A 43,831-nucleotide genomic window follows, 5' to 3' on the forward strand; every position below is an offset into this window, starting at 1 on the left:
GCGGTTCCCTCGGCCGGCTTGGCCGCGCCGTCCGCCGGCTTGGCGGCATCGCCGGGCTTGGCAGCGTCCGCGGGCTTGGAGGCGTCGGCGGCAGCACCTGGCGTCGGCAGCGGCTTCGGATTGTCCGACAGCGTGCGCAGATAGGCGATCACGTTGGCCCGGTCTTCTTCCTTCGGCAGGCCGGCGAAGCCCATCGCCGTGCCCTTCACGAACTTCTTCGGCGAAGTAATGAAGTGGTTGATGTTCTCGTAGGTCCACTTCTCGGCGCCGCCCTTCGAAAACTCCTTCATGCCGGCCGAATAGGCGAAGCCTTCATGCTCGGCGACGGGACGATCGACCAGATCCCAAAGATCCGGGCCGACCTTGTTGGGGCCGCCTTTTTCGCCGGAATGGCAGGCCTGGCACTTCTTGAAGATGGCTGCGCCCGCCTCGGCATTGGCGGTGGCGAGCAGGTCGGCGATCGGCTTTTCGGCCGCCGCAGGCGCGGCGGCGCCGCCTTCGGTCGGCTCCTGGGCCTCGATGGCGAAGCCGGGCTTCTCCGGCGCCGGCGAGGCGAACAGCCCGTCCGAGACGAGACCTATCGAAAACACGATGAAGCAGGTTCCCAGAAATCCGCCGAGCAGCTTGTTGACTTCGTTGGAATCCATACGCCCCTTGCTCCCTTTTCCGGCGGACCGTCCCGTCCACTCCGTCCGTCGGTATCGCGAACTGCCCTGAAAGGCCAGTCAAATCGGGCGGAAACTAGGTCTTTTGCTCTGGCGTTGCAACACCTATAAGGGCGCTTCCAGTGAGACCTTTTGCCACTTTTCCATCCGCGTTTTTCGACCGCCCTGAAATCCGATGTCAACCTTGATCCTGATCCCCGCCCGCATGGCCTCGACGCGCTTGCCGGGCAAGCCGCTGGCCGACATTGCCGGCGCGCCGATGATCGTCCATGTCGCCCGGCGCGGCGCCGAGGCCGGGCTTGGCCGCGTCGTGGTGGCGACCGACACCGAAGCCGTCGCGCAAGCCGTGCGGGCACATGGTTTCGAGGCGGTCATGACCCGCCCGGATCACGAATCGGGCTCCGACCGCATCTTCGAGGCGCTGACGGCCCTCGATCCCGAAAAGCGGGTGGAGACGATCGTCAACGTCCAGGGTGATCTGCCGACCATCGATCCCGAGATCATCGGCGCGTCGCTGCGGCCGTTCGAGGACAGATCGGTCGATATCGCCACGCTCGGCGTCGAGATCGTGCGCGCCGAGGAGAAGACCAATCCGAATGTGGTCAAGATCGTCGGCTCGCCGCGTTCCGCGACACGGCTGAAGGCGCTCTATTTCACCCGCGCCACCGCGCCCTGGGGCGAGGGGCCGCTCTACCACCACATCGGCCTTTACGCCTATCGCCGCGCCGCGCTCGAACGCTTCGTCGCGCTGAAGCCATCGCCGCTGGAGCGGCGCGAGCGCCTCGAGCAGTTGCGCGCGCTGGAAGCCGGCATGCGCATCGACGCCGAGATCGTCAAATCGCTGCCGCTTGGCGTCGACACCCCCGACGATCTGGAGCGGGCGCGAAAGATCCTTTCAAACTGAGATATCCGTAATGACCGCTAAGACCAACAGAATTTCCTTCCAGGGCGAGCCCGGCGCCAATTCCGACACGGCCTGCCGCAACATGTTCCCGTCGATGGAACCGTTGCCGTGCCCGACCTTCGAGGATGCCTTCAACGCGGTCGAGACCGGCAAGGCCGAGCTCGCCATGATCCCGATCGAGAATACGATCGCTGGGCGCGTCGCCGACATCCACCACCTCTTGCCGGAATCGAAGCTGCACATCGTCGGCGAGTATTTCCTGCCGATCCATTTCCAGCTGATGGTGCTGCCGGGGGTGAAGCGCGAAGAAATCAAGACCGTCCACAGCCATATCCACGCGCTCGGCCAATGCCGCAAATACATCCGCAAGAACGGCTGGAAGCCGGTGATCGCCGGCGACACCGCGGGTTCGGCGAAAATGGTGTCGGAGGTCAGGGACCGCACCATGGCCTCGCTGGCGCCCGCACTGGCAGCCGAGCTCTATGGGCTCGACATCGTCGAGAAGAATGTCGAGGACACCGATTCGAACGTCACTCGCTTCGTCGTGCTGACCAAGAACAAGCAATGGGTGGAGCGTCCCGCACCGGACGCCAAGATGATGACCACCTTCATCTTCCGTGTCCGCAACGTGCCGGCCGCGCTCTACAAGGCCATGGGCGGCTTCGCCACCAACGGCATCAACATGACCAAGCTGGAGAGCTACCAGCTCGGCGCCTTCACCGCGACGCTGTTCTACGCCGACATCGAGGGCCATCCCGACGATCCGCTGGTCAAGCTGGCGCTGGACGAGCTGCGCTTCTTCTCGCGCGAGGTGCGCATCCTCGGCGTCTATCCGGCAAGCGACTCACGTGAGCAGTGGAAGGTGGCGGACTGAACGGTTAGTGGCCGTCAGCCGGCGGTTCGGAGCTCACGACCTTCGAGATTGGCGGAAGCCTTCGCGAAGTCGTCATCCACGGGCGGAGCGACGCGAAGCGGAGCGCAGACCCGAGGATCCATGCCGTTACCTCGGTCGAGGGGCGCAGCGGAGCAGAATTCTGGACCGTCGCAACGCGTCGAAGTCACGGCATGGATCCTCGGGTCTGCGCGCGTCGCTTCGCTCCTTGCTTCGCCCGTGGATGACGAAGCACGAAGGCCTTCGCTAATCTCCGACGGAAGCGCTCGACCCGATATCAGCCGAACCCCAGCGGCACATAGTCGATCTCCATGAACGACTCCACTTCCGGCACCCAGCGGTCGCGCACGAAGGCGACGTGGTCGGGATGCTCGTTGTAGCGGGTGTAGGCCGCCTGGTCGGCGAACTCCATCGAGAAGCCGAACTGGTAGTCGTTCTTGGGGCTCACCTGCCGCAGCTGCTCGAAATGCGTGACGCCCTTGATCCCGGTGAGGATCTTCTTGGCGTCGTGCAGGAAGCGCTTCGTCTCCAGCGATTGCAGCGGGTGCTTCAGCGTGAACACGACGGTGTGGCGGATCATTCTTCTGCTCCTATTCGCTGTCGACCCAGGCGCGGATGAGGTGATGGGCGATCGCCCCTTTCGGCGGCGTGATCAGGCCGTCGGCATGCGTCCTGTCCAGCATCGTGCGCACCTCGTCGCGGAAAAACCAGCGGCAGTCCTCGAGTTCGTTGAGGTCGGCCTGGATATCCTCGTTGAGCGGCTCGCCGAAGCAGCCGATCATCAGCGAATAGGGGAACGGCCAGGGCTGGCTGGCGTGGTAGACGACGCGGCCGAGGCGTATGCCAGCCTCTTCAAGCGTCTCACGCCGCACCGCCGCCTCGATCGTCTCGCCCGGTTCGATGAAGCCGGCAAGCGCTGAATACATGCCCGGCGCGAAATGCTTGCCGCGTCCGAGCAGGCATTTTTCATGCGTCACCGTCAGCATGATCGCCACCGGGTCGGTGCGCGGGAAATGGTCGGTGCCGCAGGCCGGACAATGGCGCCGGTAGCCGCCGGCCCGCATCTCCGAGCGGTTGCCGCATTTCGAGCAGAAGGCGTGGCTGGTGTGCCAGGCGAGCAGCGCCGCGCCTTGCGCCAGCGCGCCGGCGGCCGCCTCGTCGACCAGCCCCTGCATATAGACGGAACGATAGTCGATCGCCTTGATCGTCTCGGGCAGCTTTTCCGGCTCGACGCCGGCGGCCACCGCCAGCACAGGGCCTTCCTCGGAAAAGCCGAGCAGCACGCCCTGATCGAGCGAAACCTCGAAGGCCCGGCTTTCATCCGCCATGAACCACGGGTCGAATTTGCCGTCGTCGAGTTTGAGGTAGAGCCGGCCGGCATGCATCAGCATCAGCCGCGCGGTCCGGTCGGCCAGCGCCTTTTCGACCGCGTCGTCGGCGCGGTTCTCGGACTGCCGATCGATCTGGTTGCCGGCGAAACCGACGAATTGACTGGGCTCGCGCAGGGGCGCGTCGAACAGGCGAAAGCTCATGGGGACTCGGGGTGTGCTGAGGGCTCTGGGTGCGGAATGGACACTAGTCAGCTTATAGCGCCGCCTTGATCGTTTCGGCAAACCGCCTGATATCGGAGCGCTGGTAGGGTTCGCGCATGCCAAGCCCCCAGACCGGTCCCGGCCAGCCGGGATCGCCCTCGGAGCGGGCGACGACATGGACGTGCAGTTGGCGCACGATGTTGCCCAAAGCGCCGGTGTTGATCTTGGTGCATCCGGTCACCCGCTTCAGCGCCTGCGCCACCATATTGGTCTCGAAGGTCAGCATCGCCTGGTCGAGCGGCGTCATTTCGTGGATTTCCTCGACACCCGGCCGCTGCGGCACCAGCACCAGCCATGGCCAGCGGCGGTCGTTCATCAGCCTGAGCTCGCAAAGGCCAAGCCACATAAGCTGCTCGCTATCCGCCTCCAGCCGCGCGTCCAGCGTGAAACCGGCCTTGAGGCCAGGCAGCATGGGCGTTTCCTTCACTTTTGTAATTTGTAAGCATTTTCCAAACCGGGGAACGCTAGAGCGGCGGCAAGGTGGCTGCAAGCGATTCATTGATCGCCGTCATCGATTTGAAGGACTTTCCGCCTTCGATGTGACTGCGGTTCTGGCTCGGCCCTTGCATTTCGCCGCCGAATTGCCGATATGGAACGCGGGAGGTTGGTGGTGGACGATCCACTCGCCAACCGGGTCAGGTCCGGAAGGAAGCAGCCCTAACGAGCCCGGAACGGGTCATTGTTCCAGCCTCCCGCCTCTTCGCCTTTCTCCCGCGACATTGACGGCGCCGAGCCGTGCGGGTGAGACTATGCGCAGGAATCGGCCGCCTTCCGTCGCGGTCCTGGGAGCTTTTGACGGCGAATGAGCGAAGCCGGAAATTTGGGGCCAGAAAGCCTGCAAACAGGTAAGGCAGGCGCTTATCGCGTCCTGGCGCGCAAATATCGTCCTTCGAACTTCTCCGAGCTGATCGGCCAGGAGCCGATGGTCCGCACGCTGACCAACGCCTTTGCCACAGGCCGCATCGCCCAAGCCTGGATGCTGACCGGCGTGCGCGGCGTCGGCAAGACGACGACCGCGCGCATCCTCGCGCGGGCCTTGAACTACAAGACCGCAACAGTCGACCAGCCCTCCGTCGACCTGTCGATCCCCGGCGAGCATTGCCAGGCGATCATGGAAGGGCGCCATGTCGATGTCATCGAGATGGACGCCGCCTCCCATACGGGCATCGACGACATCAGGGACATCATCGATCGGGTGCGCTACGCGCCGGTCTCGGCCCGCTACAAGGTCTACATCATCGACGAAGTGCACATGCTCTCCACCCAGGCCTTCAACGGCCTGTTGAAGACGCTGGAAGAGCCGCCGCCGCACGTCAAATTCATTTTCGCTACCACCGAGATCCGCAAGGTGCCGATCACGGTCCTGTCGCGCTGCCAGCGCTTCGACCTGAGGCGCATCGATGCCGGCGCGCTGGTCGGGCATCTGTCCTCGATCGCGGCCAAGGAAGGCATTTCCGTCGACGACGAGGCTTTGGCGATGATCGCGCGGGCCGCCGAAGGCTCGGCGCGCGATTCGCTGTCTATCCTCGACCAGGCGATCGCCCATGGCAGCGGCACGGTGAGCGCGCAAGCCGTGCGCGCCATGCTCGGCCTTGCCGACCGCGCCCGCATCATCGACCTGTTCGAGCATGTCATGAAGGGCGACGTGGCGGCGGCGCTCGCCGAATTCCGCGCCCAATACGACACCGGCGCCGATCCGGCCGCGGTGCTCACCGATCTTGCCGAGTTCAACCATCTCGTTACCCGCCTGCGCTTCGTGCCGTCGGCGTCCGACGACGCTTCGCTTTCTGAGGACGAGCGTCGGCGCGGCGCCGAATTCGCCGCAACGCTTTCGGTGCGCGTCCTGTCGCGGACCTGGCAGATGCTGTTGAAGGGCATTCCCGAGGTGCAGTCCTCCAATCGTCCGGTCAGCGCCGGCGAGATGGTGCTGATCAGGCTGGCGCATGCCGCCGACCTGCCGACGCTGGACGAGGCGCTGAAATCGCTCGAGGGTGCGTCCCCGGTGCCAAACGGTGCGCCGCCGCGCACCAACGGAGCGCCGGCAGGTCCCGGCAATGGCGGCGCGAGCGCTGTCGCGCAGGCGCGGATGCCGGCTTCCACCGGTGGCGGGGCGCAGACCATGCGTCTGGTCGAAACGCAGCCCGCGCCCGCCGCTTTCGTTCCGGCGCCGGAGCCGGTCGCCGAGGCGCCCGTCGTTCCGGTCAAATCGCTGGCCGATATCGTCGCGCTTGCCGACGCCAATCGCGACATGGCCTTCAAGGTGCTCTTGAAACGCTGCGTGCGGCCGGTTCGCATCGAGCCCGGCCGTCTCGACGTCACCTTGACCGACGACGCACCGAAAATGCTGCTCAACGACCTCACCGCCAAGCTGCGCGCCTGGACCGGCCGCAACTGGCTGGTGTCGCTGTCGAAGGAAGAGGGCGGCCAGACATTGGCCGAAATGGAGACGACGAAGCGCGAGAACGCATTCTCCGACGCCAAGGCCGATCCCACGGTCGCGGCCATTCTCGCCCGTTTCCCCGGCGCCAAGATCATCGACGTGCGCATTCCCGACGTGCCGGACGTGGAAGAGGCCGAGGCCGAAGTGCCGGTCGAGCCTGCGGCCGACGACGACGAAATCTGAAACATTTTTAGAGGACCACCCCGATGAAAGATCTTCTCGGCCTGATGGGCAAGGCGAAGGAAATGCAGGCCAAGTTCCAGGCCATGCAGGACGAGATCGCCACGCTTGAAGCCACCGGCCAGGCCGGCGGCGGTCTGGTCAGCATCACGCTGACCGGCAAGTTCGAGATGAAGGCGCTGAAGATCGATCCGTCGCTCATCAAGGCGGACGAAGCCGAGATTCTGGAAGACCTCATCCTGGCCGCCCACAATGACGCCAAAAATAAGGTCGAGCAGGTGATGCAGGAGAAGACCAAGGCATTGACGGCGGGCCTGCCGATTCCGCCTGGAATGAAATTGCCGTTCTGAGGCGGCGTCCGCCAGTTAATTGATTATGAACGGAAATTGAGCGCGCGGCGCGTTGTTAACCATTTTGCCGGCGTTGCTCACGGGTTCATTTCGCGGCTTTCATAAAGTTTTACCCAAGTCCAGAAGTTGCTAACCCTCTAGCCATCTTTTTGCCCGAAAGAGTCTCATTCTTGCCACATCTCGGGGCGGGCTGGCATCTGGACATGAGGCTTTTTTGGTGATCGCGACGCGATGGAAGACGCCGCTGCTGCTTATCGGCATCGTCACTTCCCCCTTGCTCCTGGCCGGCTGCAGCCAGACCACTTCCTCGCATGGCATGTCGGTGTCGGGCCTGACCGATGCCCTCACGCCGAGTTTCCTCACTTCCCGTTCCAGCCACTCGCTGAAGGACAAGGAGTGCCTGCAACGGGCGATGTTCTTCGAGTCCAACCGGTCGAGTCGCGACGGCATGGTCGCCGTCGGCACGGTCGTGATGAACCGGCTGCGCTCGGGCCAGCACGGCAACACCATCTGCGAAGTCGTCGGTGAGAAAGGCCAGTTCGCGCCCGGCGTGATGACGCGGCCGATGAACTCCAGGGCGCTGCCCGACGTCGAGGAAGCCGCCGACGCGGTGCTGCGCGGCGAGCGCAAGACCAAGCTCAAGAACACGATGTATTTCCACACCGCCGGCCTGCACTTCCCCTACAAGAACATGCATTACACCATGGTCGCCGGCGGCAACGCCTTCTATGAGAAGCGCGGCCGCAACTGGCAGCCGCTGCCGGACGAGCCGATGGTCGCCATGGCCTCCGACAAACAGCAGAAGATCGACCCTGCCGCTCCGGTTCTGGTGGCTTCCGCCGAGCCGGTGGTCAAGACGATCGTCCGTTCGGATCCCGCCAAGCAAGCAGCGATGGCTGCCGCGCGGACCGAAACCGCTTCCACCGACCAGACCTATGTGACGGCTTCCGCCGCTCCGGCTGCCCCATCATCCTCGAAGTCCGGCCGTCTCGCGCAGAAGCAGGTGGTCGTGGCGATGCAGGAGCCGATGGCCGAACCGGACGCCTCGCGTTTCGGCGGCACGCTCAAGGGCCGTTACATCACCTCGGTGCCCAACGCGCCACAGGAAGCGGCGATGGGCTTCCAGTCGACGCCTGAGAACACCGACGCCATCGGCGCGATGATCGTCAGCCAGAACCGGCCGCTCGAAGCCAACTGAAACCCGATTGCATCCAACACAGGGCCCGTCATGGCAGCATGGCGGGCCCTGTGCCGTTGCTGGCTGTCCTGAAAAATCCTGGATCAGTCCGCCATTTACGAAACGGCGAACTGATCGATCTTTTCGTTTTCACGCAATTCCGGAATGAAAACCGCTTCGCACTTTTCCTGGAATTGCTCTAGATCAAGGCGATGTCGAAGAGAATCGCCGGTCCGGAAATCGAACGCCTGATCCAGCTCTTGGCCAAGGTGCCGGGGCTTGGCCCGCGGTCAGCCAGGCGCGCCGCGCTTCATCTCATCAAGAAGAAGGAGCAACTGCTCGAGCCTTTGGCCGCCGCCATGGGCGAGGCGGTCGACAAGGTGCGCATCTGCTCGACCTGCGGCAATGTCGACACCTCCGATCCGTGCATGATCTGCACCGACCCGCGCCGCGACGCCGGCACGCTGATCGTCGTCGAGGACGTCTCGGACCTCTGGGCGCTGGAGCGCGCGGCGGCCATGAATGTGCGCTACCATGTGCTCGGCGGCACGCTGTCGCCGCTCGACGGCATCGGTCCCGACCAGCTCAACATTCGATCGCTGGTCGACCGCGTCGCTGGCGGCGAGGTGAAAGAAGTCATCCTTGCCGTCAACGCCACCGTCGAGGGGCAGACCACCGCGCATTATTTGACGGATCAGTTGTCTGGCTTCGAGGTCAAGGTGACGCGGCTCGCGCATGGCGTGCCGGTCGGCGGCGAGCTCGATTACCTTGACGAAGGCACGCTGGCCGCTGCGCTGCGATCGAGGACGGCGTTTTGAGGAGACTGGGGAGGGGGGCGACAGAACGCGGCTTTTCCAAGTACAGCCTTGCATTTCTTCTGCTCGCAATATTCAGCCTCCTTCTCACCACCCCCACCCGCGCCGCCGCCATCGACGACCAGTTCCAGGCCTGGCTCCAAACCGATCTCTGGCCCGAGGCCAAATCCAAGGGCATCTCGAAGAAAACCTTCGACGCCGCCTTCCTCGGCGTGAAGCCGAACCTCAAGCTGCCCGATCTCGTCCTGCCCGGCGAAAAGCCGACGACGCCGCAGAAGCAGCACCAGGCCGAGTTCGGCCCGCCGGCCAACTATTTCGCTGAGAAGATCGTTCGGGCCGTCACGTCGGGCGGCAGGACGCGCGAGAGCGCCAACGCCCGGACGCTCGGGCTGATCGAGAAGCGCTACGGCGTTCCTGGCGAGATCGTGCTGGCCATCTGGGGTCGCGAGACCGGCTTCGGCGCGGCCAAGATGCCTTATGACGCCTTCGAGGTGCTGGGCACCAAGGCGTTCATGTCGACCAAGAAGGATTTCTTCCGCACCGAGGTGCTGGCGGCGCTCGAAATCGTCGAGCGCGGGCTGGCGCCGGTCAACGCGATGAAGTCCTCCTGGGCCGGCGCGCTCGGCCAGCCGCAATTCATGCCGACTTCGTTCCTCAAGCACGCCGTCGACTTCGATGGCGACGGCCGGCCCGACATCTGGAATTCGACGCCCGACGTGCTCGCCTCGATCGCCAACTACCTCGTCCATTATGGCTGGGTGAGGGGGCGCGGCTGGGGGACCGAGGTGACGGTTCCGGCCAATGTCTCCTGCTCGCTCGAAGGACCCGACCAGGGCAAGAAGATTTCCGATTGGGTGGCGATGGGCATCAGGCGCGTCGACGGCAAGGCGTTTCCACCAAGCGAGTTGAAGGCCGAGGGTTTCCTTCTGATGCCGGCCGGGCGCAGCGGCCCAGGCTTCATCGTCACGCCGAACTTCTATGTGATCAAGCAATACAACAACAGCGATCTCTATGGGCTGTTCATCGGCCATGCCGCCGACCGCATCGCCCGGGGCGACGCCACTTTCGCCGGCGCCTGGGGCGCGGTCGGCGACCTCCATCGTTCCGATATCGCCGCCCTGCAGCGGGCGTTGGAGGCCAAGGGCTACGATGTCGGCAGCGCCGACGGCCTGCCCGGCTTCAAGACGCGCCGCTCGATCGGCATCTGGCAGTCCAAGAACGGCAGGCCCGCCACCTGCTTTCCCGATGCAGCGCTGGTCGCGCAGCTGAAATAGCGGCTGCCTTCCAGGCACGGACCCTGGCAAATTTTTCCGGATCGGCGGCTTCAATTAGCCGGCGCATGGTCGACTCATCGCGGCCCTTTGGTCCGATACGGTGTCGCGCAGAGAGCGCGTTGCCGCTTCGTGGGCCGTCGAATAGGGAGTTGACCAACTGGACAAAAACCACGACGGTAAGCGGTCGAAGCCGGCCTTGCAAAGAAGAATACAGCCCTGAGCCGGGAACTCAGGTCAACAAAACAGGGAACGATCACCATGATGCTGGAAAAGTTTGCTCACCGCTCTCGCGCCTTGCTTGCGGGCGCCGCGCTGTCCGCGCTGCTCGCAGCGCCCGCCTTCGCGGTCACGCCGGCCGACACGCTGGTCGAGGGCTTCGCCATTGACGACATCATCTCGATGGACCCGGGCGAAGCGTTCGAGCTGTCGACGGCCGAGGTCACCGGCAACACCTATGATCTCCTGGTCCGCCTCGACCTCAGCGACACGTCCAAGGTCAAGGGCGACCTCGCCGAGAGCTGGACCGTTTCCGATGACGGCCTGACCTACACGTTCAAGCTGAAGCCGGGCATGAAATTCGCGTCCGGCAATCCGATCAGCGCGGCCGATGTCGCCTATTCCTTCGAGCGCGCCATCAAGCTCGACAAGAGCCCGGCTTTCATCATCAACCAGTTCGGCATCACCGGCGACAATGTCACCGAAAAGGCCAAGGCCGTCGACGACACCACCTTCCAGTTCGTCGTCGACAAACCCTACGCGCCGAGCTTCGTGCTGAACTGCCTGTCGGCCACGGTCGCCTCGGTCGTCGACGCCAAGCTGGTCAAGGAACATGTCGCCGCCGTCACGCCGAGCGCCGACTACAAATGGGACAACGACTTCGGCAATGCCTGGCTGAAGACCGGCTATGCGGGTTCGGGCCAGTACAAGCTGCGTGAGTGGCGCGCCAACGAGGCCGTCGTCATGGAGCGCAACGACAATTACAATGGCGAGAAGGCCAAGCTCGCGCGCGTCATCTATCGCAACATGAAGGAAAGCTCGGCACAGCGCCTGGCGCTCGAGGCCGGCGATATCGACGTCGCCCGCAACCTCGAGCCGAACGACCTCGACGCCATTGCCAAGAACGCCGATCTCACCACCACCAGCGCGCCGAAGGGCACGGTCTATTACATCAGCCTCAACCAGAAGAACCCGACGCTTGCCAAGCCCGAGGTTCGGCAGGCGTTCAAATATCTGGTCGACTACGATGCGCTCGGCGCCACCATCCTCAAGGGCATCGGCGAAATCCATCAGTCCTTCCTGCCCAAGGGCGACCTCGGCGCAATGGATGACAATCCCTTCAAATTCGATGTCGCCAAAGCCAAGGAATTGCTCGCCAAGGCGGGTCTGCCTGATGGTTTCAAGGTAACCATGGACGTGCGCACGGGCCAGCCGACGACCGGCATGGCGGAGTCGATCCAGCAGACGCTCGGCCAGGCCGGCATTCAGATGGAGATCATTCCGGGCGATGGTAAGCAGACGCTGACCAAATACCGCGCCCGCAACCACGATATCTATATCGGCCAGTGGGGCCAGGACTATTTCGATCCGAACTCCAACGCCCAGACCTTCGCCTCTAACCCGGACAATTCCGACGACGCCAAGATCAAGACGCTGGCCTGGCGCAATGCCTGGGACATCCCGGACCTGACCAAGGAAACCGAGGCGGCGCTGCTGGAGAAGGATTCGGGCAAGCGCGCCGATATGTACAAGGACCTGCAGCAGAAGATCCTCGACACCAGCCCCTTCGTCATCATCCACCAGCAGCTGGAAGTGGCGGGGCTGCGCAAGAACCTCAAGGGCTTTGCGCTCGGCCCGAGCTTCGACACCAATTTCGTCGGCCCGGTCTCCAAGGAATAGCGTCGGCGGACCCGCCGCGTGAGCGTAACTGAAAACCAGGCGGCGGCAGGGGGCGGCAGCGCCCGCGCCGTCGCCATTCTATCGTCGCTCGGCCGCTTCCTGGTCATTGCGGTGACGACCTATCTCGGTCTTCTCGCGGTGACCTTCTTCATCGGCCGCGTCATCCCGATCGATCCGGTGCTGGCCGTTCTCGGCGACCGCGCGCCGACCGCCGTCGTCGAGCGTACGCGCCGCGAGATGGGACTCGACCTGCCCTGGATCGAGCAGTTCTATCTCTATGTCAAAGCAGCGCTGAGCGGCGACTTCGGCACGTCGGTGCTGACCACCAATCCGGTGATGACCGATATCCGCCGGGTCTTCCCGGCGACCATCGAGCTGGCGACGCTGGGCACGATCATCGGCGCCGTCATCGGCGTGCCGCTCGGCGTGCTTGCCGCCGTCAAGCGCGGCAGCCTGATCGACCAGGTCGCCCGCATCGTCGGCCTCATCGGCTATTCCGTGCCGATCTTCTGGCTCGGTCTGCTCGGGCTGGTGCTGTTCTACGCCAAGCTGCAGTGGATCGCCTTTCCGGCGCGGCTCGACGTCGTCTACGAATACACATTCACGCCGATCACCGGCTTCTATTTGCTCGATGCCGCGATCCAGGGGCAGTGGGACGTCTTCTACGACGCCTGGCGTCACATCGTCCTGCCGGCCGCGTTGCTCGGCTATCTGTCGCTCGCCTATATCAGCCGCATGACCCGCTCTTTCATGCTGAACGAGCTGGCGCAGGAATATATCGTCGCGGCGCGCGCCAAGGGCCTGTCGGAGCGCCGCATCATCTGGGGTCACGCGCTGCGCAACGCCGCCGTGCCGATGGTCACCGTGATCGCGCTTTCCTATGCCAACCTGCTCGAAGGCTCGGTGCTGACCGAGACCGTCTTCTCCTGGCCGGGCATCGGCCTCTACATCACCAATTCGCTGCAGAACGCCGACATGAACGCGGTGCTTGGTGGCACCATCGCCATCGGCTCGGTCTTCATCGCCATCAACCTCTTGTCCGATCTGCTCTACCGGCTGCTCGATCCAAGGACGAGGGTTGGATGAGCGCCGAAACCATCCAGTCCCGTCGCGCGTGGCTGCTCAGCGACCGGCCGGTCTCGCGCCTGCAGGCAAGGCTCGGCCGCGCCTATGTCGCCTGGCGTCGCTTCTCCGCCAATCGGCTGGCGCTGGTCGGCATGCTGATCATCATCGCGCTGCTGGTGGTGGCCGCCTTTGCCGATGTGCTGGCGCCCTATTCGCCGACCGTCGGCGATCTGAAGAACGCCCGCCTGCTGCCGCCGGGCGCCGCGCACTGGTTCGGCACCGACGACCTTGGCCGCGACATCTATTCGCGCATCGTCTACGGCGCGCGCTGGACGCTTTATGTCGTGATCCTCGTTGCCATCATCGCCGCGCCCATCGGCCTGCTGGTCGGCACGATCGCCGGTTATGCCGGCGGCTGGACCGACACGATCCTGATGCGCATCACCGACATTTTTCTTGCCTTTCCGAAGCTCGTGCTGGCGCTCGCCTTCGTCGCGGCGCTCGGACCCGGCATCGAGAACGCGGTGCTGGCGATCGCCATCACCTCCTGGCCGCCTTACGCCCGCATTGCTCGCGCGGAAACGCTGACGGTGCGCAACTCCGACTACATCAAGGCGGTGCAGTTGATGGGCGCATCGCCCTTCCGCATCGTGCTGCGCCACATCATGCCGCTCTGCATCTCCTCGCTGATCATTCGCGTCACGCTCGACATGGCCGGCATCATCCTGACCGCCGCCGGTCTCGGCTTCCTTGGCCTCGGCGCCCAGCCGCCGCTGCCCGAATGGGGCGCGATGATCGCGTCCGGCCGCCGCTTCATCCTCGACCAGTGGTGGGTCGCCGCTGCACCTGGTGCCGCCATCCTCATCGTCAGCCTCGGCTTCAACCTGCTCGGCGACGGCCTGCGCGATGCGCTCGATCCCCGGAGTGGTGATCAATGAGTGGTGACCAATGAGCGACACGCTCCTCGACGTGGACGACCTGCGCGTCACCTTCCCGACCCGCACCGGCCTTGTACACGCGGTGCGCGGCGTCTCCTTCTCGCTCGGTCGCGAGCGTCTCGGCATCGTCGGCGAGAGCGGCTCCGGCAAATCGCAGACCGGCCGCGCCATCATGGGGCTGACGCCGCCGCAGGCCGAGGTATCGGCCAGGAAGCTCGCCTTCGACGGCATAGATCTGCTGTCGATATCGCCCCGCCAGCGACGCGCGTTGCGGGGGAACCGCATCGCCATGATCCTGCAGGATCCGAAATATTCGCTCGATCCGGTGATGACTATCGGCCGCCAGATCGTCGAGACGCTGCGCACGCATGAAAAGGTCTCCAAGGCCGAGGCTCGCAAGCGCGCTTTGGCCATGCTGCAGGCGGTGCAGATCCGCGATCCGGCCCGTGTCTTCGACCTTTACCCACACGAGGTCTCGGGCGGCATGGGCCAGCGCGCCATGATCGCCATGATGCTGGTCACCGGGCCCGAGCTGATGATCGCCGACGAGCCGACATCGGCGCTCGACGTCACCGTGCAGCTCGACGTGCTCAAGATCCTCGACAAGCTCGTCGCCGAGCGTGGCATGGGCTTGATCTTTATCTCGCACGACCTGCGCCTGGTTTCGTCCTTCTGCGACCGCGTCGTCGTCATGTATGCCGGCAAGGTCGTCGAGCAGATCAAGGCTTCCGAACTGCGCGATGCGCAGCACCCCTACACGCGCGGCCTGCTCAACTGCATGCCGAGGATCGGCTTCGAGCGCCACCCGCTGCCGGTGCTCGACCGCAAGCCGGAGTGGGCGGAATGACGGCTTCCATCACTGTCGAAGGGTTGGAAGTGGTCTTCGACCGTTTCCGCGCGCTGAAGGGCGTCAGCCTCGACGTGCGGGAAGGCGAATCCTACGGCCTTGTCGGCGAAAGCGGCTCCGGCAAGTCGACGCTGCTGAGGACCATCACCGGCCTTGCGCCTGTCGCTTCGGGCACCATCACCGTCAACGGCAAGACCCTTGGCAAGACCCGCGACAAGGCCTTTTACCGCGATGTGCAGATGGTGTTCCAGGACCCCTACGGCTCGTTGCATCCGCGCCAGACGCTCGACCGCCTGCTGCAGGAGCCGCTTGCGATCCATGGCATTGCCGACGGCGAGAAGCGCATCGAGCGCGCGCTGGACGAGGTCGGCCTCGGCAAGGGCTTCCGCTTCCGCTACGCGCACCAGCTCTCCGGCGGCCAGCGCCAGCGCGTCGCCATTGCGCGCGCGCTGATCCTCGAACCTTCGGTCCTTCTGCTCGACGAGCCGACCTCGGCGCTCGACGCCTCGGTGCAGGCGGAGGTGCTGAACCTGCTGGAAGAGGTGCGCCGCCGCCGCAAGCTCACCTTCCTGATGGTCAGCCACGACCTCGCCATCATTACCCATATGTGCGAGCGGCTGATGGTGATGCAGAACGGCGAGGCGGTGGAAACGCTGACCGCGAGCCAGCTGATCGGCCACCGCGTCAGTGAGGACTATACGCGCAATCTGCTCAGGGCGAGCGAGGGGTTTGTCAGGGTGTAGGTCCGTAGGTTGCGTTCCGTCGCCGCATCCCCCTCTGTCCTGCCGGACATCTCCCCCGCAAGGGGGGGAGATCAGCAGTTCTTGCGCCTCGCTCTATCCTGCAGCATTGGTGATTGGCGAAACCCGCCGAGCGCTCAATCTCCCCCCTTGCGGGGGATGGCCGGCAGGGCCAGAGAGGGGTGTGAAGGATCGCGACGTTGATTACGTTGCTGCCGCTCCGCCGTCCTGCCCCTCCTTCGGCTCCTTCACCCTGAACCAAGTCACGTAAAGCGCCGGCAGGAACAGCAGGGTGATCGCCGTGCCGGCGATGATGCCGCCCATCATGGCGTAGGCCATCGGTCCCCAGAACACTTCGCGCGCGATCGGGATCAGGGCCAGGCTGGCGGCCGCGGCGGTCAGCGCGATCGGCCGCATGCGATGCTCGGTCGCCTCGATCACCGCCGCCCAGCGGTCCTTGCCTTCGGCGACGAGGTCCTCGATCTGCACGATCAGGATGACCGAGTTGCGGATCAGGATGCCGATCAGCGCCAGCACGCCGAGAATGGCGACGAAACCCAGCGGCGCGCCGCTGGGCACAAGCGCCGCCACCACGCCGATCAGGCCGAGCGGCGCCACCGCCACCACCAGGAACAGGCGCTGGAAGCTCTGCAACTGCACCATCAGGATGGTCGCCATGATGAACAGCATCAGCGGCACCACGGCCGCGATCGGCCCCTGGCTCTTGGCGCTTTCCTCGACGGAGCCCGCCGTCTCGACCGAATAGCCGGGCGGCAGCTTGGCGATAAAGGCTTCGACCGACGGCTCCAGCTCGGTGACGACGGTGGCCGGCAGTACGTCGCCGACCAGCCCGGCGCGCACGGTGATCGTCGGCGTCCGGTTGCGGCGCCACACGGTCGGCTGCTCGAGGTCGTAGCGGAAGTTGGCGACCGCGGCGAGCGGGATCGCTTCGCCGTTTCCGGTCGGCAGCTGCATGTTCTGCAGCGTCTCGATCGAGCCGCGCTCGGCTTCGCGCGATCGCGCCACGACATTGATGAGATATGTCGCGTCGCGCACCTGCGTGATCGTCGAGCCGCCCACCGTGCTGTTCAGCGCGCTGGCGATGTCGGACGAGGTGATGCCGAGCTGGCGCGCCTTGTCCTGCAGCACGTCGACCCTCAACACGCGCTGCGGCTCGTTCCAGTCGAAGGTCGGCGCGGCAAGCTTCGGATTGGCCGAGATCACGCCGGCAAACTGCTGCGCGAGTTCCCGCACCGTTTGGATGTCGGGACCGCCGACGCGGTACTGCACTGGACGCCCGACCGGTGGCCCGAGCTCGAGCGGCTTGACGAAGGCATCGGTGCCGACAAACTCCGCGCGCAGCAGCTTCTCCAGCGCCGGTTTCACCCGGTTGCGTGCCTCGATGCTCTTGGTGACGATCACCGTCTGGCCGAAATAGGGATTGGCCGGCTGCACGTCATAGGCCAGCACGAAGCGCACCGCGCCCTGGCCGATATAGGAGGAGAAGTGGTCGATGTCGGGATTGCCGACCAGCGCGCGCTGCTCGAAGCGCTCCATCTGGTCGCGCGTCTCGGTGATCGAGGAGTTTTGCGGCAGGTTCCAGTCGACGATCAGCTCCGGCCGATCGGAAGGCGGGAAGAACTGCTGCTGCACAAGCCCGAAGCCGGCGATCGAAGCCGCGAACAGAAGCACCGTCACGATGATCGTCAGCCAATGGCGGCGCACCGAGAAGACGAGCACGCGCCTGAACAGCGAGGTGAAGCGGCCAGGCTGGTCGTGATGCTTGGCCTTCATCGTCGCCGGCAGGATGGTGACGCCGAGCAGCGGCGCAAACAGCACCGCCACGATCCATGACACAAGCAAGGACACCGCGATGACGACGAAGAGCGTGAAGGTGTATTCGCCGGCGGCGCTCGAATTGAGGCCGATCGGGATGAAGCCGGCGACCGTCACCAGCGTGCCGGTCAGCATCGGGAAGGCGGTCGACGTGTACACATAAGTCGCCGCCTTGCGCAGATTGTCACCCACCTCCAGCCGCGCCACCATCATCTCGACCGCGATCATCGCGTCGTCGACCAACAGCCCGAGCGCGATGATCAGCGCGCCGAGCGAAATGCGCTGCAGCGATATCCCGAGATATTCCATGACGGTGAAGGTGATCGCGAGCACCAGGGGTATCGACAGCGCGACCACGAAGCCGGCGCGCAGCCCGAGGCTGATGAAGGAGACGGCGAGCACGATGGCGACGGCTTCGAACAGCGCCCGCGTGAAGCCGGACACCGCCTCCTCGACGATGACCGGCTGGTCGGCGACCAGATGCACGCCGACGCCGACCGGCAAATCGGCCAGCACCTTCTGCATCTCCTCGTGCAGCGCCTCGCCGAATTTCAGCAGATTGGCGTTGGGCTTCATGCCGATGGCGAGCCCGATCGCGCCCTGGCCGTTGAAGCGGAACAGGGCAGTCGGTGGGTCGACATAGCCGCGCCGGATCGTCGCCACGTCGCTCAGCCGGAAGAAGCGGTCGTTGACGCGCAGGTTGATGGCCCGCAGGCTCTCCTCGGAGGTGAACTGGCCGCCGACGCGCACGCTGATGCGCTCCGGCCCGGATTGGATGACGCCGGACGGCGTGATCGCGTTCTGCGCCTGCAGGCTGGCGACGATCGCCTGCTGGTTGAGGCCGAGCGCCGCGATCTGGCGGGTCGAGAATTCGAGGTAGATGGCCTCGTCCTGCGCCCCGACCAGATCGACCTTGCCGGCATTCGGCACGGTCAGGATCCTGGTGCGGACGTCCTCGACATAGTCGCGCAATTGGCGCGGCGTCAGCCCGTCGGCGGTGAAGGCATAGATGTTGCCGTAGACGTCGCCGAAACGGTCGTTGAAGAACGGCCCCTGCACGCCCTGCGGGAACTGCGCCTTGATGTCGTTGACCATGTTGCGCACCTGAAGCCAGTTCGGCACGACGTCGCGCGCCTTGGTGGTGTCCTTCAGGTTGACGAAGATGACGGTCTGGCCGGCGGTGGTGACGGAGCGGGTGAAGTCGAGGCTGTCGAGCTCCTCGAGCTTCTTCTCGATGCGGTCGGTCACCTGCTGCACCGTTTCCTTGACCGAGGCTCCGGGCCAGTTGGCCTGGATGATCATGGTCTTGATGGTGAAGGCAGGGTCTTCCTCGCGGCCGAGGTTGAGATAGGAGAAGATGCCGGCCACCACGAAGACCAGCATGAAATACCAGACCAGCGAACGGTGGCCGAGCGCCCAGTCGGAGAGATTGAAGCCCTTCATCAGACCCCTCCCTCCGGTACTTTGACCTTTTGGCCTTCGCTCAGGCTGTGCACGCCCGCGGTGACGACGCGCATGCCGGCCTCGAGCCCTTCCGCCACCGTGAAGCTGCCGCCGCCCTTCGAGGCGACCTTGATCTCGCGCGTGCTCACGCTGGAGGATCGCGGATCGACGATCCAGACTTTCTCCGAGCCGTCCTTTTCGAGCAGCGCCGATATCGGCAGTTCGATTGTCGGCGCGACTTTGGTCATGCGCGTCGCCGTGATCGTCGAGCCGAGCCGGAAAGCCGTCGGCGGATTGACCAGCGTCAGCTTGACGCGCCGTGTGCGGGTTGTGCCTTCCGACTGCGGCGCGATCTCGCGCAGCTTGGCGTCCGCCTTGATGCTCGGCACCGACTGCAGAACGATCTCGAAGGGCATGCCGACGGTGAGGTCGCCGACCAGCTGGTCGGGGATGTCGACCACCGCCTCGCGCGGGTCGGTGCGCGCCACGGTGACGACGGTCTGCCCGGCCGAAACGGTCTGGCCGACTTCGGCGCCGGTAGCGGTGACGACGCCGTCGAAATCGGAAAACAGCCGGGCGTAGCCGAGCTGCTCCTGCGACTTGGCCAAAGCGGCATTGGCGCGCTCCACGCCGGCTTCCGCCGCCTGCCGCGCTTGCTTCGCGGCATCGAAAGTGGCTTGCGAGGTGTTGGCCGAGGCAAGCAGCTGCCGCTGGCGATCCTCGCTGGCGGCGGCGTTGGTGAACTGCGCCTGCGCGTTCGACAGATCGGCTTTCGATGCCTGGACGGCAAGCTCCAGCGCCGTCGGGTCGAGCGCCGCGATGGTCGTGCCCTTGGTGACGAGGTCACCGACCTTGACGTCGCGCGAGACGACGCGGCCGAGCAGGCGGAAGGCAAGGTCGGCGCTGAATTGCGGCTCGACCGAACCGGCGAAGCCGAAGGTCTCGACTGTCTTCGGTTCGATCATCACCGACAGCACCGGCCGGATGATCTCCGGCGGCTTCTCTTCCGAGCGCGAGCAGGCGGCAAGCGCTGCAAGGACGAGCAGGGGAGCGATGCGCGGCAATCGGCTCATTGGTTCGCCCCCGCCACCTCGATCCTCTGTCCGGGACTGAGCAACTGTCCGCCGGCGGTGACGACGCTCTGGCCTTCCTGCAAACCCTTGTCGACGACGACGATACCGGAATCGAAGGCGAGCACGTCGACCGGCGCCGTCGCCACCGCCTTGCTCGACGGGTCGACGATCCAGACGGCGGGCTTGCCCGCCGTCGAGGTCAGCGCCTGCCAGGGCAAAAGGATGGCTTTCACCGACCTGGCGCTGACCGTGCCGATCACGGCCGCGCCCAGCGGCATGCCGGCGGGCGTGTCGGGGATGCCGACCTTGACCCGGATCGATCCCGACTGGGTATCGACCGCCGGCGAGATTTCGCGCACCTTGCCCACAGCCCTGATCTGTGGGTCCGACAGCAGCGTGATCGTCACCGCGGGCGAGGGCGGCGTCTGGGCAACCAGCGTTTCATGCACGTTGAAGACCGCGTCGCGGTCGCCGTCCTCGGCGATGGTGAACACGGTCTGCGCCGCCTGCACCACCTGCCCGGCCTCGACCTGGCGCGCGGTGATGACGCCGGCGGCGCCCGCCTTGAGCTCGGTATAGGAAAGGTTTTCCTTGGCGTTGGCTAAGGCGCTCTGCGCCGCGTCGACGCTGCCTTGCGACACTTTCAGCGTCTGGTTGGCGGTGTCGAATTCCCGTCTCGTCGTGAAACCCTGCGAAAGCAGCGTCTTTTGCCGCTGGTAGGTGGCCGCGGCCTGGGTCAGCTGCGCCTGCGCCGCGTCGAGATCGGCCTGGGCCGAACGCAGGTCGGATTCCTGTTCCTGCGGGTCGATGCGGGCAAGCACCGCGCCCTGGTCGACATGCTGGCCGACATCGACCAGACGTTCGGCGACCCGGCCGCCGACGCGGAACGACAGATTGTTGAGCGTGCGTGCCGCGATCACCCCGGTCAGCGAGGTCCGTGGCGCGTAGTTGGCGAGCACGACCGTCTGCGTCGTCACCACCACCGGCAATTTCTTTTCCGCCGCCTGCTGCTTCTGGCAGCCGGCCGCCGAAAGCGCCGCGCCGGCACAAGCCAGCAGCAGCAAGGTTTTTGCACGAACAAGCAGGCGGAGCGGCGAAGACGGCAAGGCGGACGATGTCGCGTTCCTGCTCATGGGTTCCCCTCAACCCGTGGGAGCCGCTCCTGACGGCGGCACGTCGCGGATGAAACGAGATTAATCGATCGGCGGGAAAAGGAAACCATTTCCGAGGCATGCATCGCCGGGCTGGTTAAGATCGTTTCTTTCTGTCTGACGCAATTCCGCACGGACCGCGCCACACTTTCCTGGAATTGCTTCTAGGCAGGCCCAACTGACGGGACCATGTGCCGACTTGAGCAAAACGTGAAATAAGGCCAGAAGGGATTTCAACGGCATCAACGAGAACGGGCCCAATCTCGATGAGGGATGACCCGATGAGGGACGAGATGAAGAATTCAGCCATTTCCGAACGCAAGAACCAGTCGATCTCGCGCGGCGTCGGCATGACGACGCAGATCTACGCCGATCGCGCCGAGAATTCGGAAATCTGGGATGTCGAAGGCCGCCGCTATATCGACTTTTCGTCGGGCATCGCCGTGGTCAACACCGGCCATCGCCACCCGAAGGTGATCGAGGCCGTCAAGGCGCAGCTCGACCGCTTCACCCACACCTGCCACCAGGTCGTGCCCTATGAGAGCTACGTGCATCTCGCCGAGCGGCTGAACGGCATGCTGCCCGGCAAGTTCGACAAGAAGACCATCTTCGTCACCACCGGCGCCGAGGCGGTCGAGAACGCCATAAAGGTCGCCCGCAACGCCACCGGCCGCCAGGCGGTCATCGCCTTTTCCGGCGGCTTCCATGGCCGTACCTTCATGGGCATGGCGCTGACCGGCAAGGTCGTGCCCTACAAGGTCGGCTTCGGCGCCATGCCGGGCGATGTCTTCCACGCGCCTTTCCCGGTCGCGCTGCACGGCGTCTCGGCCGCGGATTCGCTGGCCGCGCTCGACAAGCTGTTCAAGGCCGATGTCGATCCGGCCAGAGTCGCCGCCATCATCGTCGAGCCGGTGCAGGGCGAGGGCGGCTTCTACGAGGCGCCGCGCGATTTCATGGCAGCCCTTCGCAAGATCTGCGACCAGCATGGCATCCTGCTCGTCGCCGACGAGGTGCAGACCGGCTTTGCCCGCACCGGCAAGATGTTCGCCATGGATCATCATGACGTGGCGCCCGACCTCACCACCATGGCCAAGAGCCTTGCCGGCGGCTTCCCGCTGTCGGCCGTCACCGGCCGCGCCGAGATCATGGACGCGCCCGGCCCCGGCGGTCTCGGCGGCACCTATGGCGGCAGCCCGATCGGCGTCGCCGCGGCGCACGCCGTGCTCGACGTCATCGACGAGGAAAAGCTCTGCGACCGCGCCAATGCGCTCGGCGCCAGGCTGAAGCAGCGGCTTGAATCGATCCGCGACGACGTCCCGGAGATCGTCGACATCCGCGGCCCGGGCTTCATGAACGCGGTCGAGTTCAACGACGTGAAGAAGGGCCTGCCGTCGGCCGAATTCGCCAACGCGGTCAGGCTGAAGGCGCTGGACAAGGGCCTCATCCTGCTCACCTGCGGCGTCTACGGCAACGTCATCCGCTTCCTGTCGCCGATCACCATCCAGGACGGCGTCATGACCGAGGCGCTGGATATACTGGAAACCTCGATCCGCGACGCACGGGTGGCTTAATCGAAGTTGTCAGAGTGTCGGCTTCAACTATCCTTGGGCGTTTTCCCTTCATCGAAAATGCCTGGATGTCGCGCGAGCCATGCAGGATGCGCTCAACGCGCACATTGTTGCCCTCGACGGTACTCCCGAGCGTTGTTATCATCATACTGGATTGAACAATCAGCTCGCCGCCCGGGTCGGTTCGTCCTGACTGAAGGCCGCGAGCGCCGCCTTCAGTGCATCCGGCCCGCCCGCCACCGTTTGCGGCGTCGGCGAGAAGCCGGCGCCGAGCATCTTGCGGCCGAGCATATGGTCGGCCGGGCGGTTGACGGATTCGATGCCGAGCAGCCGGTCGCCGGCATAGTGGTAGATCGAGAACCTGTTGTCGGCGAGATCGCCGAGCACAACGTGGCTGTCCCCGCCTTGCGTCAGTCCCACCATCTGCAGCTTCATGTCGCCGATATCCGACCAGAACCATGGCACCGCTGAGAACGGTTCGACATGGCCGAGGATGGTGCGCGCGGCAAGCCGCGCTTGGTCGGTGGCGTTCTGCACCGATTCCAGCCGCACGTCGCCGCCTGTGAACCAGTGGCGATAGGCGGCGGCGTCGCCGATGGCGAGGATTTCGGGAACAGAGCTCCGCATATGCTGGTCGACGCGGATGCCGTTGCCGGTGGCCAGGCCGGCGGCTTCGGCCAGTTCGACATTGGGCACCACGCCGATGCCGATGATCACCATTTGCGCCGGCAGGCGCTCGCCGCCGGAGGTGATCGCGGCCGAGACGCGGCCGCCTTCGCCCTCGAGCCGGGCGACGGTGGTGCCGGTCAGGATGCGCACGCCGGTCGCCTCCAGGCGCTGGCGCACATGGGAAGCGATCACCGGCGCCACGGCGCGGCCAAGCAGCCGGTCGACCGCCTCGACGACGGTGACGTTGCGGCCCGCGGCTCTCAGTGTCGCCGCGATCTCTAGGCCGATGAAGCCGCCGCCGAGAATGACCACGTCCTCGGTTTGCGCGCTGAGCTCGCGGATCAGGCGCGCATCGGCCAGCGAGCGCAGCGAGACCACGCCGGCAAGGCCGGCGCCGTCGAGCTTGAGCAGGCGCGGCCGCGAGCCGGTCGCGAGGATCAGCCGGTCGAAGCGGAGCGTCCCACCGCCTGCGACATTCAACTGGCTCGCGCGGGCATCGATGCGCTCGATGCGAACGCCCGGCCGGTAATCGATGGTGTTGCCGGTGTAGAACGCTTCGCCGCGCAAGGGCTGCGGCTTAGCCTCGGCATCCTTGATGAAGGTCTTGGACAGCGGCGGCTTGTGATAGGGCAGTTCCTTCTCATCGCCGATCAGGACGACAGGACCTTCATAGCCCTCTTCGCGCAGGCTGGCTGCGGCCTGCACGCCGGCATGGCCGGCACCGACAATCACAACCCCGTTCGTCATCGCAATCCTTTTACTCAGCAAATCTAGGCTCTTGCGCCAGGTGGCGATTGTCTTCCACCGCCGCAAGGGTAGGCGTCCGGGTCGCACCCAGAACGGCCGCCTGTCAATCCTGTCTCCCGGTCGGGCGATCGTCTTAAAGTTGATAATCCTAGTTTAGAATAGTTCTAAACTATTGTTTCAATTGAATTTTTTCTGCAGCGCCAGTTGACTCCCGGCCTCGCCATCGCTTTATGGAGAGCTGCGCGCAAAGCGCATCCCTTTGATGTCTGGGCCTTGAACCCTTTCGATTGGAGGCAAGTGGGTGTCTTTTTATCGCGAACCGCGCATCGGCGCGGCCACCATTTTTCCCGGCATGCTCATGCCTCGGCGCGGGTGGACACATGCGCCTATTGTTGAGTTTCCAAAGAACTGGAGAAGGATAATGACGGCACGTAACGGCGGCAGGCTGGCTGCGATCTGCGCCACGGCTGCACTGACGGCGGCGGTTTTCGTGTTGCCGGCGAAGGCCGAGACCGACGCGAAGGCGGTGATCAAGACCTATGCCGACATCGCTCTGGCCAAATACGAGGATTCGCTGACCACGGCGCAGGCGCTGGACAAGGCGGTGGACACGCTCGTCGCCAGCCCCTCGGCCGACACGTTGAACGCTGCCCGCGAAGCCTGGAAGGCGGCGCGCATTCCTTACCAGCAGACCGAAGTCTACCGCTTCGGCAACAAGATCGTCGACGACTGGGAAGGCAAGGTGAATTCCTGGCCGCTGGATGAGGGCCTGATCGACTATGTCGCCAAGAGCTACGGCACCGAGTCGGACGAAAACGCGCTCTATACGGCCAACGTCATCGCCAACAAGGAAATCGAGATCAACGGCAAGAAGGTCGACGCCTCGAAGCTGACGCCGGAATTCCTCTCCGGCACGCTGCAGGAGGCCGGCGGCGTCGAAGCCAATGTCGCGACCGGCTATCACGCCATCGAATTCCTGCTCTGGGGCCAGGACCTGCACGGCACCGGCCCGGGCGCCGGCGAGCGGCCCTACACGGACTACGACCTCAAGAACTGCACGGGCGGCAATTGCGACCGTCGCGCCGAATATCTGAAGTCGGCGAGCGACCTTCTGGTGTCCGACCTGCAGGAGATGGTCGGCAACTGGAAGGAGGACGGCGCAGCGCGCAAGAACCTCACCGACGGCGACGCGAATGCCGGCATCTCCACCGTCTTCACCGGCATGGGCTCGCTTTCCTATGGCGAGCTGGCCGGCGAGCGCATGAAGCTCGGCCTTTTGCTGCACGATCCGGAAGAAGAGCACGACTGCTTCTCCGACAACACCTATATCTCGCATCTCTATGACGCGGTCGGCATCCGCGACGCCTACCACGCCAGCTACAAGCGGCTCGACGGCTCGGTGATTTCGGGTCCATCGGTGTCCGAGATGGTGAAGGCGGCCGATCCGGCGATCGACAAGGAGCTGTCGGGCAAGCTCGACACCACCGTCGCCAAGATGGAGGCCATCCAGGCGCGCGCGCTGGCCGGCGAGGCCTATGACCAGCAGATCGCCGAGGGCAACGCGCAAGGCAACGCCACCGTGCAGGCGGCGATCGATGCCCTGATCGACCAGACCAAGTCGATCGAGCGCGCCGTCGGCTCGCTCAAGCTGAACCAGATCGCCTTCGAGGGCTCCGACAGCCTCGACGCCCCCGACAAGGTGTTCAAGTAGGACTGGACGCACCCACCAGCCAAGCGGCGCCGTGGCCGGCGCCATTAGCCAGAGCAAGTCAATGCTGATCTGCCAATGCAACATCATCACCGAGAAGGAGATCGAGCGGACGATCGTCGGCCTGCTGGACGAGGATCCCTGGCAGCTGATCGTGCCCGCGAAGGTCTATCACGCGATGCGCAAGCGCGGTCGCTGTTGCGGCTGTTTCCCAAATGTGGTGGAAACGATCATTCGGGTCACCGAGAACTACCACGCCCGCTCAGAGGTGGGCGGCGTGGACATCGTTTCACACCTGGATCGCGTGAGAGGTTTGCGCGGCCAATACGGGAGCAGAACCCATGAAAGGCGAACCGCTGGTCATCGAGCGGCTTAATGAAGCTCTGTTTCTGGAGCTTGGAGCCGTCAACCAGTACTGGGTGCATTATCGTCTGCTCGAGGATTGGGGCTACACCAAGCTGGCAAAGAAGGAGCGGGCGGAATCGATCGAGGAAATGCATCACGCCGACCGGCTGATCGCCCGCATCATCTTCCTCGAAGGCCATCCGAACCTGCAGTCCGTCGCGCCGTTGCGCATCGGCCAGAACGTCAAGGAAGTGCTCGAATCCGATCTTGCCGGCGAATATGACGCGCGCACCGCCTACAAGCGCTCGCGCGAGATCTGCCACGACGCAGGCGACTTCGTTTCGATGAAGCTGTTCGAGGACCTCTTGACCGACGAGGAAGGCCATATCGACTTCCTGGAAACGCAGATCGACCTGCTTGCCTCGATCGGCGAGGAAAAATACGGCCTGCTCAACGCCGACTCGGCCAACGAGGCGGAGTAAGGACATGCGGGAATGCGGCGCCCCGTAGGTCATTTTTCGCGCCGCGCGCGGCGGGCCGCAATCGACGGCCTGCCGCCTCAGAAGACCCCGCGACACCGGATCGGCAGCGGGGCGTCGCTTTTGCTGGCGATCATGCTTTCCGTTCCCGCCATGGCCGGTGAGCCAGCCGCTACGCCGACGAGCCGCACCGACCTGACGCCGAAGGACCAGGCGCGGGTTCTGGCCGTCACCAGGCCAACGACCGACTTCACCAAGCCCGAGCCGTTCGAGCTGATGCAGGGCGGCGCTGGCACGTCGCGCAAGGACGTCAACCGCGACGCCTTCTCGCAATCTTCCGCCAACATCACTTTCGAGGAAGAGGGCAATTTCAAGCTCGGCAATGCGCTCTTCCGCAAGAACTGGGTGTCGTCGCCGTCTTCGACCCAGGCTTCGGACGGGCTCGGACCGTTGTTCAACGAGCGCGCCTGCCAGAACTGCCATCTCAAGGGCGGTCGCGGACGTCCGCCGGAAGGCGATGCCGGATCGACGTCGATGTTCCTCCGGCTCGCGCGCGATGCCGGCAGCGCTGAGGAAAAGGCCGCGCTTGCCGACCACAAGGGGCTGAACTTTCCCGATCCGGTCTATGGCGCGCAACTGCAGGATCTTGCGGTCCCCGGCCTCAAGGGCGAGGGCCGCATGCGTATCGAGTATTCCGAGGAAAAGGTCGCGCTTGGCGATGGCGCGGTGGTTTCGCTGCGCAAGCCGCGCTATTTCGTCGAAAGTCTCGGCTACGGCCCGCTCGATCCGCGCACCACGCTCTCGCCGCGCCTGACGCCGCCGATGATCGGGCTCGGCCTGATCGAGCAGATCGCGCCTGCCGATATTCTCGCCAATGCCGATCCGGACGATCGCAACAATGACGGCATTTCGGGCCGGCCCAACATCGTGCGCGACGAATTGAGCGGCGCGGTGACCTTGGGCCGCTTCGGCTGGAAGGCGCAGACCGCCTCGATCCGCCAGCAGGCGGCCGATGCCTTTGCCGGCGATATCGGCATCTCGACGCCGGAAATGCCGAAGCATTGGGGCGACTGCACCAAAGCGCAGGCGGATTGCCTTGCAATGCCGAACGGCGTGCAGCAACGCCTCGGCACGGCCGAGGCGCCGCCCCCGGTGATGGATCTGGTCACCTTCTATTCGCAGAATCTAGCCGTGCCGGCGCGGCGCGATCTCGATAGGCCTGACGTGCTTGCCGGCAAGAAGCAGTTCTACGAGATGGGCTGCATTGCCTGCCACACGCCGAAATTCGTCACCATGCGCGGCACGCCCAACAAGGCGCAGGCTTTCCAACTGATCTGGCCGTATTCCGACTTCCTGCTGCACGACATGGGCGAGGGCCTTGCCGACGGCCAACGTGTGGGCGAAGCGAGCGGCAGCGAGTGGCGCACCCCGCCGCTCTGGGGTATTGGGCTCACCGCGACAGTCAACGGCAATGCTTTCTACTTGCACGACGGTCGCGCCCGCACGCTTGCCGAGGCGATCCTGTGGCATGGCGGCGAGGGTCAAAAGGCGCGTGACCGCTTTGCCGGCGCCGCCGTGGCCGATCGTGACGCGCTGATCAAATTCCTGGAGTCGCTCTGATGTCGAAACGCTTGGCCGCCTTCGCCCTTCCGCTTTTCTTGGCCACCTCCCTGCCGGCATGGGCCGCGGTGAAGGCCTCCGACGTCATCGGCCGCGCGATCGACGGGTTCGTCCGCCCGGCCTATTCCAGTCTCGACGAGCATGCGGCGAGCCTGACCCAGGCGATGCACCAGCTTTGCGAAACGCCGTCCGAAAAGAATCTCGAAGCGGCGCGTTCGGCGTTTTCCGGCACGGTCGAGGCCTGGTCGGTGGTCGAGATCATTGCCTTCGGGCCGATCAAGGAGAACAACCGGCTGGAGCGCATGCTCTATTGGCCGGACCGCAAGAGCATCGGTTTGAGGCAAGTGCAGGCGATCCTCGCGTCCAAGGACCCGTCCGCCACCAATCCGGCGCAACTGGCGCAAAAGAGCGTCGCCATGCAGGGCCTGGGCGCCCTTGAATATGTGCTCTACGGCGATGGCGTCGAAACCCTTGCCGGGAAAGACGATCCCTATCGCTGCGCCTACGGCATGGCTGTCGCCGGCAACGTCGAAACGATGGCTGGCGACGTGCGCGACGCCCGGCAAAAGCCCGACGGCTTTGCCTCGCTCTGGGCCAATCCGGGGCCGAAGAACCCGCTCTACCGCGACGGCAATGAAGCAGTGACGGAACTGGTCGGCGTCTTCATCAACGAGCTGGAAATGATCCGCGACGTGCGGCTCAAGGGCTTCCTCGGCGCCAAGCCCGATGCCGACAAGCCGAAGCAGGCGATCTACTGGCGCTCGCAAAACACGACGGCTTCGCTCGCCGCAAACCTGTCCGGCATCGATCAACTGTTCCAGGCATCGCAGCTTGGCGATGCGCTGCCTGCCGATGCGCAATGGATGGCTGAGTCCATCCACATCCAGCTCACCAACGGCGTGACAACAGCGAAGTCCGTCTCCGGATCGATCGACAAGGCGCTTGCCGATCCGGCGCTGCGCGACAAGCTCGAGCATTTCGCGTTGATCACCTCGAGCCTGTCGACCTTAATCGGCACCAGGATGACCGCCGAGTTCGGTCTGACCGCGGGCTTCTCGTCGCTGGACGGAGATTGATCGATGGCCTGGACAGGCACAAGGCTCATCGACCGCCGCGATTTCCTGCGGGCAGCGGGCGCGGGCTTCGCAGCCGCCATGGCGCCGCGCGCCTGGGCCGACACGCTTGCCGCGGACGCCGTCTTTGCCACGGCCTTCGTCAAGCGCGACGGCGGGTTCGGCGCCGCCGTGCTCTCCGAGGTGGGGAAAATCCTGCACACGGTCGATCTGCCCGATCGCGGCCATGACGTCACTTTCGATCCGGTGTCGAAGCGCTCGGTGGTCTTTGCCCGCCAGCCCGGCACTTTCGCTGTCGTCTTCGACCATGCCGGCCGCGACAAGCCCTTGACCATCGCCAGCATCGCCGGCCGGCATTTCTTCGGCCATGGCGTGTTCTCGCCCGGCGGCGCCCTGCTCTATGCGACCGAGAACGACTTCGACAATGCCGCAGGTGTCGTGGGTGTCTATGACGCGCGGGCCAAATTCAATCGCATCGGCGAATTCCCGACCTACGGCATGGGCCCGCATGAGCTGCTCCTGCTTGGCGACGGCCGCACTTTAGCCATCGCCAATGGCGGCATCGAAACCCATCCCGACTATGGCCGCGCCGAGCTCAACATCGCGACGATGAAGCCGTCCTACACGCTGGTCGACCGCGTCACCGGCGACCTGATTGAAAAGCATGAATTGCCGCCGGCGCTGCATCAGCTGTCGATCCGCCACATGGACCTGGACCGGGCAGGAACGGTCTGGTTCGGTTGCCAGTATCGAGGACCCGGGACCGACCGCCCGGCATTGGTCGGCCGCGCCGCGCGTGGCAAGGAGCTCGAACTTCTGGAGATGCCGCAGGACGTGCTCTCCAGATTCCGCAACTACATCGGATCGGTCGCCGCCAATGCCGGCACCGGCACGGTCGCCGTCACCTCGCCGGAGGGCAATTCGCTGGCCGTCCTCGACGCCGCCAGCGGACGCGTGGTCGCGACCCGGTCGCTGATCGAGGTTTGCGGCCTTGCGCCCGATGGCGCGGGCTTCATGGCGACGACCGGCGCCGGCGAGATCGTCGGCGGCGCCGGCGCCACCCGTTCCGAGCCGGACTATGTCTGGGACAACCACATGCTGCGCATCGTCGCGACGGCGTGATCGCCGCGCCTAGAGCAATTCCAGGAAAAGTGTGAGCGGTTTTCCGTCCGGAATTGCGCCAAAACAAAGAGATAGAGCGGCTCGCCGTTTCTGTGAACGGTGAAACGCTCTAGAAGCAAAGCCGCTTAACATTTCTCCGCCCTGGCCCTTGCGGCGGCGGCCTATGCCGGGCAGAGGGAATTGTGTTTCGATCCAGTTCTTTAACCGGCCATATGAAGCTGCCCCTATGAAGCTGCTTGCATGAAGGTGCTTGCCATCGACTGTGCCGCTAATCTCTGCGCCGCCTGCGTCTATGACGCGGGTGCGGGGAAGGAACTTGGCCGTGAGGTGCGCGACCTCGGCAAGGGGCATGCGGAGCATCTGATGGCCGTCATCGAGGCGGCCCTGCAAGCTGGCGGCATCGGCTATCCGGGCCTCGACGCCGTCGCCGTCTCGATCGGACCCGGCTCCTTCACCGGCCTGCGCGTCGGCGTGTCGACCGCCCGCGGCCTGGCGCTGGCGCTGAAAATCCCGGCCATCGGCGTGACGACGCTGGAGGCCCTGGCGGCGGAAGGTGCGGCAACTTTTCCCGAGCGGGCGGTGCTTGCCGCGCTCGATGCCGGCCGCGAGGAAATCCACGCGGCGCTCTATGATAGAGCGTTAGTCGAAACTTACGGACCATCGGTGGTCACGCTTGCCGAGGCAGTCTCCATGGCCGTTGGCGCCGAAGCGGTCCTGGCGGGGACAGCCGCGCCGCAGATTGCCCAGGCGGTGGGTCGCGCCTTCGACACCGGTCCGGTTGCCGCCACGGCCGACATCGTGACCTATGCCAGGCTAGCTTCGGCCAGGGAACCGGGCGAGAAGCCGAAGCCGCTCTATCTGCGCGGCGCCGACGCCAAGCCGCAGGCGGGTTTCATTCTGCCAAGGCAGGACAAGGGAAACTGATGCGCATACCGTTCTTTCAGCCGCGCCGCAGGGACTATGCCTTGGAACCGCTGACAGTTGCCGACAGCAGCGCCGTTTCGGTGCTGCATCGCGAGGATTTCGTGCGGCCCTGGACCGATGGCGAGTTCGCAGCACTTCTCGAACAGGACACCGTGTTCGGCTATGCGGCGCGGGAAACCGGCCAGGGCTCCAAGCCGCCGGTCGGCTTCGTGCTGGCGCGGCTCGCGGCTGGCGAGGGCGAGATCCTGACCGTGGCCGTCGCCCGCACGCATCGCCGCCAGGGCCTTGGCTGGCAATTGATGGACGCGGTGCTGCGCGAGCTTCATGCGCAGCGCGCCGAGGCGCTCTTCCTCGAGGTCGACGAGACCAATGCGCCGGCGATCGCGCTTTACCGCAGGCTCGGCTTTCGCCAGGTCGGTCATCGGCCGAACTATTATCGCTCGACCGAGCACGGCCCGACCGGCGCGCTTGTCATGCGCCGCGATCTTCGCTAGCCAGTCCGCGCGACAGGGCATGATCCCGAAAAGTGGAAACCGGTTTTTGCTGCGCTGACCTCCGGTTCGGAAAAGATCGTGCCCCACAAAGAGTTAGATCAGGAGACGATTCAACGAAACGTCATCCTGATCTAGGGCCGGAGCGAATGATCAAGAAATTGCGGATTTTCCTGGCGCTCTTCTATGTCGTCGTCTGTTCTCTGGTGCTGGTGCCGCTGCAGATGCTGTCGATGAAGACGGGGTTGTGGCCCGAAACGTTCATCCTGAAAATCTGGCACAGCATGATCCTGAGGGCGCTGGGCATGCGGGTGCATGTGAAGGGCGCACTGGCCAAGGATCGCCCGCTTCTGGTGGCGGCCAACCACATTTCCTGGACCGACATCATGGTGCTCGGCTCCTTCGTCGACGTGAAATTCATCGCCAGGGCCGACCTGGAGGGCTGGCCGCTGATCGGCATGCTGTCCAAGCTGCAGCGCACAGTCTTCATCGAACGCGAGCGCAAGCGCACCTCCGGCGACCAGGCAAGCGAGATCGCCAAGAGGATGGCGAAAGGCGACGCCATGGTGCTGTTCGCCGAGGGCTCGACCGGCGACGGCAACCTCGTGCTGCCGTTCAAGAGCACGCTGTTCGGCGCGGCCTCCATGGCGATTTCGGAAGGCGCGGCGGAACAGGTCTTCATCCAGCCCGTGGCGATCGCCTATACGCGCCTGCACGGCATGCCCATGGGCCGCCGCCATCGGCCGATTACCGCCTGGATCGGCGACCAGGATCTGATGCCGCATCTCAAAACTTTGCTTGCCGAAGGGGCGATCGATGCGGAGGTGTATTTCGGCGAGCCGGTGCCGTTCTCCAAGGGTTCGAACCGCAAGGAGACGGCAAGGCTGATGGAAGCCAAGGTGCGCGAGATGATGCAGGCCATCCTCGCCGAGCCGGCCAAGAGCCGGTGAGTCCGGGCCGCACGACGCGCCACAAGGCAGAATCGTCTGTTTTTTGTCACGGAAAGGCGCTAGAAGCCGCTCGATGGAATTGAATACGATTGAAAGCCACGACATCGGCACCGCCGCCGAGCACTCGGCCGGCCCTGACCGGACAGTGAAAAAGGTCTTCGTCAAGACCTATGGCTGCCAGATGAACGTCTATGATTCCCAGCGCATGACCGATGCGCTGGCCGCCGATGGCTATGTCGCCACCGACGCCGTCGAAGACGCCGATCTCGTGCTGCTCAACACCTGCCATATCCGCGAAAAGGCGGCGGAAAAGGTCTATTCCGAGCTCGGCCGCATCCGCGATATGAAAGCCGAACGCGCCGGGGCCGGCCGCGAGCTCCTGATCGGTGTTGCCGGTTGCGTGGCGCAGGCCGAAGGCGCCGAAATCATCAGGCGCTCGCCGGCGGTCGATCTGGTCATCGGCCCGCAGACCTATCACCGGCTGCCCGACGTGCTGGCGCGGGTTCGCGGCGGCGAAAAGATCGTCGAGACCGAATACGCCGTCGAGGACAAGTTCGAGCATCTGCCGCAGCCCAAGCGCGCCGAGCTTGCCAGGCGTGGCGTCACCGCCTTCCTCACCGTGCAGGAAGGCTGCGACAAGTTCTGCACCTTCTGCGTGGTGCCTTACACGCGCGGCTCCGAGGTCTCGCGGCCGGTAGCGCAGATCGTCGCCGAGGCCGAGCGCCTGGCCGAGGCCGGCGTGCGCGAGGTGACGCTGCTCGGCCAGAACGTCAATGCCTGGCACGGCGTCGGCGAAAATGGCGAGGAATGGGGCCTCGGCCGCCTGCTGTATCGGCTTGCGGAAATCCCCGGCCTGGCGCGGCTGCGCTACACCACCAGCCATCCGCGCGACATGGACGACGAGTTGATCGCCGCGCATCGCGACCTGCCTGCCTTGATGCCCTATCTGCATCTGCCGGTGCAATCCGGCTCGGACCGCATCCTCAAGGCAATGAACCGCCGCCATACGGCGCGCGATTATCTGTCGCTCATCGAGCGCATCCGGTCTGCCCGAACCGACATCGCCATGTCCGGTGACTTCATCGTCGGCTTCCCCGGCGAGACGGACGAGGATTTCGAGGCGACGCTGAAGCTGGTGCGCGAGGTGAACTATGCCTCGGCCTTCTCGTTCAAATATTCGCCGCGCCCGGGCACGCCAGGCGCCGAAATGGACGACCATGTCTCGGAAGCGGTGAAGGACGAGCGGCTGCAGCGCCTGCAGGCATTGCTCCTGAAGCAGCAGCAGGATTTCGGCTCGAGTCTGGTCGGCAGGACAATCGGCATGCTGATCGAGAAGCCGGGCCGGCTGGCCGGCCAGAAAGTTGGCCGTTCGCCCTGGCTGCAGCCGGTTATTGTTGACGACAAGGCCGGTGGAATCGGTGACATTATCGACGTGCGAATCACGAAGACGGGCTTCAACAGCCTGTTCGCCGAACTGGCCTGATGGGGCCTCGGCAGATGAGGAGAGACGGTTGAGCGCTGCCGAACTGAAGAATCCGCCCCAGAACCAGGCGTCCGGGGCTTCCGACATGGCGCACATCGTACTGACCTTCGACAACAACAAGCTCGCCAGCGCCCTTTACGGTCAGTTCGATGAGAATTTGGCCCGGCTCGAGCAGAAGCTCGGCGTCGACATCCGCTCGCGCGGCAACCAGCTTACGATCAAGGGCTCGGCGGCGGCGGCCGAACAGGCGCGCCGTGCGCTGGATACGCTCTATGGCATCCTGCAGAAGGGCGTCGACATCGGCCAGTCGGACGTCGACGGCGCCGTGCGCATGGCGATTGCCGCCGACGACCAGCTGACGCTGCCGACGATGGAGCGCAAGGGCAAGGTCTCGGCCGCCCAGATCGCGACGCGCAAGAAGACGATCTATGCCCGCTCGCTCAACCAGGACGCCTATATGCGGGCGCTGGAGCGCTCCGAAATGGTGTTCGGCATCGGCCCCGCCGGCACCGGCAAGACCTATCTGGCGGTGGCGCATGCCGCGATGCTCTTGGAGCGCGGCATGGTCGAGCGCATCATCCTGTCGCGCCCGGCCGTCGAGGCAGGCGAACGGCTGGGCTTCCTGCCTGGCGATATGAAGGAGAAGGTCGATCCGTATCTGCGGCCACTTTACGACGCGCTTTACGACATGATGCCGGCCGACAAGGTCGAGCGGGCGATCGCCGCCGAAGTGATCGAGATCGCGCCGCTGGCCTTCATGCGCGGCCGCACTTTGGCCCATGCGGCGGTGATCCTCGACGAAGCGCAGAACACCACGCCGATGCAGATGAAGATGTTCTTGACCCGTCTCGGCGAGAACTCGCGCATGATCGTCACCGGCGATCCGACCCAGATCGACCTGCCGCCCAACACCAAGTCGGGGCTGGTCGAGGCGCTGCGCATCCTCGACGGCGTGCCTGGCATCGTCACGGTCCGCTTCAACGAAGGCGACGTGGTGCGCCACTCGCTGGTCGCCGAGATCGTCAAGGCCTATGACCGCGACGGCAAGCTGGCGCGAGGCTTGGGCGCCGAAAGCTGATCAAAGGCTCAATGGCTCCAAATCCGGAATTTGGCGGCGAGACGCCGGTCGATATCGATATTTTCGTCGAGGCCGGCGCTTGGCCCGTAGAAGCCGAACTGGCGCGCCTCGTCGATCGCGCCGTTGCGGCTGCCTTTGCCGAGACCGGCACGAGCGGCACCTCGGAGCTCAGCGTCGTCTTTTCCGACGATGCCCATATCCGGACGCTCAATGCCGAATGGCGCGGCAAGGACAAGCCCACCAATGTCCTGTCTTTCCCGGCTTTTTCCTTCCCGAAGGGCGGTCCGCTGCCGCCGATGCTGGGCGATATCGTGCTGGCTTGCGAGACCGTGGCGCGCGAGGCCGCTCTGGAAGACAAGCCGCTGGCGAACCATATCACCCATCTCGTGATCCATGGCCTGCTGCACCTTCTGGGCCATGATCACGAGACCGACGCCGAGGCGGAGGAGATGGAAGCGATCGAGCGCGCGGCGCTTGCGAGGCTTGCCATTCCCGATCCCTACGCGTAACAAAAAAGCTCAATTGACCCGATGGCGATGAACGACACACCAGAAACTGCCGCTCGTCCGGACGCCGGCAGTGCTGCCAAGCCTTCCGAAAAGACGGAAGAGGGCTCCAGTCCGAGTATTACCGCCGGCAGCGCGGCCGCAGAGCCGACGCATGCCGGTCCTTCCCTCTTCGACCGCGTGCTCGGCCTGTTCCGGCACCGCAACGGCACCAGCCTGCGCGAGGAAATTGCCGGCGCGCTCGCCGAAACGGCGACCGACGCGGAGTCCTTCTCGCCCGGCGAACGCGCCATGCTCAACAACATTCTGCGCCTGCGCGAAGTGCGGGTCGAGGATGTCATGGTGCCGCGCGCCGATATCGAGGCGGTCGAGATCAACACGACGCTCGGCGACCTGCTCGGCCTTTTCGAGCAGTCCGGCCATTCGCGCATGCCGGTCTATTCCGAGACGCTCGACGATCCGCGCGGCATGGTCCACATCCGCGACGTGCTCGCCCACATCACCAAACTCGCCCGGGTCAAGAAGGGCCGCGCCAGGGCGAAGGCGCCGGTGACGACGGCGCTCGACCTCGCGCAGGTCGATCTCGCGCGCACCATCGGCGATCTCAATCTGATCCGCGAGGTGCTGTTCGTGCCGCCCTCGATGCTGGCCTCCGACCTGATGGGCCGCATGCAGACGACGCGCACGCAGATGGCGCTGGTCATCGACGAATATGGCGGCACCGACGGCCTCGCCTCGCTGGAAGACATCGTCGAGATGGTGGTCGGCGACATCGAGGACGAGCATGACGACGACGAGCCGATGATCACCCAGACCGGTGACGGCGTCTTCGTCGTCGACGGCAAGGCCGAGATCGACGAGGTCGCCAAGATGATCGGCGAGGATTTCGCCGCCGGCGAGCATGGCGAATATGTCGACACCATCGGCGGCATGATCTTCAACACGCTCGGCCGCGTCCCGGCCAGGGGCGAAGTCGTGCAGGCCATTCCCGGCTTCGAGTTCCATGTGCTCGACGCCGACCCGCGCCGCGTCAAGCGCGTGCGCATCGTGCAGAGCCCGAAGGGCGAGCGCCAGCGCCGCCGCGCGGCCCGCACCGAACAGGCCTGATATCCCGCGGCAATTCCAGGAAAACTGCGTAGCGGTTTTCCGTCCGGAATTGCGCAGAGAAAACTTGGAGCCCAATGCCGATCGACGATCCGTTCAAGCACGCGGTCCTGGGTTCGGGGGTTTTCTACCGGGATCCACGCGCGGCTTTGGCCTTTCTGCAGGTGGCTTTCGGCTTCGAGCCGAGCATGCTGGTGAGTGACGCCGAGGTCGGCTTGTGCATGCCGAAATGCGCTTCGGCGACGGCTATATCATCGTCGATTCCGAATGGGCCGACCATGTCGCCAGTCCCGCCTCCGTCGGCGGCAGGAATACGCAATCGGTGTATATCCGTCTGCAGCAAGACCTCGACGCTCATTGCAACACGGCACGCATGGCGGGCGCGGAAATTCTGGAAGAGCCGACGGACCATTTCTATGGCGAGCGCCAATATCGCGCCCGTGACCCCGAAGGCCATGTCTGGACATTCACCCGCACCATGCGCGTGATTCCGAAGGACGAGGCCGAGCGACTGAGCGGCCTGCGCATCAAGGGCTGGCACAGATAGCAAAACCGTGTATCAGGCACCGCTTATCCGCGTTTGGATCGGGCGGCGTGGCCTGTTAAACCTTGGGCTCCCTGATTCGTGCGACTTGGGAAGCTGGATGCAGCGCTTTGCCGGCCGGATAATTCTGCTGTGGGGGTGGCGGCGGGCGCTGGTGGCGTTTGCCGCCGGAGCGCTGTCGGTGCTTGCTCAGGCGCCTTACGATTTCTTCGCCGTCTGCTTCGTGTCGTTTCCGGTCCTGGTCTGGCTGCTCGACGGCGCCACCGGCGAGGCTTCCGATGGCTGGTTCCGGCGTCTGAGGCCGGCTTTCGCCACCGGCTGGTGGTTCGGTTTCGGCTATTTCCTCGCCGGCCTCTGGTGGATCGGCCAGGCATTGCTGGTCGAGGCCGACAACTTCGCCTGGGCCTTGCCCTTCGCCGTTGTCGGCATCCCCTTCGCGCTGGCCTTCTTCTATGGCTTTGCCACCGTGGTGGCGCGGCTGTTCTGGAGCAGCGATATCGGCCGCATCGCCGCCCTTGCCTTCGGGTTCGGCCTTGCCGAATGGCTGCGCGACTTCCTCTTCACCGGCTTTCCCTGGAACGCCGTCGGCTACGCCGCGATGCCTGTGCCGCTCCTGATGCAGAGCGTGTCGGTGACCGGCATGATCGGCATGAACGCGCTCGCCGTCTTCGTGTTTTCTCTGCCCGCGCTGGTCGCCGCGCGCCGGCATCTGAGGCTGGGTATCGCCCTGTTCGTCATCCTCGTCGCCGCCCATGTCGGCTTCGGCTATTTCAGGCTCGCCACCACGGTCGAGCCGACCCGCTCGATCGATGTCCGCATCGTCCAGCCCGCGGTCGATCTCAGCGAGAAATGGGACGCCTCGGTGCGCGACCGGATCTTCGCAACCTTGCTGGGGATATCGGGGAAAGCGCCGGAAGAGGGTCACGCCAAACCGCAGCTCATCCTGTGGCCGGAGACGTCGGTGCCGTTCCTCTTCACCGAGCGTCCGGACGCGCTGACGGCGCTCGGCGACATGCTGGCCGACGGCCAGATGCTGATTGCCGGCGTGGTGCGCGAGGAGGGCGGATCGGCCAATTCCGGCAGCCGCTATTACAATTCCGTGGTGGCGATCAACGACAAGGGCGAGATTGTCGACGCCGTCGACAAGGTGCATCTGGTGCCCTTCGGCGAGTATCTGCCCTTCGCCGATCTTTTCGAACGCTTCGGCATAGGCCAGCTCGTTGCCGGGCCGATGAATTTCGCCGCCGGCAACGAGCGGCATCCGATCGGCGTGCCGGGCGGCCTGCGTGCCGCTCCGTTCATCTGCTACGAGGTGATCTTTCCCGATCTCGTCGCCGCCGACTCTGCATCGTCTGACGTAATTGTGAACGTCACCAACGACGCCTGGTTTGGCGACACGCCGGGCCCCTATCAGCACTTCAGACAGGCCCAGATTCGTGCGGTGGAGAATGGATTGCCGCTGCTGCGCGCGGCCAACAACGGCATCTCCGCCATCGTCGATTCGCGCGGGCGCATTGTCGATGCGCTTGCGGTCGACGCGCGCGGCGCCATCGACGCGCATGTGCCCGTTTCTGGACGCGCCCTCCTGTCCGCCGAACAGCGACGCATTAACGGATTGCTGATCATGTTGCTGTTTGCGCTGATTGCCTTCACATTGAATGTAAGGCAGCGGCTACGGGTGAATTGACAGTCGGCACATTAGAAACTCATACTGTAACGCCTAAAATTTTCTCGAAGTCGGTTGGAGGGTTCTGTTGGGGCAGGTGGCTCCGGCTTCATATGGGCGGAACAAAATAGAAAAAGCCGGAAAAATTCGGCGAGGAAAAAATGACAGAAGAGAACAAGAAGAAGCCGAATCCGATCGACATCCATGTCGGGAGTCGCATCCGGCTGCGTCGCAATATGCTTGGAATGAGCCAGGAAAAGCTGGGTGAAAATCTCGGCATCACCTTTCAGCAGATCCAGAAGTACGAAAAGGGCACGAACAGGGTTGGCGCCAGCCGTCTGCAGGCGATCGCCTCCATCCTGAGCGTTCCCGTCGCCTTCTTCTTCGAGGACGCCCCGAGCGAGGAAACCGTCGGCGGAAATCGAGGATTTGCCGAAGACTCCTCAATGGCTTTCGCCATCGAATTCTGCGGCAGTCCCGAAGGGCTTCAGCTCAACCGGGCTTTCGTCAAGATCAGCGACGTCAAGGTACGCCGCCGGATCATCGATCTGGTGAAGGCGCTCTCCGCCGACGGCGCCGATTGATTTGCCTTGATGCCGCCGGCGGTTTCGCGCCGCCGGTGGCATAGCCGGCCTTGCCTACATTCATGCCAGATCCGTCGCGCCGCTTGACGAGCGGCGCCCGGCACCGCTAACACGTGGCGCGCCAAAATCGGCAGCCTGCCGATCTTTTTTCAAGAGGGGACACCCGTGACGCGGCAGAATTATCTCTTCACCTCGGAATCCGTCTCCGAGGGTCATCCCGACAAAGTCTGTGACCGTATCTCCGACGAGATCGTCGATCTGGTCTATCGCGAAGCCAAGAAGACGGGCATGGATCCGTGGAAGGTGCGCGTTGCCTGCGAGACGCTGGCCACCACCAACCGCGTCGTCATCGCCGGCGAGGTCCGCGTCCCCGACACGCTTTTGAAGAAGGACAAGGCGGGCAACGTCCTTCAGGATGCGTCCGGCCATCCTGTGGTCAACCCGACCAAGTTCAAGTCGGTTGCCCGCAAGGCAATCCGCGAGATCGGTTACGAGCAGTCCGGCTTCCACTGGAGGACCGCCAAGATCGACGTGCTGCTGCATGGCCAGTCGCCCGACATCGGCCAGGGCGTCGACAATGCCGCCGACCGGCAGGGCGAGGAAGGTGCGGGCGATCAGGGCATCATGTTCGGCTACGCCTGCCGTGAGACGCCCGACCTGATGCCGGCGCCGATCTATTACAGCCACAAGATCCTCGAGTTGCTGGCCGCCGCACGCCATGAAGGCAACGGCGAGGCCGGCAAGCTCGGCCCGGATGCCAAGAGCCAGGTCACCGTGCGCTACGCCGACGGCAAGGCGGCGGAAGTCACGCAGATCGTGCTCTCCACCCAGCATCTCGATGCGAGCTGGGACTCCAAGAAGGTCCGCAAGGTGGTCGAGCCCTACATCCGCGAGGCGCTTGGCGACTTGAAGATCGCCGAGGATTGCAACTGGTACATCAACCCGACCGGCAAGTTCGTCATTGGCGGGCCTGACGGCGATGCTGGCCTTACCGGCCGCAAGATCATCGTCGACACTTACGGCGGCGCGGCGCCGCATGGCGGCGGCGCCTTTTCCGGCAAGGATACCACCAAGGTCGACCGTTCGGCGGCCTATGCGGCGCGCTACCTTGCCAAGAATGTGGTGGCCGCCAAGCTTGCCGACCGCTGCACCATCCAGCTCTCCTACGCCATCGGCGTTGCCCAGCCGCTGTCGGTCTATGTCGACCTGCACGGCACCGGCAAGGTCGACGAATCGAAGCTCGAAGACGCGCTGCGCAAGGTGATGGACCTGTCGCCGTCCGGCATCCGCCGTCATCTCGACCTCAACAAGCCGATCTACGCCAAGACGTCGTCCTACGGCCATTTCGGCCGCAAGGCCGGTCGCGATGGTTCCTTCTCCTGGGAAAAGACCGATCTCGCCAAGGCGCTCAAGGACGCCGTCGCCGCCTGACGCCAGCGGACGCAAAAGACAGGCCGAGCCGGGCGACCGAAGGATTTTTCGGTCGCCGGCACGGCAAGACCATACGCCCGCAGCAGGCGGTCGCCCTCGAAAGCGGCCTGCGCGAATACCGGCTCGACCTGACGGCGCAAGCGCCGGCTGATCTAAGCACCCTGTTCAAGACGGATGTTTCGGCGCTGCAGCTGGAAATCGGCTTCGGCGGCGGCGAGCATCTTCTACACCGCGCCGCCGAATCTCCGGCAACCGGCTTCATCGGCGTCGAGCCCTTCGTCAACGGCATGGCCAAGATGATGACGGCGCTCGGCAAGGCGCCGCTTGGCAATTTGAGAGTCTATGACGACGACGCCACGCGCCTGCTCGACTGGCTGCCGGCAGGCTCGCTCGACGGCATCGACCTGCTCTATCCCGATCCATGGCCCAAGAAGAAGCACTGGAAACGGCGCTTCGTCGGCGCCGCCAATCTCGCCCGCTTTGCCCGGGTGCTGAAGGCGGGCGGCAGGTTCCGCTTCGCCTCCGACATCGACAGCTATGTGAACTGGACGCTGCTTGCCTGCCGGGACCACAGCGCCTTCCAATGGCAGGCCGAAGACGCTGCCGGCTGGCACCAGCCCTACGAGGGCTGGCCCGGCACGCGCTACGAGGCCAAGGCCATCCGCGAGGGACGGCGGCCTGCCTATCTGACCTTCATCCGGAAATAGCCGAGCGAACCTTGTATTGCATTTAGCACTACGGATCGCTACCTTGTCGGTAAGGAGACAGTGATGGCCGTCCCGGTCGAACGCAAGGAATACCCGATCTCGATGCGCCTGCCGGAAGCGGACGTGGCGATGATCGATCGCGCCGCCACCCTGCGCGGCCGGTCGCGCACGGATTTCGTGCGCGATGCCGCCGTGCGCGCGGCCGAGGATGTGCTGATGGATAACCGTCTTGTCCGCATGAGCCCGGAAGGGTTCGCGGAGTTCATGGAGGTCCTGTCCGCTCCGGCTGCTCCGGTTCCCGACATGGTGGAACTGGCAAAGCGGCCCGCGCCCTGGGAAGCTGGTTACACGACGAAGCGCTGACCAGTGGCATTGTCGGCTCCCGAACCGTTTACCGCAGTTCACGACGTATCCGGATTTTCCTGTGGGAAGCCTGCGCTTGATCACTGGCTGAAAACCCGCGCGCTTTCCAATCAGGAGAAGGGCTTTACTGCGGTTCTCGTTGTCCACGAAGCCGGCCGGGTGGTTGGATATTACGGTTTGGCGCCAACGGCCGTCGTGCCGTCGATCCTGCCTCGGTCGATCCGCACCGGGCAACCGCCCGACCCGGTGCCGTGCCTGCTCCTCGGCCAGCTTGCGACCGATACCGGATGGGCTGGGCGCGGCATCGGCACGGGCTTGGTAAAGCACGCCCTTCAGCGCTGCGTTCGGGCGGCGGAATTGATCGGAGGGCGCGCGCTGATGGTCAATGCGGTCGACGCGGAAGCGGCGCAGTTCTGGCAGCGGCGAGGATTTCTCCCGACCAGGGACGATCCGCTTGTCTTATTTCGTTCGATCGCGGCGATCGCCGCGTCGCTCGTGGAGGCCCAAAGATAAGGCACCGCCGCGCTGCGAGATGGTGACGGCAGGATTTACCTGCCTGGCCAGAGCAATTCCAGGAAAGTGCGGGCGCTCGGCGACTTCGCCGTAGCCTTCCGTCCGGAATTGCTTAAAGAACTAGATCCGGCCGCTCCGGTCGAAAGCGGCCGGATCGATGCCGAGCTTCTTCAGGTCGCTGCGGCGCGGCTTGCGGCCGGCCTCGACGGCCCGTGCCCCGGCGGCCGCGCTGCCGAATGTGTTGAAGAAATCACCGATGACGAAAAACAATCCACGGTCCATGTGACTAGTTTCGCGCGCCACCGCGCGCGTCCTTTCTTTTGCACTGCAGCATAAATGGTGACGACACGTCGGTTTGCCAAAGGACCGCATGGCCGCCATGCGCGGCGCAACGCAGCTCAAGCGGGTTCCGCCGCGCAACATGCGGAATTGATGAACCAATTTGGTTCCAGCACATTCATACTGAACCAAATGGAGACAGGATAATGAGTGCCTTCACCGTACGGCTTCCTGATGAGACTGTCGCCAAGCTCGACCAACTGGCCAAAAAGGTGGATCGTTCTCGTTCCTACGTCGCGGCTCAAGCGATCGAAGACTATGTCGCGAGGGAAGAATGGCAACTTGCCGAGATCGAGGCTGGCCTTGACGAGGCCGATCGAGGAGAATTTGCGAGTGAGAAGGATCTGGCGGGCGTCATAGCGAAATACGTCAAGCCGGCTTCCGAACGATGAAGCGGATCCGCTGGACCCAACGAGCCGTGCGCCGTCTCGACCAGATTGGCGCATTCATCGAAAAGGACAATCCAGCCGCCGCGAAACGGGTCATTGCCCGTATCGTCTCCTGCGCCGACAATCTCGCCGAGCAACCCGCAATGGGGC

The 43,831-nt window shown here is 64.5% G+C and carries 44 protein-coding genes and 1 other RNA gene; 36 read left to right on the top strand and 9 right to left on the bottom strand.

Annotation, left to right across the window (positions count from 1 at the left end; all coding sequences use genetic code 11):
- On the bottom strand, positions 1 to 647 hold a 647-nt coding region (locus FJ471_RS19630; protein ID WP_140805949.1), incomplete at its 3' end, for a cytochrome c family protein.
- A 193-nt stretch (positions 648 to 840) separates the two neighbouring features.
- Here FJ471_RS19630 and FJ471_RS19635 point away from each other — a divergent pair.
- Together FJ471_RS19635 and FJ471_RS19640 are read left to right on the top strand one after the other, a co-directional pair.
- Positions 841 to 1,569 carry a 3-deoxy-manno-octulosonate cytidylyltransferase gene (locus FJ471_RS19635; protein WP_140805951.1) on the top strand — a complete coding sequence of 243 codons (729 nt, stop codon included), beginning with the start codon at positions 841 to 843 and terminating at the stop codon, positions 1,567 to 1,569.
- Positions 1,570 to 1,579: 10 nt separating this feature from the next.
- Positions 1,580 to 2,443: a prephenate dehydratase gene (locus tag FJ471_RS19640; protein ID WP_140805953.1), complete on the top strand. Its 864-nt coding sequence runs from the start codon at positions 1,580 to 1,582 to the stop codon at positions 2,441 to 2,443.
- A gap of 295 nt (positions 2,444 to 2,738) precedes the next feature.
- On the opposite strand, the gene FJ471_RS19645 is transcribed toward FJ471_RS19640, so the two are convergent.
- Genes FJ471_RS19645 through FJ471_RS19655 form a run of 3 tightly spaced genes read right to left on the bottom strand, consistent with a single transcriptional unit; the run spans position 2,739 to position 4,465 of the window.
- The gene (locus tag FJ471_RS19645; RefSeq protein WP_140805955.1) at positions 2,739 to 3,041 is read right to left on the bottom strand and encodes a Dabb family protein; all 303 of its coding nucleotides are present in this window, start codon (positions 3,039 to 3,041) and stop codon (positions 2,739 to 2,741) included.
- A gap of 10 nt (positions 3,042 to 3,051) precedes the next feature.
- The gene (gene nudC, locus FJ471_RS19650) at positions 3,052 to 3,993 is read right to left on the bottom strand and encodes an NAD(+) diphosphatase (protein WP_140805957.1); all 942 of its coding nucleotides are present in this window, start codon (positions 3,991 to 3,993) and stop codon (positions 3,052 to 3,054) included.
- A 52-nt stretch (positions 3,994 to 4,045) separates the two neighbouring features.
- Positions 4,046 to 4,465, bottom strand: coding sequence for an HIT family protein (locus FJ471_RS19655; RefSeq protein WP_140805959.1), 420 nt, complete (start codon positions 4,463 to 4,465; stop codon positions 4,046 to 4,048).
- Between the two features lie 187 nt (positions 4,466 to 4,652).
- Between FJ471_RS19655 and ffs the strand changes: the two genes are divergently transcribed.
- From ffs to FJ471_RS19710, 11 genes are all read left to right on the top strand, one after another.
- An RNA gene (gene ffs, locus FJ471_RS19660) (signal recognition particle sRNA small type) lies at positions 4,653 to 4,749 on the top strand.
- Between the two features lie 106 nt (positions 4,750 to 4,855).
- Positions 4,856 to 6,676, top strand: coding sequence for a DNA polymerase III subunit gamma/tau (locus tag FJ471_RS19665; protein WP_140805961.1), 1,821 nt, complete (start codon positions 4,856 to 4,858; stop codon positions 6,674 to 6,676).
- Positions 6,677 to 6,699: 23 nt separating this feature from the next.
- Entirely contained in the window at positions 6,700 to 7,023 is a 324-nt protein-coding gene (locus FJ471_RS19670; protein WP_040993963.1) for a YbaB/EbfC family nucleoid-associated protein, read from the top strand.
- A gap of 217 nt (positions 7,024 to 7,240) precedes the next feature.
- Complete coding sequence (locus FJ471_RS19675) at positions 7,241 to 8,221, top strand: cell wall hydrolase (protein WP_140805963.1); 981 nt, start codon at positions 7,241 to 7,243, stop codon at positions 8,219 to 8,221.
- 191 nt (positions 8,222 to 8,412) lie between these two features.
- A complete protein-coding gene (gene recR, locus FJ471_RS19680) occupies positions 8,413 to 9,018 on the top strand; it encodes a recombination mediator RecR (RefSeq protein ID WP_040985994.1) in 606 nt (201 codons plus the stop codon).
- 59 nt (positions 9,019 to 9,077) lie between these two features.
- Positions 9,078 to 10,289 carry a lytic murein transglycosylase gene (locus tag FJ471_RS19685; protein WP_246684770.1) on the top strand — a complete coding sequence of 404 codons (1,212 nt, stop codon included), beginning with the start codon at positions 9,078 to 9,080 and terminating at the stop codon, positions 10,287 to 10,289.
- Between the two features lie 261 nt (positions 10,290 to 10,550).
- Complete coding sequence (locus FJ471_RS19690) at positions 10,551 to 12,185, top strand: ABC transporter substrate-binding protein (RefSeq protein ID WP_181179585.1); 1,635 nt, start codon at positions 10,551 to 10,553, stop codon at positions 12,183 to 12,185.
- A gap of 18 nt (positions 12,186 to 12,203) precedes the next feature.
- On the top strand, positions 12,204 to 13,271 hold the full coding sequence (locus FJ471_RS19695) for an ABC transporter permease (RefSeq protein ID WP_140805982.1): 1,068 nt from the start codon (positions 12,204 to 12,206) through the stop codon (positions 13,269 to 13,271).
- The gene (gene nikC / locus FJ471_RS19700) at positions 13,268 to 14,188 is read left to right on the top strand and encodes a nickel transporter permease (RefSeq protein ID WP_140805984.1); all 921 of its coding nucleotides are present in this window, start codon (positions 13,268 to 13,270) and stop codon (positions 14,186 to 14,188) included. Before FJ471_RS19695 ends, nikC begins: the two co-directional genes overlap by 4 nt.
- Positions 14,189 to 14,198: 10 nt before the next feature.
- Positions 14,199 to 15,035, top strand: a complete 837-nt coding sequence (locus FJ471_RS19705) for an ABC transporter ATP-binding protein (protein WP_140805986.1) — start codon at positions 14,199 to 14,201, stop codon at positions 15,033 to 15,035.
- Positions 15,032 to 15,778 carry an ABC transporter ATP-binding protein gene (locus tag FJ471_RS19710; RefSeq protein ID WP_140805988.1) on the top strand — a complete coding sequence of 249 codons (747 nt, stop codon included), beginning with the start codon at positions 15,032 to 15,034 and terminating at the stop codon, positions 15,776 to 15,778. The genes FJ471_RS19705 and FJ471_RS19710 overlap by 4 nt, the downstream gene beginning before the upstream one ends.
- 201 nt (positions 15,779 to 15,979) lie before the next feature.
- Here the strand turns inward: FJ471_RS19710 and FJ471_RS19715 are convergent, their stop codons facing one another.
- The 3 genes from FJ471_RS19715 to FJ471_RS19725 are packed head-to-tail and all read right to left on the bottom strand — an operon-like array spanning position 15,980 to position 21,260.
- Positions 15,980 to 19,054 carry an efflux RND transporter permease subunit gene (locus FJ471_RS19715; RefSeq protein WP_140805990.1) on the bottom strand — a complete coding sequence of 1,025 codons (3,075 nt, stop codon included), beginning with the start codon at positions 19,052 to 19,054 and terminating at the stop codon, positions 15,980 to 15,982.
- On the bottom strand, positions 19,054 to 20,127 hold the full coding sequence (locus FJ471_RS19720) for an efflux RND transporter periplasmic adaptor subunit (RefSeq protein WP_140805992.1): 1,074 nt from the start codon (positions 20,125 to 20,127) through the stop codon (positions 19,054 to 19,056). The genes FJ471_RS19715 and FJ471_RS19720 overlap by 1 nt, the downstream gene beginning before the upstream one ends.
- Positions 20,124 to 21,260, bottom strand: coding sequence for an efflux RND transporter periplasmic adaptor subunit (locus FJ471_RS19725; RefSeq protein ID WP_140805994.1), 1,137 nt, complete (start codon positions 21,258 to 21,260; stop codon positions 20,124 to 20,126). The genes FJ471_RS19720 and FJ471_RS19725 overlap by 4 nt, the downstream gene beginning before the upstream one ends.
- A 311-nt stretch (positions 21,261 to 21,571) precedes the next feature.
- On the opposite strand from FJ471_RS19725, the gene FJ471_RS19730 reads away from it, so the two are divergent.
- Positions 21,572 to 22,849 (top strand): 4-aminobutyrate--2-oxoglutarate transaminase, encoded by a 1,278-nt coding sequence (locus FJ471_RS19730; protein WP_140805996.1) that lies wholly within the window; start codon positions 21,572 to 21,574, stop codon positions 22,847 to 22,849.
- Positions 22,850 to 23,008: 159 nt separating this feature from the next.
- On the opposite strand, the gene FJ471_RS19735 is transcribed toward FJ471_RS19730, so the two are convergent.
- Entirely contained in the window at positions 23,009 to 24,262 is a 1,254-nt protein-coding gene (locus tag FJ471_RS19735) for an FAD-dependent oxidoreductase (protein ID WP_140805998.1), read from the bottom strand.
- 421 nt (positions 24,263 to 24,683) lie between these two features.
- Between FJ471_RS19735 and FJ471_RS19740 the strand changes: the two genes are divergently transcribed.
- From FJ471_RS19740 to FJ471_RS19835, 20 genes are all read left to right on the top strand, one after another.
- Entirely contained in the window at positions 24,684 to 25,973 is a 1,290-nt protein-coding gene (locus tag FJ471_RS19740; RefSeq protein ID WP_140806000.1) for an imelysin family protein, read from the top strand.
- Between the two features lie 61 nt (positions 25,974 to 26,034).
- Complete coding sequence (locus FJ471_RS19745) at positions 26,035 to 26,346, top strand: (2Fe-2S)-binding protein (RefSeq protein WP_140806043.1); 312 nt, start codon at positions 26,035 to 26,037, stop codon at positions 26,344 to 26,346.
- A complete protein-coding gene (gene bfr / locus FJ471_RS19750; protein WP_140806002.1) occupies positions 26,312 to 26,797 on the top strand; it encodes a bacterioferritin in 486 nt (161 codons plus the stop codon). Before FJ471_RS19745 ends, bfr begins: the two co-directional genes overlap by 35 nt.
- Before the next feature lie 12 nt (positions 26,798 to 26,809).
- Entirely contained in the window at positions 26,810 to 28,414 is a 1,605-nt protein-coding gene (locus FJ471_RS19755; protein WP_140806004.1) for a di-heme oxidoredictase family protein, read from the top strand.
- A complete protein-coding gene (locus FJ471_RS19760) occupies positions 28,414 to 29,490 on the top strand; it encodes an imelysin family protein (protein WP_140806006.1) in 1,077 nt (358 codons plus the stop codon). Before FJ471_RS19755 ends, FJ471_RS19760 begins: the two co-directional genes overlap by 1 nt.
- Before the next feature lie 3 nt (positions 29,491 to 29,493).
- Positions 29,494 to 30,609, top strand: a complete 1,116-nt coding sequence (locus FJ471_RS19765; protein ID WP_140806008.1) for a DUF1513 domain-containing protein — start codon at positions 29,494 to 29,496, stop codon at positions 30,607 to 30,609.
- A gap of 240 nt (positions 30,610 to 30,849) precedes the next feature.
- Positions 30,850 to 31,533 carry a tRNA (adenosine(37)-N6)-threonylcarbamoyltransferase complex dimerization subunit type 1 TsaB gene (gene tsaB / locus FJ471_RS19770; RefSeq protein ID WP_140806010.1) on the top strand — a complete coding sequence of 228 codons (684 nt, stop codon included), beginning with the start codon at positions 30,850 to 30,852 and terminating at the stop codon, positions 31,531 to 31,533.
- Entirely contained in the window at positions 31,533 to 32,027 is a 495-nt protein-coding gene (gene rimI, locus FJ471_RS19775) for a ribosomal protein S18-alanine N-acetyltransferase (RefSeq protein ID WP_140806013.1), read from the top strand. The genes tsaB and rimI overlap by 1 nt, the downstream gene beginning before the upstream one ends.
- A gap of 146 nt (positions 32,028 to 32,173) precedes the next feature.
- On the top strand, positions 32,174 to 32,974 hold the full coding sequence (locus FJ471_RS19780) for a lysophospholipid acyltransferase family protein (protein ID WP_140806015.1): 801 nt from the start codon (positions 32,174 to 32,176) through the stop codon (positions 32,972 to 32,974).
- Positions 32,975 to 33,047: 73 nt separating this feature from the next.
- Entirely contained in the window at positions 33,048 to 34,457 is a 1,410-nt protein-coding gene (miaB, locus tag FJ471_RS19785; protein ID WP_140806017.1) for a tRNA (N6-isopentenyl adenosine(37)-C2)-methylthiotransferase MiaB, read from the top strand.
- An 85-nt stretch (positions 34,458 to 34,542) separates the two neighbouring features.
- The gene (locus FJ471_RS19790; protein ID WP_224666572.1) at positions 34,543 to 35,535 is read left to right on the top strand and encodes a PhoH family protein; all 993 of its coding nucleotides are present in this window, start codon (positions 34,543 to 34,545) and stop codon (positions 35,533 to 35,535) included.
- An 11-nt stretch (positions 35,536 to 35,546) separates the two neighbouring features.
- Entirely contained in the window at positions 35,547 to 36,044 is a 498-nt protein-coding gene (gene ybeY / locus FJ471_RS19795) for an rRNA maturation RNase YbeY (RefSeq protein ID WP_140806021.1), read from the top strand.
- 27 nt (positions 36,045 to 36,071) lie between these two features.
- Positions 36,072 to 37,148 carry a hemolysin family protein gene (locus tag FJ471_RS19800; protein ID WP_140806023.1) on the top strand — a complete coding sequence of 359 codons (1,077 nt, stop codon included), beginning with the start codon at positions 36,072 to 36,074 and terminating at the stop codon, positions 37,146 to 37,148.
- 226 nt (positions 37,149 to 37,374) lie between these two features.
- Entirely contained in the window at positions 37,375 to 37,692 is a 318-nt protein-coding gene (locus FJ471_RS19805) for a VOC family protein (protein ID WP_348643354.1), read from the top strand.
- Positions 37,693 to 37,789: 97 nt separating this feature from the next.
- Positions 37,790 to 39,376, top strand: coding sequence for an apolipoprotein N-acyltransferase (gene lnt, locus FJ471_RS19810; RefSeq protein WP_140806025.1), 1,587 nt, complete (start codon positions 37,790 to 37,792; stop codon positions 39,374 to 39,376).
- Between the two features lie 140 nt (positions 39,377 to 39,516).
- Entirely contained in the window at positions 39,517 to 39,939 is a 423-nt protein-coding gene (locus tag FJ471_RS19815) for a helix-turn-helix transcriptional regulator (RefSeq protein WP_140806027.1), read from the top strand.
- 165 nt (positions 39,940 to 40,104) lie between these two features.
- Positions 40,105 to 41,370: a methionine adenosyltransferase gene (gene metK / locus FJ471_RS19820; RefSeq protein ID WP_140806029.1), complete on the top strand. Its 1,266-nt coding sequence runs from the start codon at positions 40,105 to 40,107 to the stop codon at positions 41,368 to 41,370.
- Positions 41,367 to 42,077, top strand: a complete 711-nt coding sequence (locus FJ471_RS19825; protein ID WP_140806031.1) for a tRNA (guanosine(46)-N(7))-methyltransferase TrmB — start codon at positions 41,367 to 41,369, stop codon at positions 42,075 to 42,077. The genes metK and FJ471_RS19825 overlap by 4 nt, the downstream gene beginning before the upstream one ends.
- A 63-nt stretch (positions 42,078 to 42,140) precedes the next feature.
- Positions 42,141 to 42,440, top strand: a complete 300-nt coding sequence (locus FJ471_RS19830; protein ID WP_140806033.1) for a DUF1778 domain-containing protein — start codon at positions 42,141 to 42,143, stop codon at positions 42,438 to 42,440.
- Between the two features lie 3 nt (positions 42,441 to 42,443).
- Positions 42,444 to 42,953 (top strand): GNAT family N-acetyltransferase, encoded by a 510-nt coding sequence (locus tag FJ471_RS19835; protein ID WP_140806035.1) that lies wholly within the window; start codon positions 42,444 to 42,446, stop codon positions 42,951 to 42,953.
- Between the two features lie 120 nt (positions 42,954 to 43,073).
- Here FJ471_RS19835 and FJ471_RS19840 read toward each other — a convergent pair whose 3' ends face one another.
- The gene (locus FJ471_RS19840) at positions 43,074 to 43,394 is read right to left on the bottom strand and encodes a hypothetical protein (protein ID WP_140806037.1); all 321 of its coding nucleotides are present in this window, start codon (positions 43,392 to 43,394) and stop codon (positions 43,074 to 43,076) included.
- A 41-nt stretch (positions 43,395 to 43,435) separates the two neighbouring features.
- Here FJ471_RS19840 and FJ471_RS19845 point away from each other — a divergent pair, with 41 nt between their 5' ends.
- Together FJ471_RS19845 and FJ471_RS19850 are read left to right on the top strand one after the other, a co-directional pair.
- Positions 43,436 to 43,684 (top strand): CopG family ribbon-helix-helix protein, encoded by a 249-nt coding sequence (locus FJ471_RS19845; protein WP_181179591.1) that lies wholly within the window; start codon positions 43,436 to 43,438, stop codon positions 43,682 to 43,684.
- Positions 43,681 to 43,831, top strand: a 151-nt coding sequence (locus FJ471_RS19850; protein ID WP_140806041.1) for a type II toxin-antitoxin system RelE/ParE family toxin, incomplete at its 3' end; no start/stop codon positions are given. The genes FJ471_RS19845 and FJ471_RS19850, both read left to right, overlap by 4 nt.

The organism is Mesorhizobium sp. B2-7-1 (genome assembly GCF_006440735.1).
In the GTDB taxonomy this organism is placed as follows: domain Bacteria; phylum Pseudomonadota; class Alphaproteobacteria; order Rhizobiales; family Rhizobiaceae; genus Mesorhizobium.

What these genes read in the sequence shown, in the direction of transcription:
- FJ471_RS19635 (WP_140805951.1), top strand. Translation starts at nt 841, where the DNA reads ATGTCAACCTTGATCCTGATCCCCGCCCGCATGGCCTCGACGCGCTTG.
- FJ471_RS19640 (WP_140805953.1), top strand. Translation starts at nt 1,580, where the DNA reads ATGACCGCTAAGACCAACAGAATTTCCTTCCAGGGCGAGCCCGGCGCC.
- FJ471_RS19645 (WP_140805955.1), bottom strand. Translation starts at nt 3,041, where the DNA reads ATGATCCGCCACACCGTCGTGTTCACGCTGAAGCACCCGCTGCAATCG.
- nudC (WP_140805957.1), bottom strand. Translation starts at nt 3,993, where the DNA reads ATGAGCTTTCGCCTGTTCGACGCGCCCCTGCGCGAGCCCAGTCAATTC.
- FJ471_RS19655 (WP_140805959.1), bottom strand. Translation starts at nt 4,465, where the DNA reads ATGCTGCCTGGCCTCAAGGCCGGTTTCACGCTGGACGCGCGGCTGGAG.
- FJ471_RS19665 (WP_140805961.1), top strand. Translation starts at nt 4,856, where the DNA reads ATGAGCGAAGCCGGAAATTTGGGGCCAGAAAGCCTGCAAACAGGTAAG.
- FJ471_RS19670 (WP_040993963.1), top strand. Translation starts at nt 6,700, where the DNA reads ATGAAAGATCTTCTCGGCCTGATGGGCAAGGCGAAGGAAATGCAGGCC.
- recR (WP_040985994.1), top strand. Translation starts at nt 8,413, where the DNA reads ATGTCGAAGAGAATCGCCGGTCCGGAAATCGAACGCCTGATCCAGCTC.
- FJ471_RS19690 (WP_181179585.1), top strand. Translation starts at nt 10,551, where the DNA reads ATGCTGGAAAAGTTTGCTCACCGCTCTCGCGCCTTGCTTGCGGGCGCC.
- nikC (WP_140805984.1), top strand. Translation starts at nt 13,268, where the DNA reads ATGAGCGCCGAAACCATCCAGTCCCGTCGCGCGTGGCTGCTCAGCGAC.
- FJ471_RS19705 (WP_140805986.1), top strand. Translation starts at nt 14,199, where the DNA reads ATGAGCGACACGCTCCTCGACGTGGACGACCTGCGCGTCACCTTCCCG.
- FJ471_RS19710 (WP_140805988.1), top strand. Translation starts at nt 15,032, where the DNA reads ATGACGGCTTCCATCACTGTCGAAGGGTTGGAAGTGGTCTTCGACCGT.
- FJ471_RS19715 (WP_140805990.1), bottom strand. Translation starts at nt 19,054, where the DNA reads ATGAAGGGCTTCAATCTCTCCGACTGGGCGCTCGGCCACCGTTCGCTG.
- FJ471_RS19720 (WP_140805992.1), bottom strand. Translation starts at nt 20,127, where the DNA reads ATGAGCCGATTGCCGCGCATCGCTCCCCTGCTCGTCCTTGCAGCGCTT.
- FJ471_RS19725 (WP_140805994.1), bottom strand. Translation starts at nt 21,260, where the DNA reads ATGAGCAGGAACGCGACATCGTCCGCCTTGCCGTCTTCGCCGCTCCGC.
- FJ471_RS19730 (WP_140805996.1), top strand. Translation starts at nt 21,572, where the DNA reads ATGAAGAATTCAGCCATTTCCGAACGCAAGAACCAGTCGATCTCGCGC.
- FJ471_RS19735 (WP_140805998.1), bottom strand. Translation starts at nt 24,262, where the DNA reads ATGACGAACGGGGTTGTGATTGTCGGTGCCGGCCATGCCGGCGTGCAG.
- FJ471_RS19740 (WP_140806000.1), top strand. Translation starts at nt 24,684, where the DNA reads ATGACGGCACGTAACGGCGGCAGGCTGGCTGCGATCTGCGCCACGGCT.
- FJ471_RS19745 (WP_140806043.1), top strand. Translation starts at nt 26,035, where the DNA reads ATGCTGATCTGCCAATGCAACATCATCACCGAGAAGGAGATCGAGCGG.
- bfr (WP_140806002.1), top strand. Translation starts at nt 26,312, where the DNA reads ATGAAAGGCGAACCGCTGGTCATCGAGCGGCTTAATGAAGCTCTGTTT.
- FJ471_RS19755 (WP_140806004.1), top strand. Translation starts at nt 26,810, where the DNA reads ATGCGGCGCCCCGTAGGTCATTTTTCGCGCCGCGCGCGGCGGGCCGCA.
- FJ471_RS19760 (WP_140806006.1), top strand. Translation starts at nt 28,414, where the DNA reads ATGTCGAAACGCTTGGCCGCCTTCGCCCTTCCGCTTTTCTTGGCCACC.
- FJ471_RS19765 (WP_140806008.1), top strand. Translation starts at nt 29,494, where the DNA reads ATGGCCTGGACAGGCACAAGGCTCATCGACCGCCGCGATTTCCTGCGG.
- tsaB (WP_140806010.1), top strand. Translation starts at nt 30,850, where the DNA reads ATGAAGGTGCTTGCCATCGACTGTGCCGCTAATCTCTGCGCCGCCTGC.
- rimI (WP_140806013.1), top strand. Translation starts at nt 31,533, where the DNA reads ATGCGCATACCGTTCTTTCAGCCGCGCCGCAGGGACTATGCCTTGGAA.
- FJ471_RS19780 (WP_140806015.1), top strand. Translation starts at nt 32,174, where the DNA reads ATGATCAAGAAATTGCGGATTTTCCTGGCGCTCTTCTATGTCGTCGTC.
- miaB (WP_140806017.1), top strand. Translation starts at nt 33,048, where the DNA reads ATGGAATTGAATACGATTGAAAGCCACGACATCGGCACCGCCGCCGAG.
- FJ471_RS19790 (WP_224666572.1), top strand. Translation starts at nt 34,543, where the DNA reads ATGGCGCACATCGTACTGACCTTCGACAACAACAAGCTCGCCAGCGCC.
- ybeY (WP_140806021.1), top strand. Translation starts at nt 35,547, where the DNA reads ATGGCTCCAAATCCGGAATTTGGCGGCGAGACGCCGGTCGATATCGAT.
- FJ471_RS19800 (WP_140806023.1), top strand. Translation starts at nt 36,072, where the DNA reads ATGAACGACACACCAGAAACTGCCGCTCGTCCGGACGCCGGCAGTGCT.
- FJ471_RS19805 (WP_348643354.1), top strand. Translation starts at nt 37,375, where the DNA reads ATGCGCTTCGGCGACGGCTATATCATCGTCGATTCCGAATGGGCCGAC.
- lnt (WP_140806025.1), top strand. Translation starts at nt 37,790, where the DNA reads ATGCAGCGCTTTGCCGGCCGGATAATTCTGCTGTGGGGGTGGCGGCGG.
- FJ471_RS19815 (WP_140806027.1), top strand. Translation starts at nt 39,517, where the DNA reads ATGACAGAAGAGAACAAGAAGAAGCCGAATCCGATCGACATCCATGTC.
- FJ471_RS19830 (WP_140806033.1), top strand. Translation starts at nt 42,141, where the DNA reads ATGGCCGTCCCGGTCGAACGCAAGGAATACCCGATCTCGATGCGCCTG.